Below are 40,908 nucleotides of genomic sequence, written 5' to 3'. Positions count from 1 at the left end.
TCAATCTGAGCCATGATCAAACTCTTCAATTTAAAGTTTTGATTACCTAAACTAATAGGTGTGACTCAACGAATACTGACTTCAAAACTAATATTCATTCGAAAATGAACATGTAATTCTAAAGCTATTACCATTCCAACAGAATGGTAATGAATTGACTGTGCCAAATAACCCCTCTCTATAAAGAAAGTAATTATTTGTATTGGTCACTCAGTTCATTGAAATCAATTTTGATTCCGAAGAATCTGTTTTATCTAACGATAAAACGTTTTGATATTCATCAACGAGTGCCCACACAGATTGATAGGTTTAAATTGTTAAAGAGCTTAACTTCTTGAGCGTTCCTTTTAAGTAAGGAGCCTCTCGAAGTGGACGGTCATTCTAGCGAATTAACATTCAGTGTCAAACACTTTTTGAAAATTAATTTTTTGTCGCTTTCCGTCTTACTGATTCTTGCTGAAGCCTTGTGGCGTCTGCCGTCTCAGTGGTGTCGCATTATAGGGAACCCTCTCAGCTTAGCAACTACTTTTTCATAAAAAATGAATAAATAGGGGTTAACTGCCTAATAGTTCACCTAAACGTAAAAAAGAGAGCATTTCTGCTCTCTTTTTGCTCAAAACCTAAGGGTATTGTTAGATAAATGCGTAAGCATCTGCGTACATATGGTCACGCTTTGCTTCTTTATTCTGAGTAAATAGGTCTCTTGCAGCGCCCGCCATTTCAAAACGACCTGCAATATAGATATCGAAATCAGCTAATGATTCGAAACTTTCCGTAATAGCCTCAAGCACATTACCAGTTTGACCGTGCCAAACTTCCGGTGCTTCTTCTACTACCGGTACAAAGTGCACATTGCTATGCTTTTCTGCAATGCCAACCAGCTCTTCTTTCGCATATAACTGGCACTCATCTTTTGCGCCCCAGTATAGGTAGATCTCTTTCGAGCTATTTTGCGCGATGCAGTGATCAAGAATAGAGCGCACGTAGCTGAAACCCGTGCCACCAGCAATAAGTAATAAAGGGCGATCGCTTTCTTCTTTGATCCAAGCATCTCCGTGTGGAGCATCAATAGCAATATCGCCATCTTCAGCTTGTGCCTTCTTCATCGCTTCAACCACTTCTAGTGCGTAAGCATTATGCTCGGCAGCACCAATATGTAGCTCAAGCTCACCTTCGTGGCGGCAAGGGCTACTTGCGATAGAGAATGGGCGCTTATCTTTCTCGCCCATTTCAACCATCAGGTACTGGCCCGCTTTAAAAGCGACCGGTGTTTCTGGGTGAAGTAGGATTTGGTAAGTATTACAAGCCAAAGGCTCGATAGACTTCACTTTACATTTAATAGTCATGTTCTTCCTCTTACTAACCCTTAATCGGCAAAGGTTAGAACTAAATTACTTTCTGCAAATGCTTGGCAAGCAAAAATCCAGCCTTGTTGCTGCTCTTTCTCTGTGAGCATGGGTTCAAGGTGGTAACTCACTTGCCCTTCTAATTTTTTGCACATACACATTGCGCATGCGCCAACTTGGCAACGGTTTGGGAAATAGATATCGCTGTTGAGCGCAGCATCCAAGACCGTTTGCCCTTTTTCTACTGTGAAACTGATGTTTTCTGGGTATAAGACTACTTGGTAGCTCATGAAATTCCTAGCTGTTCCCAGATGCTATCAATCTTTTTCACGACATCAGGATCTTTTGTGATTGGTACACCCCACTCACGCAAGCATTCACCTTCCCACTTATTGGTCGCATCGAGGCCCATTTTTGAGTGTCCAGTTTCATTCTGTAGGAATAACGTATCTCTGGCCGGATCCATTCTTGTCGTTACCGCCCAAATGATGTCATTCCAATCACTCACATTGACATCGCCGTCACACACGATAACAAACTTGTTCTCATCAAATTGAGACCAAACCGCTTCCATGATTTTCTTGCCATTACCGGCTGCTTGCTTATCAATACACACCACAATCATGCTGGCATTGTCGTTTTGCAGGTGAATATCAATAATTTCAGGGTGAGCCTTGGTTAGCTCAGCCAAGCTACCCTCTATATATTCACTATTTACAGGTGCTGCTTGGACATCTGGCGATAGCGCTAACTCTGCGTCCCACTTCTTAGTGATATCTAGGCCCATCTTAGAACCTAACCCAACCACGGGTGAGGCAAAATCCAATGAATCGATCGGCGTGTTCTCTATCATCAGGCTATCGCGTGACGGATCCATATGTTCGCACATCGCTGCGGTTACTTGAGACCAATCACGTGCGTTCACATCCTCATCGCACACCAATACAAACTTGGTGTACATGAATTGACGCAAGAAAGACCATACACCCATCATCACGCGCTTAGCGTGACCTGGGTATTGCTTCTTCATGGTCACTACTGCCATTCGGTACGAACAACCTTCAGGCGGTAGATAGAAATCTTCAATCTCTGGGAACTGCTTTTGAAGAATAGGAACAAACACTTCATTTAGCGCAACCCCCAATACCGCAGGCTCATCCGGTGGACGGCCAGTATAGGTGCTGTGATAGATAGGGTTCTCGCGCATGGTTACATGAGTAATAGTAAACACATGGTGCTTTTCTTTCTCGTTGTAGTAACCAGTATGGTCTCCGTAAGGCCCTTCATCCGCAAATTCATTCGGGTCGATGTAACCTTCCATCACGATTTCCGCACTTGCAGGAACCTCTAAGTCGTTGCTGATTGATTTAACGACCTCAGTTTTACTACCACGTAGTAAGCCTGCAAACGCGTACTCAGATAAAGTATCCGGAACTGGCGTAACCGCACCAAGAATGGTAGCTGGGTCGGCACCAAACGCTACCGATACCGGAAATGGTTTACCAGGGTTGGTTTCCATCCAATCGCGCAAATCCAGCGCTCCACCACGGTGGGCTAACCAACGCATGATGATTTTATTCTTACCGATTTTTTGCTGGCGATAGATGCCTAAGTTTTGGCGTTTCTTGTTTGGACCACGAGTAACCGTTAAACCCCATGTTAGTAATGGTGCGACATCGTCAGCCCAACAGCTCATCACCGGAATTTTATCTAGGTCGACGTCATCGCCTTGCCATACCACTTGTTGGCAAGCCGCTTTGCGAAGGCGTTTAGCCGGCATGTTTAAGACTTGCTTAAACACGGGCAGTTTATCAAGAGCGTCTTTAAAGCCTTTTGGTGGCTCTGGTTCTTTTAGGTAAGCAAGCAACTTGCCCACTTCACGCAGCTCTTTGACTTCCTGACGCCCCATACCAATAGCAACCCGGTTAGGTGTACCAAATAGGTTGGTCAAAACAGGCATGTCATAGCCTACTGGATTTTCAAACAAAAGAGCCGGGCCACCAGCACGTAGAGTACGGTCGCTAATCTCGGTCATTTCGTAGTCTGGATCGACTGGGTGAGAAATGCGTTTCAACTGACCAATACTTTCAAGATGGTCGATAAAATCACGTAAATCTTTAAAACTCATAGGGCTTCTACATGCTGATTATTCTGCGCTCAGTATATCAAAAAGGGTGACGCTGAGATCCCCCTTTTTAGTGTGGTTATTGAAAGGCAAAATCCACTTTACGGTAATGCTTGCTCGATCAAAGAGCTCTTCACCTGAGGGTTATCATTGACGAGATCTTGCAACCATCGCGTATGACCTTGTTTGGCAAGTTCACGCGCGACTAAAGGCGCTTCATCGGCAATCGCCATCCTAGAGACAAGAAACTGCTTCACCTCTTCTGATAACGGGTTAACCTTGGTAAGCAAAGTAATCGCTTCATCTTTCAAACGCGGGTTTTTGGTCGCTGCCATCACCTGTTCAAGTGCGAACGTTTGTTTGGTTCCAGCAAGGCGCACTAGCTCAGCTTGGCTATGATAATCGGCCTTCATTCTCCATAGAATTTTGTAGACCTCTGGGTCTTCGCTCACTTGCGCTAATCGAACCACCACCTCAGTAGAAGGTAACCAACTAACAATAGAAGATGCAGTGAGCTGCTTAGTTAGGTAATCAACCGCTTCAGGAGACAAACTGTCTAACTCTCTGATGAGCAGCGCTTCTCGCGTTTGAACTTGATGTTCAGATCCAGATAACCACTCTTTTAGGTCGAGTTCCTGCTTCTCTGCATCTAGTACAAACACCAGTGTCTTCTGATCTTGACGCCACTGTTTGATGAGACGATTAGCTATTGAAGGATAATTAAAGGCAGGTACCGTAAACTCGTAGCCATCTCCACGCTCTAATACTTGATAAGTGGGCGTGATAGCGAGTTGCTGCTCGACGAAGATGGACATCTTAGGTGTGAGTACGGTTTTTTGCTGTTCGAGCTTCTTCAAGAGTTGGTAACGAGCCACCTCTTGTTGGGGAAATGTCAGGCGCTCAAGTGCAAAACGTAGCGAATTGACTTCGTCACGTACGACAAGCTCGAGTAGTTCAGCAGTTTTCAGTTTTACTTGATCATTCTCAAGCCAAGACTCTACTGTAAATGGAGACATCTCGGTGGCATAGCTCATACCAACCGGTGAAAATAACAGTGAAGTAGACAGGAGTAATGATGACAACAGTCCATGTTGCATTTTAACTTCCTTGTAACACTTTTGATCATTCTGCAAGCTGTCGCTACAAAATGCAAATAAAAAGCGCCACCCGAAGGCAGCGCTTATTAAATAACGATCAGCTAATCAATATTACTGACGACGCATTGCGTCAAAGAACTCATCGTTCGTTTTGGTCATTGCTAGCTTATCGATAAGGAATTCCATTGCGTCGATTTCGCCCATTGGGTGAACAATCTTACGCAGAATCCACATCTTCTGTAGTTCATCGTTCTTCGTAAGAAGCTCTTCACGACGAGTACCAGAGCGGTTGAAATCAATCGCTGGGAATACGCGCTTTTCCGCAATCTTACGGTTAAGGTGCAGTTCCATGTTACCTGTGCCTTTGAATTCTTCGTAGATAACTTCATCCATCTTAGAACCAGTATCAACCAGTGCTGTTGCGATGATCGTTAAGCTACCGCCTTCTTCTACGTTACGTGCCGCACCGAAGAAACGCTTTGGACGATGTAGAGCATTCGCATCAACACCACCAGTAAGAACTTTACCTGATGAAGGAATCACAGTGTTGTAAGCACGAGCTAGACGAGTAATAGAATCCAGCAGGATAACCACGTCTTTCTTGTGTTCAACAAGGCGTTTCGCTTTCTCGATAACCATTTCTGCAACTTGTACGTGGCGAGATGCTGGCTCATCGAATGTTGAAGCAACTACTTCGCCTTTAACTAGACGCTGCATTTCAGTTACTTCTTCTGGACGCTCATCGATAAGTAGAACCATTAGTTCACATTCAGGATGGTTACGAGCAATGCTTTGGGCAATGTTTTGCAGAAGCATTGTCTTACCCGCTTTAGGCGGAGCAACAATCAGACCACGCTGACCTTTACCAATAGGAGATGCAAGGTCAAGAATACGGGCCGTAATATCTTCAGTCGCACCATTACCCGCTTCCATCACCATACGTTCGTTGGCGTGAAGAGGAGTAAGGTTTTCGAAAAGAATCTTGTTACGAGCGTTGTCTGGCTTGTCGTAGTTAACCGTGTTTACTTTAAGCAGTGCAAAGTAACGTTCGCCATCTTTAGGTGGACGGATTTTACCGCCAATAGAGTCACCAGTGCGAAGGTTAAAACGACGAATTTGGCTTGGAGATACGTAGATATCATCTGGGCCAGCCAGGTATGAACTGTCGGCGCTACGTAGGAAACCAAAACCGTCTTGAAGAATTTCTAGAACACCATCACCAAAGATGTCTTCACCACTTTTTGCATGCGCTTTAAGGATGGAGAAGATAATGTCTTGTTTTCTTAGGCGAGCTTGATTTTCAAGACCTAAGCTTTCGCTAAGTTTAACAAGCTCAGACACAGGTCTGTTCTTCAGTTCAGTAAGATTCATAGTGGTGGAAGTTTGTTTAGTCAAAATAGGATCTGTTTTCTTAAGTTAAGAAGGATTTGGTCACAGGATCGACCAAGAAGAGAAATTCGTTCAATTAACGTGCGATAAATTAGCACTAAAACTAAGACTAGTCCATAGCTTAGAAAAAACAAAACCGCGCATTTGTTAACTGCACGGTTTCTTTTCAAATGCTGACCTTATTAAAGGTTAGCGTCTAAGAACTCTTTAAGTTGAGTTTTAGATAGTGCACCAACTTTAGTCGCTGCTACGCCACCATCTTTGAAAAGAAGTAGCGTTGGAATACCGCGAATACCAAATTTTGGTGGAGTACCAGCATTTTGGTCGATATTTAATTTACCGATTGTGAGCTTGCCTTCGTACTCGTCTGCGATTTCGTCAAGAATCGGCGCAATCATTTTACATGGACCACACCATTCTGCCCAAAAATCAACAAGAACAGGGCCTGCAGCGTTGATTACATCGTTATCAAAACCGTCATCAGTTAGCTGCAAAATCTTATCACTCATCTTCCACTCCAATGTATTTTTTAGAACTGGTTGGATGATAACCAGTAAATAGATGCCCTATTGGAATGTATTTACTTTCGTATTGCAAGCTTAAGCTGATATTCTATAGCAATGAAAAAGACGCATATCACAGAGCAAAAGTTCGCCGACTTGGATTTACTTCCGCAAGTCATTGAAGGATTGGAGAAAAAAGGGTTCGATTATTGTACCCCTATCCAAGCCTTGGCGCTCCCGGTACTGCTCACCGGCCAAGACATTGCAGGCCAGGCCCAAACGGGTACTGGTAAAACGCTTGCGTTTCTTACTGCTACTTTTAACCACCTGCTAAAAACACCTGAGCATGAAGGGCGTAAGCCTAACCAGCCACGTGCGATTATTATGGCACCAACGCGTGAACTCGCGATTCAGATCTACAACGATGCTGACTCTCTGGTTGAAAGCACAGGTATCAAGGCAGCACTTGCTTACGGTGGCGAAAGCTACGACAAGCAACTAGGTAAGATCGAAGAAGGCGCAGATATCTTAATTGGTACGACTGGCCGCATCATCGATTTCTACAAGCAAAAGGTATTTAACCTTAACCACATTCAAGCCGTTGTTCTTGACGAAGCTGATCGCATGTTCGATCTTGGTTTCATCAAAGACATCCGCTTCTTGTTTCGCCGTATGCCTGAGCCAAAAGATCGTCTGAACATGCTGTTCTCTGCGACATTGTCTTACCGCGTACAAGAGCTAGCATTCGAACACATGCACAACCCAGAGCATGTTGTTGTTGAGCCAGAGCGTAAAACAGGTCACCGTATTCAGGAAGAGCTGTTCTACCCATCAAATGAACACAAAATGGCACTTCTGCAGACGCTAGTTGAAGAAGAGTGGCCTGAACGCGCCATCATCTTCGCTAACACTAAGCACAAGTGTGAGTCTGTTTGGGGTCATCTAGCTGCAGATGGTCACCGTGTTGGCCTACTAACTGGCGATGTTCCTCAAAAGAAACGTGAAAAGATTCTTGAGCAATTCACTAAAGGTGATGTTGATCTACTTGTCGCAACCGACGTTGCAGCACGTGGCCTACACATTCCTCAAGTAACACACGTATTCAACTTCGATCTACCTGATGACTGTGAAGATTACGTTCACCGTATCGGCCGTACCGGTCGTGCTGGTGCAAGTGGTCACTCAATCAGCTTTGCTTGTGAAGATTACGCAATCAACTTGCCACCAATCGAAGAATACATTGAGCACGCTATCCCTGTGTCTGACTACGATGCTTCTGCACTGCTAGAAGATCTACCAGCACCATTGCGTTTACGCACACGTAACCCGCAACAACGCCGCTCAAATAACAATGGCCCACGCAACGGCAACCGTAAACCAAACCAGAACCGTCGCCCACGCCAACCGCGTCATAACAAGGAAGCTTAGTCGCTTATGAGTCAAACAGTGTCACCACCGCTTTACGCTGCAATCGACCTCGGGTCGAACAGTTTTCATATGCTCGTTGTGCGTCATATCGATGGCAGCGTACAAACCATGGCTAAAATTAAGCGCAAAGTGCGTTTAGCTGCAGGCTTAGATGAAAATAATGCGCTTAGTACAGAAGCCATGCAGCGCGGTTGGGACTGTTTGAGTCTCTTTGCAGAGCGACTGCAAGATATTCCAAAAGAAAATATCCGCATTGTCGGTACAGCGACCCTACGTACCGCTATCAATGTGGATATCTTTCTTGAGAAAGCGAACCAGATCCTTGGTTACGACATCAATGTTATCTCCGGTGAAGAAGAGGCTGCGACTATCTATAAAGGCGTAGCACACACTTCTGGTGGCAGTGGCCGCCGGCTGGTTGTTGATATTGGTGGCGCAAGCACCGAAATGATCATTGGTGAAGGCTTCTCAGCGAAAGCACTAACCAGCCTAAAGATGGGCTGTGTTACTTGGCTTGAACGCCACTTTAAAGATCGCCAATTAACCGCAACCAACTTTAACAACGCTATTGAAGCGGCGAAGTCGACGTTGGCTCCTATCCTCGATAGCTACACTGATATCGGATGGGATGTGTGTGTGGGCGCCAGTGGTACCGTTCAGGCACTACAAGAAATCATGTTGGCTCAAGGCATGGATGAAGTAATTACTCATGCCAAACTTAAGCGCCTACAGAAACAAGCGATGATTACTGAGCGCTTGGAAGAGCTAGAAATTGAAGGACTGACTCTTGAACGCGCATTGGTGTTCCCGAGTGGACTTTCAATTCTTATTGCTATTTTTGAGCTGCTTGAAATTGATTCAATGACACTCGCAGGCGGTGCACTCCGTGAAGGCCTAGCCTACGAGATGGTTGATGAGTTGCGCCAAGAAGACATTCGTGCACGTACCATTAAGAGTGTTCAATCACGCTACCAAATGGACGTAAGCTACGGTGAACAAGTTGCTGTAGTCGCACAAACGCTGCTAGAGCAAGCAGGCGCCGAAGCGTGGGTTTCAGAACCTCAAGCTGGTGTGCTACTGCAAACGGCAGCTAAGCTTCATGAGATTGGTTTAACCATCGATTTCAAAAAAGGCGGTGAGCACAGCGCATACCTACTGCAGAACTTAGACCTACCAGGCTTTACTCGAGCGCAAAAGCACTACTTGGGTGAGTTAACTCGTCGCTACCGTGAACAGTTAACCTCATTACCAGAGCAGCACGCTATCTCAGGCACCAGCAGCAAGCGTATTTTACGTATTTTGCGTTTAGCTATTTTGTTGACTCACCGTCGCAATCCAGCACTAGAGCCTGAGTTTAAGCTTGCAACCGATGGTAACAATCTGACCTTGACGCTTTCTAAGCAATGGCTAGCAGACAACCCGCTGACCGCTGCTGAGCTAGAGATCGAGTCGAATAGACAAACCGATATTGGCTGGCCATTGAATATTGAATGCCTCTGATATTAGTACCTGACGCTAGGAATTAAAAAAGCCCAAGTTAGTAGACTAACTTGGGCTTTTTCTTATCTTTGCATTAATGCGTTTCTAATCTGATCCTTAAACGTTCACGCCTGTCGCTTTAAAGTCAGGGTTCACAGCCGTTAGCTTTCTAACAATGTAGTTCAGAAGCACGCCGTACATAGGCACGAATAAACCTAAGCTGATGATAAGTTTGAATCCGTAATCGACTAAGGCAATCTCAGTCCAATGCTCGGCCATGAATGGATCTGGGCTTTGGTAGAAAGCAATCGCAAAGAACGCGATGGTATCAATAGCATTACCGAATAACGTTGAGCATGTTGGGGCAACCCACCATTGTTTAAGCTGACGTAGGCGGTTAAAAACATGCACATCCAAGATCTGACCAAGCAAGTAAGCCATGAAGCTCGCCGCGGCGATACGTGCAACAAACAGGTTGAACTCGCCTAGTTGGCTAAACCCTTGGAATGAACCTTCAAAGAATACCACTGACAAGAAATAAGAAACGGCCAGTGCAGGTAGCATCACTAAGAAAATGATTTTACGAGCAAGCTGCGCGCCAAAAATGCGTACGGTCAGATCGGTCGCTAGGAAGATAAACGGGAAAGTGAAAGCACCCCAAGTGGTGTGCATACCGAAAACGGTAAAAGGTAGCTGAACCAGATAGTTGCTTGATGCAATAATGACTAAATGGAACAAAACTAATAATGCTAGGGCTTTGCGCTGTTGCGCAGGGGTAAAGTTACTCATGCTGTACCTTTTTAGTTTGGTTTGGGGGTGAGGGAACCCAAATCGAGTCATTTCTTCGAATAATCTAAGAAAGCTCTTACCAATAATGTGAATTAAAAAATGTATCAAAAAATTGCTCTACTGAGCGGCGGGCGATTATACATTAATCAATATTGGCTGCAACGGTGAGAACAGACGCAAACGTTTATTCTCACTTTTATTGGTGAGCGAAGTTAAAAACCGCGTTTGAAAAGCGTCGCGAGATAATCAAACTCTTCTCGGCTTTCTTCAGCGTTTAGCGACTCAAACCAGATTGATTCACTGTAATGTTCAGACTTTAAAAACATCCGACAATCTTCAAAATCAATCAACCAAGAGTGCATGTCAGCGTCCCATTGTTTTTCAACCACAGAAGCGGACAGTAACGCCACCAACTTTTCACCTAACACTTCATAAGAATCAAAATCAAAACTTGGAGACGTAATCAATAAACGCCCTTCCTCAGCTAAATACTCTCTTAAGCCAAATTCTGTTTGTGTTGTCATGTCCCTATCAACCTTATTCTTTTTCTATGACCTAGTCGTTTTTAGAAGTTAAATGATTCTGCAAACTAACCGTGTGTCGTGATGTGTTCTTGAATCAAATCTAAGAATGGATCTGCGTACTTATCGAGTTTACGCTGACCAACACCGTTAACCGCCAACATCTCACCGTATGAGGTTGGCAGTACTTCGGCCATATCAATCAGAGTCGCGTCACTGAATACCACATAAGGTGGCAAACCATCTTCATCAGCAATCGACTTACGCAGCTTACGCAGTTTGGCAAACAGCTTCTTATCGTAATTCTTGCTACTCAGTTTATCGGACTTAGCATTGCGCACTGCCGTGTCTAAACGAGGCACTGCCAGCTCCAAAGACATCTCACCACGCAGTAGCGGACGGGCTTCTTCTGTTAACTGTAACGTCGAGTTACGGGTGATATTCTGGAACAACAAGCCCTTGTGAATTAACTGACGGAAGATACTGATCCAGTAGTCGTGGCTGTGATCGCGGCCAATGCCGTAAGTAGACAGCTTGTCATGACCATTATCGCGGACACGGATGTTCTGCATACCGCGCATCACTTCAACCACATAGCCCATACCAAACGACTGATTCACACGGTACACACAAGACAATGCCTTCTGCGCCTCTTGGGTCGCATCAAAATGCTTAGGTGGGTCGAGACAGATATCGCAGTTGCCACATTGCTTCTCACGATATTCACCAAAGTAGTTAAGCAGAACCTGACGACGACAGGTTTGTGCTTCAGCAAAGGCACTCATCGCGTTCAGCTTGTGCATCTCAACTTGTTTTTGCGGGCCTTCTTCTTTCTCATCCAACATACGACGCAGCCAACCCATATCAGCAGGGTCAAACAGCATCATGGCTTCAGCAGGCAAGCCATCACGACCAGCACGGCCAGTCTCTTGATAGTAAGACTCAATGTTGCGTGGAATATCAAAGTGCACCACAAAGCGAACGTTGGGTTTGTTGATACCCATACCAAACGCCACGGTTGCAACAACGATCTGGATATCATCACGTTGGAAGGCTTCTTGAACGTAAGCGCGCTCATCGGTGTCCATGCCTGCGTGATAACCCGCAGCACGAATACCGTTGTTACACAGCTTCTCGGTCACCATTTCTACTTTCTTACGACTACCACAGTAGATGATGCCGCAATTGCCCTTTTGTGTTTCTAAGTAGCGAACCACCTGTGACACGGGCTTATGCTTCTCAACTAGGTTATAGCGAATGTTAGGACGGTCAAAACTACCCAAGTAGGTATGTGGATCCACCAGCTGCAGGCGCGAGATAATATCTTTACGTGTTGCATCGTCAGCGGTTGCCGTCAGCGCCATATAAGGCACATGCGGGAAATACTGTTTAAGTTGACCTAATGATGCGTACTCAGGGCGAAAGTCGTGACCCCATTGAGAGATACAGTGCGCCTCATCCACCGCAATCATCGAAAGCGGTAAACCTTGAAGACGTTCGATAAAGTCGCGCATCAACACACGCTCTGGCGACACATAAACCATCTTCAATTGGCCCGAATTCATGCGATTGAACACACTCATCAGTTGGTCTCGTGGCATTGAAGAGTTAATGCACTCAGCCGCAACACCGTTCGCCTTCAATTGATCGACCTGGTCTTTCATAAGAGAGATCAACGGTGAGATAACCAGAGTGAGCCCTTCACGAACCAAAGCAGGAATCTGGTAACACAGTGATTTACCACCACCGGTTGGCATAATCACCAAGCTGTCTCGGCCTTCAACGGCCAGGTCAATGACCTCTTGCTGACCATCGCGAAAGCTTTGATAACCAAACACATCTTGTAAGATGGTTTGCGCATCATTCGCGGGAGTTGGTATTTGCTCAGCAATCAGAGTGGCGGTCATTGTGGTTCCTAATCGAGGTATGAAATCAGCAAGCATCTTCGGCAAGCAAGTCGCACATTGTAGAGGGGAACGCTGGCGAATTAAACCGCAAATTGTTAGGTGAAAAGGGTTATCGCTCCTATACTGACCAACTCTCTTATAAATCTTATTAATAAGCACTCTGTGCTAGAGAAAGATGCATGACTCCAGAAGAACAACAACGTACGCGCCAAGGTATTTTGCTTGCTATCGGTGCTTACACCATGTGGGGTATCGCCCCTATATATTTCAAATCTTTAAGTGACGTTTCCCCGTTAGAGATCCTTAGCCACCGTGTAGTATGGTCTTTTTTCCTACTCGCTTTTTTACTACACATTGGCCGCAGCTGGCGTAAAGTGCGCGACACCTTGACATCAAAACCAAAAATGCTCTATTTGGTAGCGACCTCTACTTTAGTGGGTGCCAACTGGCTGATCTTTATCTGGGCGGTCAACTCCAATCACATGCTTGATGCCAGTTTGGGGTATTACATCAACCCGCTAATTAACGTGTTGCTCGGTATGCTCTTCCTAGGCGAACGCTTGCGTAAACTACAATGGTTTGCGGTTGGTCTGGCTGCCATTGGTGTATTAGTCCAACTGATTGCATTTGGCTCAGTGCCGATCGTCGCCATTGCCCTAGCCTTCAGCTTTGGTTTTTATGGTTTGCTACGTAAGAAAGTCAGCTTAGAAGCGCAAACGGGGTTGTTCATTGAAACTCTGGTGATGCTACCTCTCGCAGCTACCTACTTACTGTTTATTGCTGATAGCCCAACTTCAGACTTATCGATGAACCCGATGCAACTCAACCTATTACTGGTTGCAGCAGGTGTTATTACAACCATTCCACTACTGTGTTTTACTGGCGCTGCAACTCGCTTGAAGCTATCGACACTCGGTTTCTTCCAGTACATCGGCCCAAGTTTGATGCTACTGCTGGCCGTGCTGATTTATGGAGAAGCATTCACCCAAGATAAAGTAGTCACCTTCGCCTTTATCTGGGGCGCGCTGCTTGTCTTTACCTTTGATGCGTATCGAGCGAATAAAAAGAGTAAAAGGCAGCTCTAACCTCAAGTGTATAATCAACCAAAACATCAACTCAGAGCTTGGGGATCACGCCAAGCTCTCCCCCCTTTAGCTATAAACCCTGCTACAACCCATTCACCACAGATGACTCAAAGTAACTCCAAGTGACATTCATAGAACTGATCTATCCAATAAATTCATACATTTAGATGGCATTCCACTTCAACATTTCAATATGCAACACCGAGCATTTCATCGGAGTTTTCACACAGGTTCACACTCTCGGGAAGCCCTCAACTTCTAACTAGATTCATCTCCTTTTAGCAACTAATTCTTAATACACCCGAAATATAAATGGAAACCAGCTATTCATTTTCTGGGGACCACTATTTGGCTAGAGGAAATCATATGGATAACTTAACTCACCAACAGGCTTCTCGATTCTTAGACTTGGCAACCATGGGTGTTCGTCAATCCGAGCTAAATGCGTTTAAAGAACAAGACAATCGCTCTTATTGGATAGATCAACAAATCGGCACACCACATATGCGCCACCTTGATCGTACTTATCACCAAGCAAATCGTAGAAATCTCAGTAACCCAAATCAAGATTGCCGTGTCGGCGCATGGTTTGATATTGCATTATGGGACGAGGCGCAGCTTCGTCAACGCGTGGCCTTTGCACTAAGCCAAATATTTGTAGTCAGTGAAAAAGACGCCAATCTCGCCACCGATCCAGAAGCGTTAGCAAACTACTATGACTTGCTTGCCGACAATGCCTTTGAATCATTTGCTACGCTACTTAAGCGCATCACTCTCTCTCCGGCTATGGGACAGTATCTCACCATGAATGGTAATAAACCGGAAAGCCTGACCGGACAAGCACCCGATCAGAACTACGCCAGAGAAGTCATGCAACTTTTTACCATTGGGCTTTATGAGTTAAACCAAGATGGAACTCAAGCCACTTACCCGGATGGTAGCGTTATCGAGACGTATGATGATGTCGATGTTGAAGGAGCTGCAAGAGTCTTTACCGGTTGGGATATCACCAATAACAACACGCTTGAGCCCATGACAGCAGACAACTCACTGCATGACATGGATGAAAAATGGGTACTTGGTCAGTATTACCCTCCCGGCCAAACTGCTGAAGAAGATCTTGACCAATTTATTGCCCAAATAACCACCCATGCCAATGTCGCGCCTTTTATTTCAATAATGCTGATTAAACAGTTAACGACCTCCAACCCAACTCAAGCGTACGTTTCTCGCGTATCCGCTGAATTTATTAATTCAGGTGGAAATTTAGGCTCAGTGATCAAAGCAATTTTAACCGATTCAGAGTTACTCAAAACCAGTGATATCAATGTCACCAAAGTCAGAGAGCCTATCCTAGCGATGACTTATCTCTATAGAGCAATGGAAGCGTACGTAGGTGGCAGCGGAGATATTGTTTATGACCCAATGAACTATAAAGAAAGCTTTAATCAGTACCCACTTGGGTCTAATTCGGTATTTAATTTTTATCAGCCGAGTCACAGCCCACAAGGCGCGCTTGCAGATGCAGGCCTAACCGCACCCGAGCTAGAGATTATTGACTGGAATCAACTGATCGACATGAACAACATCTTCTATCGAACCTTACTGGATTTCGGTCAAAATCGAGGCAACAGCAGTAACGGTAAAGAGCTGTATATTGCCCCAACTGACTTAGAGGGTATGGCGAGAGCAGAAAGCAAAGACGAGCTACTACAAGCAATCAACCTGAGAATTTTAAATGGTCAAGCATCCCAAGAAGTCACCGCTCTTCTAACCGCTGTCTATAACGGACACGGCAATAAATATTACGCAGTACCCAAGATGCTGTTCATGGCGTTCATTTCACCCGATTTCATGGTTCAGGAGTAGATTATGTCAATTACACGCAGAAGCTTTCTCAAAGGTGCATCAGGTACAGCCGTATCAGGGATGGTACCACTCTCTTTATCTATTCCAGTCAGCAGTGCCTTTGCGAATGAGCAAGGTGGATATAAAGCGTTGGTCTGCCTTTTCTTACATGGAGGAAATGACTCGTTCAATATGATCGTGCCTACCGACGCTAAAAACAAAAATAACTACCGAGCCGCAAGACCAAATATTCAACTTGCTGACTCTGAAATCTTAGCGATTCCAAGTACTGAATCGGGTCAAGCTCTTGGTATCAATTCTCGTATGTCTAATTTAGCTAATATGATGAATTTGGGACAAGCAGCCACCGTAGTAAACGTGGGACCATTGGTTGAGCCCACCAATAAGTCTAATCTCTACGATGTGCGAAAGCCGTCTAACCTTGGGGCTCACAACAAGCAACAAGCCGCTTGGCAGTCGAGTTGGGGCGAAAATGGTTACCATAGCTATGGTTGGGCCGGGATGATGATGGATGTGCTTCGCAGTGAAACAGCAATCATTTCCGACTCCATTTCATTTGCTGGAAATGAACTATTAACTGGCGCAAACTCCAAAGATATCTCAATGTCTTCTGGTGGTGTGAGAGCTATGGATGCTCTTGGGCATTCAAGTGCAATAAACAATAACTTCATCAAATTGGTTAATGCACCTTACGGTTCACCGTTCAAACAAGTGTACACAAAACGGCTGAAAGGCATATTAGATTTTCAGCAGGAGATCCAACTCGTGCTCGATTCATACCCAGGAGACAGCTCCATTCCAAGTAGCTCACTAGGATCACAGCTCAGAATGGTCAGACGCATGATACAAGCATCATCGGATCTCGGTCATAGCCGTCAGGTGTTTTTCGTCAATATTGGTGGGTTTGATAACCACAGCAGTCAGAGAGGACGTCACGATGGTTTGCTTTCAACCATTGACCAAGCCGTTAGCGCTTTCCATGCCTCTCTTGCTGAACTTGGCTTGGAAGACAGTGTTGTGACATCGACCATGTCAGATTTTGGACGAACCATAGAAAACAACAGTAAATCAGGCACTGACCATGGTTGGGGAAGTAATCAGCTAGTGGTCGGTAATGCCGTCAATGGAGGTAACAGCTATGGGCGATACCCCGAATTTATCAAAGACGGTCAAGATGCTTGGGGCAATAAATTTATCCCGGGCCAATCCTCAGAACAGCTTGCTGCGACCTTATGCCGTTGGATGGGGTTAAGTGAACAAGGTGTGGATGTCATTTTCCCATCGCTTTCGCCAGCCAACAGCAACCCATTTACTAGTCGATATCTTGGCGTTCTGGGAGACTATCATCAGGAAGCGCAGGAAACCGAACTATCCATTGCTAACGTCAGTGCTACGGAAACTCGCGCCGACCATACACCGCAAATGGCCGTAGACGGAGACAGTACAACCAAGTGGACGGCGAAAGGGCAAGGTATTCAATATCTAATTGAACTTAGCAGCGCTGCGAACGTCACTAAGCTCCTCTACTCCCAAGCTAAAGGAGATGTTCGACAATACCTATTTGATCTCGAAGTGAGTAGCGATGGCATTAACTTCGATCTGGTAACCAACGTCTTGACGCCTGGAACCACAACCAGTTTGGTGGAACAAGCCGTGAATAGAGCATCGGTTAAGTTTATTCGCCTCACTTGTAACGGTAATAATGGCGATGTTTCAAGCTTAGTTCTATGGAATAACTTCCAAGAACTCAAAGTGGTCGGTTATTAGTATCACGACACTTCAATAATCAGACAAAGCTTTTATTCTTTTTCCCTTTAAAGGATCGACCCTATAAAAACTCAGTCAGAAACCACTAGCACTGATCGTTTTTTACAAGACAATTTCGAAATACGAAGATAAGCTTGGTTGAATTGATGACTATTTAACCAAGCTTTTTTGTACCATGGATAAAGTCCACTATTACTCCACCCCAACAGATGATATCAGCCTGATCCAAGCTCAATACCAAGAGTTTGCCTTTCAGCGCCACTATCATTTGGACTTTCACATTGGTTTAATTACCCAAGGGCAGCAAAAATTCGCCTATAAAGGGACTAGCCATCATGTTCGCGCAGGCCAAGTTGTCATCATGCCACCCGATGAACTGCATGATGGGCATTCCAAACTCGATTCGGGTTATCAAGTCAGCGTGTTCGCAGTTTCTCCCCAGTGGTTTCAAGATCTTGCCGATCCCAAGCAAAATGGTCACACATTAGGCTTTTCTGAGTTGATCCTCTCCGATCAAGCTGCATTTTCACAATTACGCAACTTACACGGTCTGTTAATCAATCAAAACATCAGCCAACTCGCTCAAGATTGCTTACCATTCGAGGGATTCTCGACGATTGTCGATCGTTATGCGAAATTTGGATCCAAGAGCGACATCAAATTGGGTAATCAATCGATTGATACGCTAAAAGACTATTTGATGGCAAATTTGGATCAGCCAGTGCGATTAGAACAACTGTCTAAGCTGTGCGGCTTAACCACAACTCAATTCCAACGCCACTTTAAAAACAGAATGGGCATCACGCCATACGCATGGCTGAGCCGCTTACGTATGGAGCAGAGCATGCGCCTGATTAAATCTGGGATATGTGGTACCAAGGTCGCGTACCAAGTGGGCTTCTATGATCAAGCACACTTCTCCAAAGCATTCAAAACTACATTCGGCGTCCCGCCCTCACAAATCAACTAAGTGTTGATAATTTACAATTGCTCGATTTCAAATCACGGTAAGCTACGCTCAATACGATTACTTATTTAAAAATAGCGGCAGCGTTATTGAGAACTAACATGAATGAAGTCACCATACTGATCACCCTCGCCTCAATCCACTTCATCGCTTTGATGAGCCCCGGCCCTGACTTTGCGTTAGTCGTGCAAAATGCGACGCGTCACGGCAGACAAACAGGCTTGTACATCGCGCTTGGCCTATCTTGTGGGATTTTACTGCATTCATTGCTGAGCCTGACGGGAATCAGTTATCTAGTCCACCAGCAACCAACCATATTTGCCATCATCCAATTGGCTGGCGGTAGCTACTTGCTGTATTTAGGCTACGGTGCACTAAAAGCAACCTGGCAACTCATTCAGAACCACGACGATGACGCCGATACCGTCAATTCCAAAGATCTGATTCTCACGAATAAGCGTCAGGCATTTTCGAAAGGGTTTGCGACCAATATTCTCAACCCAAAGGCTTTGGTGTTTTTTATCAGCTTGATGTCGAGCTTAGTGCCTGCCGACATGTCACTTTCAGGCAAAGGGTTTGCACTGCTGATCCTGTTCGGCCTATCACTGTTCTGGTTCTCTCTATTAGCGTGGATGCTTTCTACGAAGGCACTACAAAAGAAGCTGAGTGAAGCGACGGTCTACATTGATGGCTTATGTGGCGTGGTGTTCAGCCTAATTGGCGTCAGTATTCTTTGGCAGTCGCTGTCTGGTCTAATCGCTTAAATTCGAATCAAGATTACAATTCGTTAACAACGCACTGGCTATCTTATCTTTCCACTGCCAATCTAGCTCTGCATATGAAAAGGAGAAGATCATGCAGTGGAAAACAAAACTAACAACCCTCGCCACTTCTACCCTACTTTTTGCCTCTCACGTCAGTTGGGCAAATCAAGCTGCCGATTCCGTCGCTCCCGAACAAAGTAGTGGTTTAGAAACCAAACAACTCGTAAAAGCTAACGACTGGATGGTCACCGCGGCTAACCCTCTGGCCACACAAGCAGGTGCCGATGTACTTGCTCGTGGTGGTAACGCGATTGATGCCATGGTTGCCGTGCAACTGATGCTTGGCTTAGTTGAGCCGCAATCGTCAGGTATTGGTGGTGGCGCGTTCCTTGTTTATTTTGATGGCAAGGACAAGCAACTCAAAACCTACGATGGCCGTGAAACTGCACCACTTGATGCCACACCACGTCTATTCCAAGACGAAAACGGACAACCGCTTAAGTTTTACGAAGCTGTGGTTGGTGGTCGCTCTGTTGCTACACCGGGAACAGTCCAATTGCTGTGGGACACTCACCAGAAGTACGGCAAGCTCGAATGGGCATCACTGATTAAGCCTATTGCTCAGCTGGCTGAAGAAGGTTTTACTATTAGTCCACGTTTAGCGACCTTGATTGAACATGACCAAGAGCGACTAAGCCGCTTTACGACAACTAAAGCCTACTTCTTCAATGCCGATGGCAGCCCGAAAACTGCAGGTACTCTACTTAAGAACCCAGAATACGCTGCAACGTTAAACGCTATCTCAAAGGATGGTGCTAAGGCTTTCTATCAAGGCGAGATTTCTACTGACATCATCAACACTGTGCAAACGGCTAAAGGTAACCCGGGCGTCTTGGCACAAAAAGACTTCGATGCGTATTCAATTAAGCAACGTGAACCGGTTTGTTCCGCTTATGAGAGTTACGATATCTGTGGAATGGGACCACCAAGTTCAGGCGCATTAACGGTTGGACAGATCTTAGCGATGACCGAGCAGTTTGACCTCAAATCCTGGGGGCCTAACGATGCGAGATCTTGGCAAGTGTTAGCGGACGCTTCTCGCCTAGCCTTTGCAGACCGCGGGATGTACATGGCAGACCAAGATTACGTACCAATGCCAACTCAAGGGTTAGTGAATACTGACTATTTGCAGGAACGTGCCCAGTTAATTACCGCAGGTAAGGCACTAGAGAGTGCGCCATCAGGCACCCCGCCGTGGGATCACGCAATGCTGCGCAGCCAAGATGTATCTATTGAACTGCCGTCCACCAGCCACTTCAATATTGTTGATAGCGATGGCAATGTCGTTTCGATGACTACCACGATTGAGAATGCCTTTGGCTCACGCTTGATGGTGAGAGGCTTCCTACTCAACAATGAGCTAACGGACTTCTCATTCAAGACGCACAACGATGGTAAGCCTATCGCCAACCGACTTGAACCGGGCAAGCGTCCACGCTCTTCAATGGCACCCACCATAATCATGCAAGACGATAAGCCTTACATGGCGATTGGTTCTCCGGGCGGCAGTCGAATCATAGGTTACGTGGCACAAGCAATCATTGCCCATACCCAGTGGGACATGGATATTCAGCAAGCGATCAACCAACCACACTTCCTAAACCGTTTCGGAACCTTAGATTTGGAAAAAGGAACATCAGCGGAAAACTTCAAACCTGAGCTAGAAAAGATGGGATTTGAGGTCAACGTTCGCGATCTTAACTCCGGTTTACACGCTATTCGTCTCACAAAAGATGGTCTAGAAGGCGCTGCAGACCCTCGTCGTGAAGGTGCAGCCATTGGTCAGTAGAGAATAATTCTCCCTTTTTACTCGCTGCCTTGTGCGAGATCTCTCACAAGGCAGTGAGTAAATATCGATATTTAACTGCGAAATTAAGCACCCATACACTGTAACCAATTGAAATTAAACAATACGTACATTTATCATTCAAATAATTATATAGAAATTCGCTTATGCACCATTGCTGATAAATAAGGAATCGGTAATATGAGTGGTGTCGGAAGGATGCTGACACGGAACAGGAAACGCCAAGGATTTGGTTATCTTCAGGATGAAGATTCGATTACTCAGGATGAATAATCGGCATGGATAGCGAAATGGACATTGAATGGACGCAATAGTAACTAGGATGGTTGCTACTAAGGAAAGACAATGGACACCTCTGGATGAGGAAAGGACTGAACATCAGGATGATGTAAAGGACACCGCTCAAGGAACAAGTGACGCGCGCTAACGAGGATTGTTGGCAGATCAGGATAAGATCAAGGACACCGCTAGGAAGGCGACGAAAGGAATACGCTGAAGGATAACAGCACACTATCATGGATTTGATGCATGGAGCACACTTAGTAGCCGGATTGCTGCGAGTAAGACTATAGACCCCGATGAGCGCAAGCTTTCGGGGTTTTTCTTTATCTGTCGTCCCACCATCTCTTCCCCTAAAACAAACAAATCAAAGACCTTTGATTACAATTCTGACATTTAAACCATTCACTTCTTAACCACTTCCGAGTAACGTAAGTCTTACTAGGCTCAACTAGTTTCATAACCATAATTAAAATAAGGACAAATTCATGTCACACGTTACCTTCAAAGGCGCTGCTGTACCGCTAACTGGCACATTCCCACAAACTGGCGAACAGGCACCAAGTTTTGCACTGACTGCAGGCGATCTTTCTGAACTGACTCTTGCTTCCCTTGAAGGCAAGAAAGTGGTTCTAAACATCTTCCCAAGCATCGACACAGCCACTTGTGCAACGAGCGTACGCACGTTCAACGCAAAAGCGGCAGAGCTTGAGAACACGGTTGTTGTTTGTATTTCTGCTGACCTACCGTTTGCTGCGGGTCGCTTCTGCGAACTAGAAGGCATTGAAGGCGTTCAACACGCCTCAACTTTCCGTTCTCCTGCATTCGCATCAGACTACGGCGTAGCGATCGCTGAAGGCCCACTATCAGGCCTAACAACACGCGCAGTTGTCGTTGTTGATGAAAAAGGTGTGGTAACACACAGCGAGTTGGTTGCAGAGATCACTGAAGAACCAAACTACGAAGCGGCACTTGCTGCACTGTAAGTCTCCTTCCTAGGCAGAAATGCCTTAAGCTCGATTCAGCCTATTCAGCACAGTACCGAGCAATAAAAAAGAGCAGCCATTGGCTGCTCTTTCTGTTTTTTATACGGATTACTTTTCAATGCTGAATAGTTTCAGATATCGAACTATTTTCTACATGCTGAAGTAGCAAATTACAACTGTTCTAAACGAGCATAAGCCGTTACTAACCACTTGATGCCTTCACCGTTAAACGCGACTTGAACTCGGCTCTGCGGGCCACTTCCCTCGAAGTTGATGATGGTACCTTCACCAAATTTAGGGTGCTTAACGCGAGATCCCAAGCTAAAGCCTGTTTCGTTGAAATTCTCTTTCACGGCAGTTTGGCTAAAACGCCCACTGCTTGCTGGACGGCTCACTTGCGCTTTCATACGAACTTCATCCAGACATGTCTCTGGTAGTTCACGTATAAAGCGTGATGGTTTGTGGTACTTGTCCTGACCGTACAAGCGACGCATCTCAGCGTAAGTGATATAAAGCTTCTCCATCGCACGGGTCATGCCTACATAGCACAAGCGACGTTCTTCTTCTAAACGTCCCGCTTCTTCTGCAGACATCTGGCTTGGGAACATGCCTTCTTCCACACCCACCATGAATACTATTGGGAACTCTAGGCCTTTGGCACTGTGCAGGGTCATTAACTGAACCGCATCATCAAACTCATCAGCCTGACCTTCACCCGCTTCCAAAGCTGCATGAGTCAAGAATGCCGTTAGCATGCTCATTTCATCTGCTTCTTCTGGCTTCTCGAACTGACGAGTTGCCGTTACCAATTCTTCCAAGTTCTCAATACGCGCTTTCGATTTCTCGCCTTTCTCTTGCTCGTACATCGCAAATAGACCCGACGACTTAATCACATGGTCGGTTTGTTCATGCAGGCTAAGTTCTAGCGTATCATCTTCAAGCGCATTAATAAGCTCGATAAAGCGACTCAATGCACCCGCAGCACGACCGGGGAGCACTTGTTCTTCTATCAAAGCAACACTTGCTTCCCACATGGTTGCACCACGATCACGAGCTGCAAGACGAATCGTTTCTAACGTTTTATCACCCAAGCCACGCGTTGGCGTATTGACGACACGCTCAAATGCAGCATCATTACTGCGATTACTCATTAGGCGCATGTAGCTCAAAGCATCTCTGATTTCTTGACGCTCGAAGAATCGCATGCCGCCGTAGATTCGGTAAGGCAGACCACCTTGAATCAAAGCTTCTTCAAGAACACGCGATTGGGCGTTATTACGATAAAGCATTGCCGTATCTTCTAGCGCGCCGCCTTTCTCCTGCCACTCTTTGATTTTGCTGACCGTAAAACGCGCTTCATCGAGCTCGTTGTATGCTGAGTACACAGAGATTGGCTCGCCATCGTTACCATCGGTCCACAGCTCTTTACCCATACGTTCAGTGTTGTTCGAGATAAGCTCATTCGACGCCTGTAGAATGGTTTTGGTTGAACGGTAGTTTTGTTCGAGTCGAACCGTCGAAGCTCCTGGGAATTCATCCAAGAACTTCTGAATATTTTCGATCTTCGCACCACGCCAGCCATAAATAGATTGGTCATCATCACCCACGATCATCACACGACAATCCGGGCCAGCCATCATACGTAACCAAGCGTATTGGATGTTGTTGGTATCTTGGAATTCGTCGACAAGAATGTGCTTAAAGCGAGCTTGGTAGTGTTCGCGGATGTGTTTCTTATCGCGCAATAATTCATGCGATCTCAACAAGATTTCAGCAAAGTCGACCAAGCCAGCACGATCACACGCTTCTTGGTAAGCAGAATAGATCTTTAACCACGTTTGAGTTATTGGATCATGGTAGGCGTCAATGTGACTTGGGCGCAGACCTTCGTCTTTCTTGCCATTGATCCACCAAGAAGCTTGCTTGGCAGGCCACTGCTTTTCATCAAGGTTTTGCGCCTTGATTAAGCGGCGTAGCAAACGAATCTGATCATCAGAATCTATGATCTGGAAATCTTCTGGCAGTTTTGCATCGAGGTAGTGAGCACGAAGGATGCGGTGACAAATACCGTGGAAGGTGCCGTTCCACATGCCTGACGAGCTGCCCATCATCAGCTCTTCAATACGACCACGCATCTCTGCTGCCGCTTTGTTGGTGAAGGTAACCGACATGATAGAGAACGGCGATGCTTGCTCTACGCTTTGCAGCCAAGCGATGCGATGCACCAACACTCGCGTTTTACCACTGCCAGCACCTGCCAGAATAAGTAGGTTTTCTAAAGGTGCTGCGACCGCCTCACGTTGTTTATCGTTTAGGCCATCGAGTAAAAGCGAAGGATCTATCATTGGATATGCTCACTACTGGGTATTTATACATAAAAGCTGATTATAACCTAAACACTAGGCTGCGTTTAGGATAATAAGAAGAAAAAACAATCAAAAAATAACATCATATAATCAGCAACTTAATAGCTAACACATCATTAATATTGATATTTTTTATAATGCAGTGAAATTATTTCCGAGTTCTTCCTATCCTTTTTAGTAAGCAAGTTAACAACTTATTAACCTGCGATATAAAAATACTATTAAGTCCTAGAGGGAATGACTATGAAAAATTCTAATCTTGCTGTTACAGCTGCAATCACAAGTGTACTAGCGTTCGGCGGTGCAGTTCTTACATCAGCACCTGCGGAAGCAGCAGCGAAAGAAAAATGCTACGGCGTGGCAAAAGCTGGCCAAAATGATTGTGCAACCAAAACAAGCTCATGTGCAGGTACGGCAAAAGAAGACAACCAATCAGATGCATTCGTAGTCGTTCCTAAAGGACTATGTGGCAAGTTATCAGGTGGTAGCACCCAATCATCATAATTGAGCTGCTTAGTATGGTGGGCTGACATTCAGCTCACCTCCACTTCCAATTAGGAGAACCGTTGTGACTCAAACTCTTCACCCCAATGCAGGGGTTGGCCTTAGAACACCGCACTTAGATTTCTTTAGCCAAAATCCATCTCTAGTGAGTTGGTTAGAGGTTCACAGCGAGAACTACTTTTTAGCTCAATCACCGCAACGCCAACAACTCAGAGAAATTCGTAACGCACACAGCATAAGTTGCCACGGTGTTGGGTTGTCTCTCGGTTCTGTTGAGCGCATCAACCCAAATCACTTACTGCAGTTAAAAGATCTGATTGATGATATCGACCCCTTCTTGGTTTCTGATCATCTCAGCTGGAGTCAGACTGGCGGTCATTACTTCAATGACTTGCTGCCGCTGCCTTATACCGAAGAGGCGTTAGAAGTCTTTTGCCGTAATGTCATCGAGGTTCAAGACAGCCTGCAACGCCCGATGCTGATTGAAAATCCATCGAGTTATCTAGCCTTCAAGCATTCAACCATCCCTGAGTGGGAGTTTTTGGCTGAGGTACAAAAGCGTACTGAGTGTCGCCTACTGCTCGATTTCAATAATATTTTCGTCTCATCTTTTAATCATGGCTTTAGTTGTGAAGAGTACTTAAGCGGAATACCTGCAGACAAAGTGGAAGAGATTCACTTGGCAGGTTTTACCAAAAAGAAGCTTGAACAAGGTGAGATCTGGATAGACACACACAGTAAACCTGTCTGTGACGAAGTGTGGAAACTCTACACTGACTGGGTAGCACAACATGGTTTGCGCCATACCTTGATTGAGTGGGATCTCGATATCCCAGAGCCACAAGTTTTATTGGCTGAAGCAACCAAAGCCAGTGACATCTTGTATCAACACGACAAGTTCAACCAAAGGAGTCGCGCATCATGAGCCACTCCCTAGCAGATGTTCAATTGGAATTTGCTAACGCCCTGCGCTACCAAAACAATGGTGAGCACTGCAACATAGTGAGCGACCATTTTACCGATGAACAGCGAATCCAGATTTACCGTAATAACTTTGTGATCAGCTTGAGCGAAGTTCTGGCAGCAACCTACCCACTCACTGAAATGTTGGTTGGTGAAGAGTGCTTCCAACAGATGGCTCGTCAACATGTCTTAAGTTATCCATCTACTTCTGGTGATGTGAGTGGTTACGGTGAACATTTTGAACAGACTATCAAAGCCTTTCCTGCCGTTATTGAGGCTGCACCTTATCTCGGTGAAGTGGCTTTGTATGAATGGCAGAAAGACAGTTTGATAAGGTGTACGTCACAAGCACATGTCGACCAGAGACCTCTTTCTTGTCTAGCAGATGTACCACAAGAACGACAAGGCGCTTTGGTCTTTCATCTCAAAGATTCAATAACACTGATTCATTCTAGTTACACGATTATCGCGCTTGAGCAGGCGATTTATCAGCAACAGCTCGACGGGTTAGACATCAACCAACCTGAATTTGGGGTGTTAATCCGAGCTGAGAATTCACAGGTTGAGAGTCATTGTTTGACAGAAGAATGCCACCAACTATTAACTGAATTGCAATCGGATCAAGCGCTCGCTGAGATTGACCCTTCACTACTACAACATCTGAATACTGTCATGGCGCTTAACGTCATCTCAGGTTTTTCAATCGATGCCGAATTGGAGACATAATATGGATAACAACACAGTCACGAACATGATGGCTCAATACGACAATTTGATTGAGAAATCACAGGCACTTTTTGTTCCTGTCCTACTTCTGTTTTGCCGCCTATGGGTGGCGTGGGTCTTCTTTAACTCTGGGCTCACCAAGATAGCAACCTGGGATAGCACGCTTTACTTGTTTGAGTTGGAATACCAAGTGCCACTGCTACCTTGGGAATTAGCGGCTTACATGGGTACCGCCGCTGAGTTAATTCTGCCGGTGTTCTTAGCGCTCGGTTTATTAACACGACCTATGGCTGCGGTGTTGTTCGTTTTCAATATCATTGCCGTTGTGTCATACCCTGTATTGTGGGCGCAAGGCTTCTACGATCATCAGCTTTGGGGATTAATGATTCTTATCGTTGTCGTGTGGGGACCAGGACCATTTTCATTGGATAGAATCTTAAAAAAGCAATTTAGCAACTAGTCCTCATCACTGGCCCAAAACGCAAAAAACCACTCAATTGAGTGGTTTCTTTTTAACTGGGATAAGCTTACTTATTCAGAAAAGCTTGTAGCTCTTCAGCAGAGATACCTTGCTCGGCTAGCTCTTTTGCTAGTAGCTGAACCTGCTCACCCTTACGAGACTCTACCACACGCTGAAATTGGTAAATGATGTCTCGTAAAGTATCGATTGGAACTTGTTTTGCCGCACTGCGAATACGCTCTTCACTTTGGTTGCCTAGCTCTTTAAGCAGTTTACCAAACATGACCTTTTCAGGTGCATCTTCCATTTGTTCTAAGACGCGCGCCATTTCGTAGGTTGTTAATGACATTACAGTATTTTCCGTTGGGGACTAACGTTTCAATGAGTGACAAATATACCATGTTTTAACGTTTCGCAAACCGCCATTTGTATATTTTGTCACCCTTGAGACTTACGCCTTGGCAAACGTCGTGTGCCACGACTTACCTGCTTTGCTCGCAAGCACTAATAATGCCGGAACAATAAGGAACATTTGCAGCGCAATCATCACTTGCGACGTTAAATCAAGACGCTGCATGGTACCAACAAGTAATCCTGAACCGCTCATCTGGAACAAGCCAAGCAACGCAGCTGCGGTACCCGCACGATCACCAAAAGGTTCAAGCGCCTTACCAGCTGCGGCACCGAGAATCCAAGCAAAGCCCACTGAAGATAAGAAGATTGGCAGCATGAATGCGATTGGGCTAGCGTGTTCTGCAAGCACTAACATAATCACGCCCGCTAAACCTAGCGTTGAGATACCAACGACCAGTGCTTTATAGGTACCAAAACGGTCCATAAATTTAGGTGCAGTAAACGCAGCTACGATGTTGATGGCTGCATTAACACCAAACCAGAAAGTAAACTCTTTCATGGTCAAGCCTAGATTCTCCATCAACACAACCGGTGCCGAGGTTACATAAGCTAGGATGACCGCCATCGCCATCAGACACAAGGTTGCGTGGAAAAGGAATGATGGTGTTTTCAATACTGACCAGTATCGCTCAAGCTTGAACACCGCAACCTTTTCTGTCGCAGGGTTGGACTCTTTCATTTGGAAGAATAAGATAGTGCCAACAACGACTGCGAAGCCTGCCATAAAACTAAAGTTCGAACGCCAACCAAATTGATGAGTTAACCAAGCACCCAGAATCGGTGCCAGCGCAGGAATAAAGCAAATTGCACCGTTAAGGTAACTGATCATACGGCCACTTTTCTCCGGGCCAAATAGATCGCGAACCGTCGCAAAGGCTGCTACAGAAGTCGCACAAGCTCCTAAGCCTTGTAGCAGCCGAGCTATTAGCATCATATCAATCGATTGAGCTGCCCACGCCAAGCAAGCACTCAATGCATAGATACTAACACCTCCCAATGCAACGGTTCGACGTCCTAACTTATCAGCCAAAGGACCTGCAAATAATTGCCCGACACCCATGGCGAATAAAAACCAAGTAATCGTATCTTGTGCTAATGCGTGTTCCACGTGAAACGCTGTTGAAATTTGTGGCAGAGCTGGAAGATAAATATCTATAGCCAAAGGGCTAAATAGAACCAGCATTGCCAATAAAGCAACCTGCAGTTTACTAGGGGTTGGAAGCGCGTTAGAAGGCACAAGATTCTCCGAATGAGTTAATTTAGGTGCATAATAACCAACTAAAGATATGAACAAAAATGGCATATACTCATTAGCATTATTCCAAATAGGAAACTCACATGAATATCGAGAAACTATCACGCCTCGACCTCAATCTATTGGTTTGCTTGCAGGTACTGATGGAAGAGCTGAGTGTCACTCGCACCGCACATCGATTATGCTTGAGCCAGTCAGCGGTGAGTAAGTCGCTAGCCAAGCTTCGTGAACAATTTAATGATCCCCTTTTTACACGAAGTGCTCATGGCCTACGACCAACACCGAAAGCTGTTTTCCTTAAGCCTCGGTTAGAAACGTTGATCAACCAACTTGATCTGATCACTCAGCCTGAGACCTTCATTCCCAACAACAGTGACCACAGTTTTCACATTGCGGCTGTTGAAAGTGTGTACCCGCTGATTCTTCCCCACTTCTTACCGGCTATATTTCGACAAGCCCCTAAAGTGAATATCAACACCCACGCTTGGACCGAGCAAACCTTTAAGAAATTACAGCTAGGTGAGCTCGATATCGGACTCACAGGTAGAGACATCGACATCAACGACGCGCGTTTAACCATGCTGCCGCCAGATGATATTTGCGAACAGGAGATCTACCGTGATGCACAGATGTGTGTATTAAGACGCAACCACCCTGCTCTGAGCGGTAAATGGGATCTGCAAACCTATCTTGCACAACGTCATGTACAAGTAAGATGTGATGGTAATGATCGTTGGTTACTAGACTACAAACTGGCTGATCTTGGCCATCAACGTGATATCGCTATTTCTGTTCCAGATTTCAATAGCGCTGCAAGCCAGTGCACCTACACCGACTTTGTGTTTACGGCACCAAGCCACTTTACTTACCTCGTTGCCAAGCAACTCGACTTGGTGGTTGTTCCTTTACCAATGGAATTCCCGCCAATGGCATACACTCTGTTTTGGCACCGTGACAGAGAAAATGACCCAGCCTTAACTTGGCTGCGAGATATCATCAAAGAAAAAACTCTGCACCTTAGATAAAAATGGCGTACAGCGTTTGCAGCAAACGAACAAAAGCGCTAGCTTATTGACCTAATAAGTCCCCTCATAGGTATATCGACTGTGAGTGTTAACAAGGACCCTAACAATAAGGATAAAGACAGATGCACAATATCACTGCTGAACGCGTTGCTGCGGTTAGAGCTTGGCTTAAAACAAACAACCTAGATGCCGTTATCATTCCACACGAAGACGAATATCTAGGTGAATACGTTCCCACTCATAACGAGCGACTTCACTGGTTAACAGGTTTCACTGGCTCTGCAGGTGCCGCTGTTATTACTCGTGAAACTGCTGCTATTTTTGTTGATGGTCGCTACACCGTTCAGGTTCGTAAGCAAGTACCAGCGGAGTTATTTGAGTATCGCCACCTTATTGAAGAGCCGGCTTTAGATTGGATCATAAATTCATTGCCACAAGGCAGTAAGGTTGCATTCGACCCACGCATGCACACCGCAGCTTGGTTGAAAGGCGCACAAGCAAAACTAGCAGAGAAAGTTGAGCTAACGACACTCTCTTCGAATCCAATTGATGAGCTTTGGTCTGATCGCCCTGAGCCTGTCGTGTCTGATGTGCGCTTAATGGCAACAAATGCCGTTGGTCAATCAAGTGAGAGTAAGCGCTCTGAGATCGCTGGCTTACTAAAAGCAAAAGGTGCGGACGCCGCTATCCTGACCGAGCTTGACTCAATATGTTGGTTGCTTAACATTCGTGGCTTGGACGTATCTCGCCTACCTGTTGTGTTATCCAACGCGATCATCCACGCTGATGAAAGCGTCGACTTCTTCCTAGACCCAGCACGCATCCCGGCAGGCTTTGAAGCTCACGTTGGTAATGGTATTCGCGTTTCTCACCCATCAGAACTTGAAGCACGTCTTCAGTCTCTAGAAGGAAATAATGTGTCTGTCGATTCAGGCACGAGCAATGCTTGGTACACACTGATTCTACAAAACGCTGGCGCTCATATCATTGAAGCAGCAGACCCATGTCTAATGCCAAAAGCCGCTAAGAACGCAACTGAAATCGCGGGCATGAAAGCGTGTCATATTCGTGATGGCGTTGCTATGGCGAAATTCCTATCTTGGATTGATGCCGAAGTCGCGCAAGGTAACCTGCACAACGAAGCGGTATTGGCTGACAAAGTACAATCATTCCGTGAGCAAGACCCGACGCTGATGGACCTAAGTTTTGATACGATTTCTGCAGCAGGCGGAAATGCAGCTATGTGTCACTACAACCACGAGAACCAACCTGAACCAGGTCAGTTAGAACTGAATACTTTGTACCTAGTCGATTCAGGCGGCCAGTATCTAGATGGTACGACCGACATCACTCGTACTATCGCGATTGGCCAACCAAGCGACGAAATGATTCAGCAGTTCACTCTCGCACTGAAAGGTCATATCGGTATCGCACGAGCTCGTTTCCCACAAGGCACTCGTGGTTTCCAACTGGATATCCTAGCGCGCCAGCACCTTTGGGCAGAAGGCTTCGATTACGACCACGGTACTGGCCATGGTGTTGGTCACTTCCTAAGTGTTCATGAAGGTCCGCAAAGCATCTCTAAGAAGCTTATCGACGTACCTCTTGTTGAAGGCATGGTGTTATCAAACGAGCCGGGCTACTACCGTGCTGATGAGTTTGGTATTCGTATCGAGAACCTAGAATTGGTTGTTGAGCTACCAACTCAAGGTGACTTCTCCGTATTAACGTTTGAATCGCTAACACGTTGCCCTATCGATAAGCGCAACATCAACGTCGATTTACTGACACGACCTGAACTTGCGTGGCTGAACGATTACCACCAGAAAGTATGGAACGATGTCAGTCCATTAGTTGAAGGTGATACGTTGGAATGGTTACGCCAATCAACAACACCACTTGCTCACGCTTAATGCCTTGCTAGGCAGGTAACTGAGCCAAAACTAGTTGGCTCAGTTAGATATTAAAACGGCTACCCTTAGGTAGCCGTTTCTGTTTGTCGATTTCACATCATTGATGTTTCACGTGGAACATCAGCCAAGATGTTAATTAGCCTGAGTAAGCGCTATGCCAATCGCGCCACACTGGATCAAACCCGCGTTGACGAATCATAGCCTCAACATCAGCCGCACTTCGCTCATCACTTATCTCAAACTGTTCAAGCTCTTCCTCACCCGAAGCATAACCGCCCGGTTGAGTTTTTGACGCAGCAGACATGCTAGTGATACCTAGCGGCAACACGTTATCGCGGAAGGTTGCCGACTCACGAGTAGATAGAGATAACTCGACCTCAGGATTCAAGAGTCGATATGCGCAGATAAGCTGAACCAACTGTTTATCGTTCATGACCGACTTAGGCTGTAAGCCTCCACTAGACTCCCCACCTTCACACGGGCGAAGACGTGGGAATGAAATCGAGTAACGTGTCTGCCAATAAGTACGCTCCAGGTAATCTAAATGAGCAGCAACAAAGAAGCAGTCGGTTCGCCAATCTTCCAAACCAATCAAAGCACCAATACCTATCTTATCAATACCCGCCTTTGCCAAGCGATCAGGGGTTTCAAGACGATATTCAAAATCCATTTTATTGCCACGTAGATGATGCTCAGCGTAGGTCCTTGGTTGATAGGTCTCTTGATAAACCATCACCGCATCTAAACCGAGAGTTTTAAGTTCAGCGTAATCTTGTTGACCAAGTGGCTGCACTTCCATCGCAAGGTAGTTAAATTGCTTTTTGATATTCGGCAACACCTGTCGAAAGTAATTCATCCCAACCTTGGTTTCATGTTCACCGGTGACCAACAAAACACTATCGAACTTCATCTTTTTGATAGCCGCACTTTCAGCATCAATTTCATCCAAAGTAAGCGTGCGGCGCTTGATACGGTTTTCCATTGAAAAACCACAATACGTGCACGCGTTAGCGCACAGGTTAGAAAGGTATAAAGGAATATAAAGCGACATCGTATTACCGAACCGCTTACGTGTTAGCGCCAACGATTGTTGTGCCATCTGCTCTAAGTAAGGTTCTGCTGCCGGAGAAATTAAAGCCTTAAAATCTTCTAAGTCACGTTTGGGTTTACTCAGAGCACGTTCAACATCCGCCGCCGTTTTACTAAAGATGGACATACCAATGTCATCCCAGTTGAGCTGTTTAAATCGATCAACAAACGTCATAGCAATACTACTCGTCTAGGAATGAAGTTAACGGGCTTGAAGCAACCGCATGAGACACTTTTCCTGCAAGTCCAGCGAGGTAAGCCATACGCCCCGCGGCAACTGCCAACTTAAAAGCAATCGCCATTTCAACAGGCTGTTGAGAAGCAGCAATCGCGGTATTCACTAACACTGCGTCTGCGCCCATTTCCATTGCACGTGCTGCATGTGACGGAGCACCAATGCCCGCATCAACAATCACAGGGACATTCGCTTGGTCGATAATGATCTCTAAGAAGTCTGCAGACGCAATACCCTTATTGGAACCAATCGGTGCACCGAGTGGCATCACAGCAGCACAACCAACCTCTTCTAAGCGCTTACACAATACAGGGTCGGCGTGGCAATAAGGCAACACAACAAAGCCATCTTTGACCAGTTGCTCAGCGGCTTTAAGCGTTTCAATAGGGTCTGGCATCAAGTACTTTGGATCTGGGTGAATTTCCAGTTTGAGCCAGTTTGTGCCCAACGCTTCACGAGCCAAATGCCCAGCAAAGATGGCGTCTTTTGCATTCTTCGCACCAGAGGTATTCGGAAGTAGATTAACGCCAGCATCAATAATTGGCTGTAAAATATCATCTTGCTCAGAACGAATATCGACTCTCTTTAGTGCCATGGTTGCCAGTTGAGAACCGGAAGCTTCGATAGCACTCGCCATCAAATGCTTGTTTGCGAACTTGCCGGTTCCAGTGAACAGACGTGATTGAAACGTTTTATCTGCGATGGTTAACATGGTTAGCCCCCTGCAATAGCTTGGAAAAGAGATATAGCGTCGCCTTCATTGACGACCGTTTGTTGCCACTGGCTGCGTGGGACAACCGCATTATTGATTGCAAATACACAACCCAAGTCAGGTAGTGATAAAGCGTGGATAATGTCCGTTAGAGACGACGAGTGCGCTACCTGTTCTGGTTGCTCGTTTATCGAAATCGTTATATGGCTCATTGGGTTTCTTCTTCTAAATGCTTAACTGCAGACGCACTGCACACGGGACATTCACTATCTTGAGTAACCATAAGGTTTTGCCAATTCATCGTCTGGCCATCGAACAGTTTGAGTTGATGTGTTGCGACCTGAAACTCACCACGAGTTAAACGTTGAATAGCAGCTAAAGCTTGAAGGTTACCTATGGTGCCAACAACCGGGCCTATGATGCCGCTATCGCTGCAACGAGTCGTTTGTGGATGATGACTGAACGGGAACAAACAGTGGTAGCACCCTTTCTGATTCTGATAGTCAAATACAATAAACTGGCCTTTCCAACCGATTGCAGAACCAGAAATCAAAGGGGTCTTCGCGCTGAAACATGCCTGGTTAACCTGCTGGCGTGACTCGAAGTTGTCAGTACAATCCAACACGAGATCAGCCAACATTACTTCTAATTCAAGTTGGCTTTCACTCATTCGTTGATTGATGGTTCTTATTTGGCTTCGCCCATTGAGCTCATTCAGTTGTTGTTTAAGTGCTTCGACCTTAGGTGAACCTAATTGGCTCTCCTTAAACGCTACCTGTCTCTGCAGGTTGGACGAATCAACACAATCATCATCGACCAACACAATTCTTCCCACACCAGAAGCTGCGAGATAAAGAGCAGCGGCATTACCCAAACCGCCGCAACCAATCACCAACACATGGCTGTTTAACAGGTTTCGTTGCCCTTGCTCACCAACCTCAGGTAATGCAATTTGTCGTTGGTAACGAATGAACTCAAAGTCACTCAGCATAGCTAGGCTCCTGCATAACCTCTTCTTTGGTAGTCGGAGGTTTAGGCGTCATCAGTTTTTCGAAAAATTCGATCACTTTTTGTGGGTCTTCCGCCAATGTAATCGCACGAACAACCGCTAAGCTCGATACACCACAATTCCAAACTTGCGCAGCTGTCGATTGGTCAATACCGCCAATAGCAACCGTCGGATAACCAACAAGCTTTTCTGTGTATGGGATGGTATCAATTAGCTGTTGGTACAGAGATAAACGAACTAAACCCTGAGGCTTCGATGGCATCTGTTTAGTTGTTGTTGGGAAGATGTGCCCCAGCGCAATATAGCTTGGGTTGATTTGCACAATACGTAGCAACTCGTAATAACCATGAGTCGATAGACCGATCTTAATACCCGCTTGGCTCAGTTGGGAAAGGTTTGATTCTTCAATATCCTCTTGCCCAAGGTGTACACCAAAAGCACCATGCTTGAGCGCAAGCTGCCAGTAATCGTTAATAAAAACCTGAGCGTTATGTTCTCGACCAAGTTCGATAGATCGCGCCACTTGTTGCTCCAAGTCGGCTTGTTGAGGGTTCTTAATACGCAGTTGGACAGTGTTGATTCCAAGCTTGAGCAGCCTTTCGATCCACTCAATATCATCAACAACCGGATATAAGCCGAGGCTATTTTTGCTCAACTCAGGGAAGGAAAGTGATGTCCCTTGGTTGGCCCAACCGACACTTATATCCAGTCGTTCATCTTCTAGAACTGGGATAGGAAAATTTTGATAGTGTGCTGGCCATGTTCCACGTGAAACATTTGATGCAGCGCGAGCTAAAACCAGCGCGTCTTCCAATGGAAATTCCAACGCCAATAAAGTAAGTAACCAAGCGAAGTGACCACGATTATCTAATTCTTGATGAGCTGTAGTGTCACTCTTGATAACGCGATTAGCATTTAAGTGTGACCAGATATCTAACACAGCTGAATCATCGGAGACTCCGATATAGACGGTGTTCGAAGCTTGGGTCAAAGCAGAACACACATCGGTCAACGCAACTGAATTACTGTAATCAACAACATGGCTCAGTTGCGCTAACTGACACTCCGCCAATGAATCAACATCACGAGCAAAGCCAATAGATAATGCTTGTTGAGCATAAACGATAGAGAAGTATTGAGTTGGGCTTACACCCAACTCAACTGCATCAGTTGCTAAACCTTGTCGCTTAGCAACCAATAGACAGTTTTGAACCTCCCCCGTTAACTCGATGTATTGAGATGGGATGAGAATCTTCACTGTCATTATTCCTCTAATTGAGCTTCTTTTGCGCCTACAGCAAGGTGATAAAGTTCAGAGCCAGTATCACGGAACTCTTGCGATTTTTGACGCATTCCCTCCAACGGGTTATCTAGCATCTTAATCTCTATAGCCTGATCTGCAGCTACTTGTTCTGTGTCTTTCGCATACTCTCGAACTTCTTGAGAAATCTTCATCGAGCAGAACTTAGGTCCACACATAGAGCAGAAGTGAGCAACCTTGCCCGACTCTTGTGGCAGAGTTTCATCGTGGAAAGAACGTGCTGTTTCTGGATCTAAAGCTAGATTAAATTGGTCTTCCCAACGGAATTCAAAACGAGCTTTTGATAATGCATTATCTCGGATTTGTGCACCTGGGTGTCCTTTGGCCAAGTCTGCTGCATGTGCTGCCAGCTTGTAAGTAATCAAGCCAGTCTTCACATCTTCTTTATTTGGTAAGCCCAAATGCTCTTTAGGTGTTACATAACAAAGCATCGCACAGCCGTACCAACCAATCATGGCCGCGCCAATACCAGAGGTAATGTGGTCATAACCCGGTGCGATATCTGTAGTCAGTGGACCTAATGTATAAAAAGGCGCTTCATGGCAGTGCTCTAACTGCTCGTCCATGTTCTCTTTAATAAGGTGCATAGGTACATGTCCAGGACCTTCAATGATCACCTGAACGTCGTATTCCCAAGCCACTTTAGTTAACTCACCTAGAGTACGTAACTCCGAGAATTGAGCCTCATCGTTGGCATCTGCAATAGAGCCAGGACGCAAGCCATCACCTAGTGAAAGAGCAACATCGTACTTCGCACAGATCTCGCAGATCTCGCGGAAGTGTGTGTATAAGAAGCTTTCTTGGTGATGTGCAAGACACCATTTCGCGATGATAGATCCACCACGAGAGACAATGCCAGTCACACGTTTAGCCGTCATAGGAACGTAACGAAGAAGCAAACCGGCATGAATAGTGAAGTAATCAACGCCCTGCTCCGCTTGTTCAATCAAGGTATCGCGCATCACTTCCCAGTTAAGGTCTTCGGCTACGCCATTCACTTTCTCAAGCGCCTGATACATAGGAACCGTACCAATCGGCACCGGGCTATTACGTAGGATCCATTCACGAGTCTCGTGGATATTACGGCCAGTGGAAAGGTCCATTACGGTATCGCCGCCCCAGCGAGTCGACCATACTAGCTTCTCAACTTCTTCTTCAATCGAAGAGCTAACTGAAGAGTTACCGATATTGGCGTTCACTTTCACTAAGAAGTTGCGGCCAATAATCATAGGTTCTGATTCTGGGTGGTTGATGTTCGAAGGGATGATAGCTCTGCCTTCAGCGACCTCTTTACGCACGAACTCAGGGGTAATTTCTTTAGGTAGGTTGGCGCCAAAGTTATGGCCAGGGTGTTGGTGATTAAGTTGTTCGTCAGCAAACTTCTGACGTCCCATGTTCTCGCGTATCGCAATATACTCCATCTCAGGAGTGATAATACCCTGACGAGCATAATGCAGTTGAGTTACACATTGGTCGCCAGTAGCACGACGAATTCTAGGCAGGTTTCCGTAACGAAGGTCGTCTAGGGTTTCATCTTCTAAACGTTCTTTGGTGTAAACAGAGCTTACATCATCGAGCAATTCCGTATCGCCACGCTCTTCAATCCATTGCTCTCGCAACTTAGGAAGGCCGCTATAAAGGTCTATTTCATGCGTAGGATCGGTATAAACACCGGAGGTATCGTAGACATGAATAGGCTCATTAGATTCGAATACAGGCTCTTTTTTGGTGCCACCGACAAGGCTATCTGCGAGTGATATTTCTCGCACAGGGACTTGGATATCTTCTCGAGATCCTTGGATGTAAGCTTTTTTTGAATTTGGATAGGGTTGTACGGATAAAGAATCAATGAAATTCTTCGCTTCCAGTCTTGCTTGTTTACGACTCGACATAGCATTTTTCCTTGGCTTTTAGCCATTATTTATTGGGATAAAAATGCTTGACGGATTAGATGCTACAAGAGGGATCACGGTAAGAAATACAGTTGTGATCTGGAGATAGATCTCTAGAAGGATTCTAGTTAGATATCTACTCTTGTTCCCTTCGCAGGTATTAGCCTGATCAGGTTCAACGGATCCCGAGTTAACGGTCTCAGCCATATGGCACTCCGACAAGTTCGATCGAGTATATAAAAACGGCTTGGATAAACCAAGCCGAGTTGTTAACAAATCGTAAGAAAGTTTTAAGACTTTATCAAAAGTTGGAAGCCGATCCATGCTGCTGAAATACTGAGAACCACGTTGAGCAACACATTAAGCCCCATCTTAAAGAAAGCGCCCTGCTGCATAAGAAGCACGTTATCCATCGAAAATGTAGAGAACGTAGTCAGTGCTCCAAGGAAACCGAGGCCAATGATCTGTCTCCATGGTTCAGTCGCAATCATCTCATTTTCGAATGCGGCGATGAGCAAGCCCATAATCAAAGAGCCGATCACGTTAACGGTCAACGTACCGTAAGGAAAGCCACGCCCTAACATCACTACACATAACTCTGAAATCAAATAGCGCGAACAAGCACCAAATGCGCCACCAATGGCAATAAAACCTAAAATAGATAGCTGACCCATGAATCCTCCCAAATAACAATCCCTATATTCTAGCTTTACCGCCGATAAAAGCGAGGGTAGAAACTAAGAATGCATGCGCAAAAATTAAACGTTACAGGTGTCACTTAACTTCAATATATCCCATTAGTCCCGTTTTCATGTGCTCAATGACATGACAGTGGTACATCCAACGTCCAGAGTTGTCTGCAACAAACGCAGCTTTCGCTCGACCATTTTTCCCAAGTAACACAGTGTCGGTATGGAAGGGTTCTTCAATTTTTTTACCATCAAGTTCCAATACAGTAAATGTATGACCATGAATATGAATCGGGTGATGATATTGAGTGACGTTCTTAAGATCGAATATGTAAGTCTTACCTAACTCTAAAGTCGCCAACGGCTCTGGAATATTGTCTTTGCTCATTCCCTCCCATGCTCGCTTATTAGTAAGCCAAAACTTAGGCATGGACTTACCATCTTTAGATACTGGTGATACCGCCCCTTCCCACTCAAACACAAAATCGATTTCTTCTGCGTTGGCGAGATCTAAGTTAGGCACGGGATTCAGAGGCAATGAAGGAAGTGTTTGGCCTTCTATTAACGTTGAATCTACAACCTCAAACGCACACAAGGAGAACGGAAAACGCCCCTTCATTTGAAGGACACTCACTTGCTCGCCCACCTTAGGAGCAATCAGCCCAAGGTCGACACGCATACCTGGGCCAATTTTATGTTGAGTCAGCTTATAAGGTGTCTTTACAGGGTTACCATCAATGGCAATGACCCATGCTTCTGCCCCTTCAATAGCAATCGGATAGGTAATCGTGTTATCAACATTAGCGATACGGAGCCTAGTCGTTGCATGCTGCTTCAATTGATAGATAGGTTCATGTACTCCATTAACGCTACTCCACTCTCCTGGCGTGCCCATACGAGCGCTGAGGCGGGGAATCATTAAGTCTTTCCACTGACCTTGTTTGTCGATATGCCAATGTTTAAGCATCAGAGCATGCTCTTCATCGAACTGAACTGGCGCGCTCTCTTCAACAATAATAAGGCCGACTAAGCCCATACCCAGTTGTTTAACGCTGTTCATGTGTGGGTGATACCAAAAAGTACCCGCATCTGGTGGGGTAAACTCATAGACAAACGTTTCACCGGGCATAATAGGAGGCTGACTTAAGAAAGGAACCCCGTCCATTTCGATTGGAATTCTCAGTCCATGCCAATGAATTGTCGTCGGTTCTGAAAGCTTGTTGGTAAATCGGATCGTTACCTTTTCGCCTTGTCGACAGCGAATAATCGGCGCTGGAATCTGTCCATTAAAGGCTAAAACATTAGTATTAAACCCCTTTACCAACTCAGCAGTTGAGGGCTCAGCAGTTAAGTCATAAACGAACTTTCCTTGCTCATCAACAGACTGCTTCATTGAACAAGCCGGCAGGACGGTTAGTGCAGATATAGCGAGAGATGATTGAATAAACTTACGACGGGAAATATCCATATTTGTTGCCTTTTAGTAATAACGACCAAAATGTAACAAAATATTGAGAATAATTCTCATAAAGAAGTTTGGTTTGTGCTATCGATTGTTTATAAAAGAAGCTGAGATAAGTAAGCACTTACACTTTTAAGGCTAAGTTCTGTTAAAGATACGAATTATCGAATAAATAGAAAGCAAGAAGATTCCAAGTTTTCTGCGGGGACGCGTAGTCTGGAGCCTTAAATATGCCAGGGGCGCCTAGCTATCCCAACATTACTTTTCAGAAGCAACAGACGTAAAAAAGCCCCAGCATTTCTGCTGAGGCTTTAGTATATGGCAGGGGTGGAGAGATTCGAACTCCCAACACGCGGATTTGGAATCCGCTGCTCTGCCAATTGGAGCTACACCCCTAAAACTTTCATTACTTCAGATTCGAAAAAACCTCGCACTAGGCGAGGTTATCGAATAAGTGGCGGAGTGGACGGGACTCGAACCCGCGACCCCCGGCGTGACAGGCCGGTATTCTAACCAACTGAACTACCACTCCGCAGTGGAAGACTTGTCGTCGCTGACAAGTGTTCAAATTTAAAGCCTGGCGATGTCCTACTCTCACATGGGGAAACCCCACACTACCATCGGCGCTATTGTGTTTCACTTCTGAGTTCGGCATGGAATCAGGTGGGTCCACAATGCTATGGTCGCCAAGCAAATTTTAAAATT

Annotated in this window: 35 protein-coding genes, 2 tRNA genes, 1 rRNA gene and 1 riboswitch; of the genes, 15 read left to right on the top strand and 23 right to left on the bottom strand. The window is 45.6% G+C overall.

The annotated features are described in order from the left end of the window. Positions 1 to 632 precede the first annotated feature (632 nt). The 6 genes from fre to trxA all read right to left on the bottom strand — a co-directional run bounded on the left by fre (position 633) and on the right by trxA (position 6,466). Positions 633 to 1,346, bottom strand: coding sequence for an NAD(P)H-flavin reductase (gene fre / locus QQ041_RS23935; RefSeq protein WP_146491413.1), 714 nt, complete (start codon positions 1,344 to 1,346; stop codon positions 633 to 635). A 20-nt stretch (positions 1,347 to 1,366) separates the two neighbouring features. After that, a complete protein-coding gene (locus QQ041_RS23930) occupies positions 1,367 to 1,636 on the bottom strand; it encodes a 2Fe-2S iron-sulfur cluster-binding protein (protein WP_008224727.1) in 270 nt (89 codons plus the stop codon). Next, on the bottom strand, positions 1,633 to 3,474 hold the full coding sequence (gene ubiD, locus QQ041_RS23925; protein WP_146491414.1) for a 4-hydroxy-3-polyprenylbenzoate decarboxylase: 1,842 nt from the start codon (positions 3,472 to 3,474) through the stop codon (positions 1,633 to 1,635). The genes QQ041_RS23930 and ubiD overlap by 4 nt, the downstream gene beginning before the upstream one ends. A 98-nt stretch (positions 3,475 to 3,572) precedes the next feature. Then, the gene (locus QQ041_RS23920) at positions 3,573 to 4,568 is read right to left on the bottom strand and encodes a hypothetical protein (protein WP_146491415.1); all 996 of its coding nucleotides are present in this window, start codon (positions 4,566 to 4,568) and stop codon (positions 3,573 to 3,575) included. A 111-nt stretch (positions 4,569 to 4,679) separates the two neighbouring features. Beyond that, positions 4,680 to 5,939 (bottom strand): transcription termination factor Rho, encoded by a 1,260-nt coding sequence (gene rho / locus QQ041_RS23915; protein ID WP_017062978.1) that lies wholly within the window; start codon positions 5,937 to 5,939, stop codon positions 4,680 to 4,682. A gap of 200 nt (positions 5,940 to 6,139) precedes the next feature. Then, entirely contained in the window at positions 6,140 to 6,466 is a 327-nt protein-coding gene (gene trxA / locus QQ041_RS23910) for a thioredoxin TrxA (protein WP_010440700.1), read from the bottom strand. Positions 6,467 to 6,577: 111 nt separating this feature from the next. Between trxA and rhlB the strand changes: the two genes are divergently transcribed. Next, positions 6,578 to 7,888, top strand: a complete 1,311-nt coding sequence (gene rhlB, locus QQ041_RS23905) for an ATP-dependent RNA helicase RhlB (protein WP_048610414.1) — start codon at positions 6,578 to 6,580, stop codon at positions 7,886 to 7,888. A gap of 6 nt (positions 7,889 to 7,894) precedes the next feature. Then, the gene (gene gppA / locus QQ041_RS23900; protein ID WP_123285668.1) at positions 7,895 to 9,388 is read left to right on the top strand and encodes a guanosine-5'-triphosphate,3'-diphosphate diphosphatase; all 1,494 of its coding nucleotides are present in this window, start codon (positions 7,895 to 7,897) and stop codon (positions 9,386 to 9,388) included. A 96-nt stretch (positions 9,389 to 9,484) separates the two neighbouring features. On the opposite strand, the gene QQ041_RS23895 is transcribed toward gppA, so the two are convergent. The 3 genes from QQ041_RS23895 to recQ all read right to left on the bottom strand — a co-directional run bounded on the left by QQ041_RS23895 (position 9,485) and on the right by recQ (position 12,584). Continuing rightward, on the bottom strand, positions 9,485 to 10,156 hold the full coding sequence (locus QQ041_RS23895) for a 7-cyano-7-deazaguanine/7-aminomethyl-7-deazaguanine transporter (protein WP_048613244.1): 672 nt from the start codon (positions 10,154 to 10,156) through the stop codon (positions 9,485 to 9,487). A gap of 212 nt (positions 10,157 to 10,368) precedes the next feature. Then, positions 10,369 to 10,680 carry a DUF3630 family protein gene (locus tag QQ041_RS23890; protein WP_017061332.1) on the bottom strand — a complete coding sequence of 104 codons (312 nt, stop codon included), beginning with the start codon at positions 10,678 to 10,680 and terminating at the stop codon, positions 10,369 to 10,371. Positions 10,681 to 10,745: 65 nt separating this feature from the next. Beyond that, a complete protein-coding gene (recQ, locus tag QQ041_RS23885) occupies positions 10,746 to 12,584 on the bottom strand; it encodes an ATP-dependent DNA helicase RecQ (RefSeq protein ID WP_146491416.1) in 1,839 nt (612 codons plus the stop codon). Between the two features lie 179 nt (positions 12,585 to 12,763). On the opposite strand from recQ, the gene rarD reads away from it, so the two are divergent. The 7 genes from rarD to tpx all read left to right on the top strand — a co-directional run bounded on the left by rarD (position 12,764) and on the right by tpx (position 22,168). Next, the gene (rarD, locus tag QQ041_RS23880; RefSeq protein WP_146491417.1) at positions 12,764 to 13,669 is read left to right on the top strand and encodes an EamA family transporter RarD; all 906 of its coding nucleotides are present in this window, start codon (positions 12,764 to 12,766) and stop codon (positions 13,667 to 13,669) included. A 366-nt stretch (positions 13,670 to 14,035) separates the two neighbouring features. Further along, positions 14,036 to 15,538, top strand: coding sequence for a DUF1800 family protein (locus tag QQ041_RS23875; protein WP_285955204.1), 1,503 nt, complete (start codon positions 14,036 to 14,038; stop codon positions 15,536 to 15,538). A gap of 3 nt (positions 15,539 to 15,541) precedes the next feature. After that, positions 15,542 to 17,305, top strand: a complete 1,764-nt coding sequence (locus QQ041_RS23870; RefSeq protein WP_285955203.1) for a DUF1501 domain-containing protein — start codon at positions 15,542 to 15,544, stop codon at positions 17,303 to 17,305. Between the two features lie 175 nt (positions 17,306 to 17,480). Further along, positions 17,481 to 18,275 (top strand): AraC family transcriptional regulator, encoded by a 795-nt coding sequence (locus QQ041_RS23865; RefSeq protein WP_285955202.1) that lies wholly within the window; start codon positions 17,481 to 17,483, stop codon positions 18,273 to 18,275. 98 nt (positions 18,276 to 18,373) lie between these two features. Continuing rightward, on the top strand, positions 18,374 to 19,036 hold the full coding sequence (locus tag QQ041_RS23860; protein ID WP_146491421.1) for a LysE family translocator: 663 nt from the start codon (positions 18,374 to 18,376) through the stop codon (positions 19,034 to 19,036). Between the two features lie 91 nt (positions 19,037 to 19,127). Then, positions 19,128 to 20,885: a gamma-glutamyltransferase gene (gene ggt / locus QQ041_RS23855; protein ID WP_285955201.1), complete on the top strand. Its 1,758-nt coding sequence runs from the start codon at positions 19,128 to 19,130 to the stop codon at positions 20,883 to 20,885. 785 nt (positions 20,886 to 21,670) lie between these two features. Beyond that, entirely contained in the window at positions 21,671 to 22,168 is a 498-nt protein-coding gene (gene tpx, locus QQ041_RS23850; protein ID WP_050635162.1) for a thiol peroxidase, read from the top strand. A 170-nt stretch (positions 22,169 to 22,338) separates the two neighbouring features. Here tpx and uvrD read toward each other — a convergent pair whose 3' ends face one another. Next, on the bottom strand, positions 22,339 to 24,513 hold the full coding sequence (gene uvrD, locus QQ041_RS23845) for a DNA helicase II (RefSeq protein WP_146491423.1): 2,175 nt from the start codon (positions 24,511 to 24,513) through the stop codon (positions 22,339 to 22,341). 264 nt (positions 24,514 to 24,777) lie between these two features. Between uvrD and QQ041_RS23840 the strand changes: the two genes are divergently transcribed. The 4 genes from QQ041_RS23840 to QQ041_RS23825 all read left to right on the top strand — a co-directional run bounded on the left by QQ041_RS23840 (position 24,778) and on the right by QQ041_RS23825 (position 27,187). After that, positions 24,778 to 25,038, top strand: coding sequence for a DUF2282 domain-containing protein (locus tag QQ041_RS23840; RefSeq protein WP_060983713.1), 261 nt, complete (start codon positions 24,778 to 24,780; stop codon positions 25,036 to 25,038). Between the two features lie 64 nt (positions 25,039 to 25,102). Beyond that, positions 25,103 to 25,963 carry a DUF692 domain-containing protein gene (locus QQ041_RS23835; RefSeq protein WP_285955200.1) on the top strand — a complete coding sequence of 287 codons (861 nt, stop codon included), beginning with the start codon at positions 25,103 to 25,105 and terminating at the stop codon, positions 25,961 to 25,963. Next, positions 25,960 to 26,727: a DNA-binding domain-containing protein gene (locus QQ041_RS23830; protein WP_210447892.1), complete on the top strand. Its 768-nt coding sequence runs from the start codon at positions 25,960 to 25,962 to the stop codon at positions 26,725 to 26,727. Before QQ041_RS23835 ends, QQ041_RS23830 begins: the two co-directional genes overlap by 4 nt. Position 26,728: 1 nt before the next feature. Beyond that, on the top strand, positions 26,729 to 27,187 hold the full coding sequence (locus QQ041_RS23825) for a DoxX family protein (RefSeq protein WP_146491426.1): 459 nt from the start codon (positions 26,729 to 26,731) through the stop codon (positions 27,185 to 27,187). Between the two features lie 67 nt (positions 27,188 to 27,254). Here QQ041_RS23825 and QQ041_RS23820 read toward each other — a convergent pair whose 3' ends face one another. Both QQ041_RS23820 and QQ041_RS23815 read right to left on the bottom strand, forming a co-directional pair. Continuing rightward, complete coding sequence (locus QQ041_RS23820) at positions 27,255 to 27,536, bottom strand: hypothetical protein (RefSeq protein WP_009848181.1); 282 nt, start codon at positions 27,534 to 27,536, stop codon at positions 27,255 to 27,257. 102 nt (positions 27,537 to 27,638) lie between these two features. Further along, entirely contained in the window at positions 27,639 to 28,838 is a 1,200-nt protein-coding gene (locus QQ041_RS23815; RefSeq protein ID WP_210447893.1) for a multidrug effflux MFS transporter, read from the bottom strand. A gap of 101 nt (positions 28,839 to 28,939) precedes the next feature. On the opposite strand from QQ041_RS23815, the gene QQ041_RS23810 reads away from it, so the two are divergent. Both QQ041_RS23810 and QQ041_RS23805 read left to right on the top strand, forming a co-directional pair. Continuing rightward, positions 28,940 to 29,881, top strand: a complete 942-nt coding sequence (locus QQ041_RS23810; RefSeq protein WP_285955199.1) for a LysR substrate-binding domain-containing protein — start codon at positions 28,940 to 28,942, stop codon at positions 29,879 to 29,881. Positions 29,882 to 30,003: 122 nt separating this feature from the next. Beyond that, positions 30,004 to 31,794, top strand: a complete 1,791-nt coding sequence (locus tag QQ041_RS23805) for an aminopeptidase P family protein (protein WP_285955198.1) — start codon at positions 30,004 to 30,006, stop codon at positions 31,792 to 31,794. Between the two features lie 136 nt (positions 31,795 to 31,930). On the opposite strand, the gene thiH is transcribed toward QQ041_RS23805, so the two are convergent. The 11 genes from thiH to rrf all read right to left on the bottom strand — a co-directional run bounded on the left by thiH (position 31,931) and on the right by rrf (position 40,894). Next, on the bottom strand, positions 31,931 to 33,058 hold the full coding sequence (gene thiH, locus QQ041_RS23800) for a 2-iminoacetate synthase ThiH (RefSeq protein WP_146491430.1): 1,128 nt from the start codon (positions 33,056 to 33,058) through the stop codon (positions 31,931 to 31,933). A gap of 7 nt (positions 33,059 to 33,065) precedes the next feature. Further along, the gene (locus QQ041_RS23795; protein WP_285955197.1) at positions 33,066 to 33,830 is read right to left on the bottom strand and encodes a thiazole synthase; all 765 of its coding nucleotides are present in this window, start codon (positions 33,828 to 33,830) and stop codon (positions 33,066 to 33,068) included. A 2-nt stretch (positions 33,831 to 33,832) separates the two neighbouring features. Further along, positions 33,833 to 34,042 carry a sulfur carrier protein ThiS gene (gene thiS, locus QQ041_RS23790; RefSeq protein WP_146491432.1) on the bottom strand — a complete coding sequence of 70 codons (210 nt, stop codon included), beginning with the start codon at positions 34,040 to 34,042 and terminating at the stop codon, positions 33,833 to 33,835. Next, a complete protein-coding gene (locus QQ041_RS23785; RefSeq protein WP_210447896.1) occupies positions 34,039 to 34,821 on the bottom strand; it encodes a HesA/MoeB/ThiF family protein in 783 nt (260 codons plus the stop codon). The genes thiS and QQ041_RS23785 overlap by 4 nt, the downstream gene beginning before the upstream one ends. Next, positions 34,811 to 36,103 (bottom strand): thiamine phosphate synthase, encoded by a 1,293-nt coding sequence (locus QQ041_RS23780; protein WP_285955196.1) that lies wholly within the window; start codon positions 36,101 to 36,103, stop codon positions 34,811 to 34,813. The genes QQ041_RS23785 and QQ041_RS23780 overlap by 11 nt, the downstream gene beginning before the upstream one ends. Beyond that, positions 36,103 to 38,052, bottom strand: a complete 1,950-nt coding sequence (thiC, locus tag QQ041_RS23775) for a phosphomethylpyrimidine synthase ThiC (protein ID WP_285955195.1) — start codon at positions 38,050 to 38,052, stop codon at positions 36,103 to 36,105. Before thiC ends, QQ041_RS23780 begins: the two co-directional genes overlap by 1 nt. A 129-nt stretch (positions 38,053 to 38,181) precedes the next feature. Continuing rightward, a riboswitch (TPP riboswitch) is annotated at positions 38,182 to 38,280 on the bottom strand. A 62-nt stretch (positions 38,281 to 38,342) separates the two neighbouring features. Next, positions 38,343 to 38,726: a fluoride efflux transporter CrcB gene (crcB, locus tag QQ041_RS23770; RefSeq protein ID WP_017069597.1), complete on the bottom strand. Its 384-nt coding sequence runs from the start codon at positions 38,724 to 38,726 to the stop codon at positions 38,343 to 38,345. Between the two features lie 100 nt (positions 38,727 to 38,826). Continuing rightward, complete coding sequence (locus QQ041_RS23765) at positions 38,827 to 40,209, bottom strand: multicopper oxidase family protein (RefSeq protein WP_285955194.1); 1,383 nt, start codon at positions 40,207 to 40,209, stop codon at positions 38,827 to 38,829. A gap of 313 nt (positions 40,210 to 40,522) precedes the next feature. Further along, positions 40,523 to 40,599, bottom strand: a tRNA-Trp gene (locus QQ041_RS23760). A gap of 59 nt (positions 40,600 to 40,658) precedes the next feature. Next, positions 40,659 to 40,735: transfer RNA gene (locus QQ041_RS23755), tRNA-Asp, on the bottom strand. Positions 40,736 to 40,778: 43 nt separating this feature from the next. Beyond that, positions 40,779 to 40,894: ribosomal RNA gene (gene rrf / locus QQ041_RS23750) — 5S ribosomal RNA — on the bottom strand. Between the last annotated feature and the right edge of the window lie 14 nt (positions 40,895 to 40,908).

Origin of the sequence: Vibrio sp. TMPB1044 (assembly GCF_030442075.1) — a bacterium.
Classification (GTDB): Bacteria; Pseudomonadota; Gammaproteobacteria; order Enterobacterales; family Vibrionaceae; genus Vibrio; species Vibrio satsumensis.
This window is presented reverse-complemented; position numbering and strand designations above follow the sequence as displayed.

What these genes read in the sequence shown, in the direction of transcription:
- fre (WP_146491413.1), bottom strand. Translation starts at nt 1,346, where the DNA reads ATGACTATTAAATGTAAAGTGAAGTCTATCGAGCCTTTGGCTTGTAAT.
- QQ041_RS23930 (WP_008224727.1), bottom strand. Translation starts at nt 1,636, where the DNA reads ATGAGCTACCAAGTAGTCTTATACCCAGAAAACATCAGTTTCACAGTA.
- ubiD (WP_146491414.1), bottom strand. Translation starts at nt 3,474, where the DNA reads ATGAGTTTTAAAGATTTACGTGATTTTATCGACCATCTTGAAAGTATT.
- QQ041_RS23920 (WP_146491415.1), bottom strand. Translation starts at nt 4,568, where the DNA reads ATGCAACATGGACTGTTGTCATCATTACTCCTGTCTACTTCACTGTTA.
- rho (WP_017062978.1), bottom strand. Translation starts at nt 5,939, where the DNA reads ATGAATCTTACTGAACTGAAGAACAGACCTGTGTCTGAGCTTGTTAAA.
- trxA (WP_010440700.1), bottom strand. Translation starts at nt 6,466, where the DNA reads ATGAGTGATAAGATTTTGCAGCTAACTGATGACGGTTTTGATAACGAT.
- rhlB (WP_048610414.1), top strand. Translation starts at nt 6,578, where the DNA reads ATGAAAAAGACGCATATCACAGAGCAAAAGTTCGCCGACTTGGATTTA.
- gppA (WP_123285668.1), top strand. Translation starts at nt 7,895, where the DNA reads ATGAGTCAAACAGTGTCACCACCGCTTTACGCTGCAATCGACCTCGGG.
- QQ041_RS23895 (WP_048613244.1), bottom strand. Translation starts at nt 10,156, where the DNA reads ATGAGTAACTTTACCCCTGCGCAACAGCGCAAAGCCCTAGCATTATTA.
- QQ041_RS23890 (WP_017061332.1), bottom strand. Translation starts at nt 10,680, where the DNA reads ATGACAACACAAACAGAATTTGGCTTAAGAGAGTATTTAGCTGAGGAA.
- recQ (WP_146491416.1), bottom strand. Translation starts at nt 12,584, where the DNA reads ATGACCGCCACTCTGATTGCTGAGCAAATACCAACTCCCGCGAATGAT.
- rarD (WP_146491417.1), top strand. Translation starts at nt 12,764, where the DNA reads ATGACTCCAGAAGAACAACAACGTACGCGCCAAGGTATTTTGCTTGCT.
- QQ041_RS23875 (WP_285955204.1), top strand. Translation starts at nt 14,036, where the DNA reads ATGGATAACTTAACTCACCAACAGGCTTCTCGATTCTTAGACTTGGCA.
- QQ041_RS23870 (WP_285955203.1), top strand. Translation starts at nt 15,542, where the DNA reads ATGTCAATTACACGCAGAAGCTTTCTCAAAGGTGCATCAGGTACAGCC.
- QQ041_RS23865 (WP_285955202.1), top strand. Translation starts at nt 17,481, where the DNA reads ATGGATAAAGTCCACTATTACTCCACCCCAACAGATGATATCAGCCTG.
- QQ041_RS23860 (WP_146491421.1), top strand. Translation starts at nt 18,374, where the DNA reads ATGAATGAAGTCACCATACTGATCACCCTCGCCTCAATCCACTTCATC.
- ggt (WP_285955201.1), top strand. Translation starts at nt 19,128, where the DNA reads ATGCAGTGGAAAACAAAACTAACAACCCTCGCCACTTCTACCCTACTT.
- tpx (WP_050635162.1), top strand. Translation starts at nt 21,671, where the DNA reads ATGTCACACGTTACCTTCAAAGGCGCTGCTGTACCGCTAACTGGCACA.
- uvrD (WP_146491423.1), bottom strand. Translation starts at nt 24,513, where the DNA reads ATGATAGATCCTTCGCTTTTACTCGATGGCCTAAACGATAAACAACGT.
- QQ041_RS23840 (WP_060983713.1), top strand. Translation starts at nt 24,778, where the DNA reads ATGAAAAATTCTAATCTTGCTGTTACAGCTGCAATCACAAGTGTACTA.
- QQ041_RS23830 (WP_210447892.1), top strand. Translation starts at nt 25,960, where the DNA reads ATGAGCCACTCCCTAGCAGATGTTCAATTGGAATTTGCTAACGCCCTG.
- QQ041_RS23825 (WP_146491426.1), top strand. Translation starts at nt 26,729, where the DNA reads ATGGATAACAACACAGTCACGAACATGATGGCTCAATACGACAATTTG.
- QQ041_RS23820 (WP_009848181.1), bottom strand. Translation starts at nt 27,536, where the DNA reads ATGTCATTAACAACCTACGAAATGGCGCGCGTCTTAGAACAAATGGAA.
- QQ041_RS23810 (WP_285955199.1), top strand. Translation starts at nt 28,940, where the DNA reads ATGAATATCGAGAAACTATCACGCCTCGACCTCAATCTATTGGTTTGC.
- QQ041_RS23805 (WP_285955198.1), top strand. Translation starts at nt 30,004, where the DNA reads ATGCACAATATCACTGCTGAACGCGTTGCTGCGGTTAGAGCTTGGCTT.
- thiH (WP_146491430.1), bottom strand. Translation starts at nt 33,058, where the DNA reads ATGACGTTTGTTGATCGATTTAAACAGCTCAACTGGGATGACATTGGT.
- QQ041_RS23795 (WP_285955197.1), bottom strand. Translation starts at nt 33,830, where the DNA reads ATGTTAACCATCGCAGATAAAACGTTTCAATCACGTCTGTTCACTGGA.
- thiS (WP_146491432.1), bottom strand. Translation starts at nt 34,042, where the DNA reads ATGAGCCATATAACGATTTCGATAAACGAGCAACCAGAACAGGTAGCG.
- QQ041_RS23785 (WP_210447896.1), bottom strand. Translation starts at nt 34,821, where the DNA reads ATGCTGAGTGACTTTGAGTTCATTCGTTACCAACGACAAATTGCATTA.
- QQ041_RS23780 (WP_285955196.1), bottom strand. Translation starts at nt 36,103, where the DNA reads ATGACAGTGAAGATTCTCATCCCATCTCAATACATCGAGTTAACGGGG.
- thiC (WP_285955195.1), bottom strand. Translation starts at nt 38,052, where the DNA reads ATGTCGAGTCGTAAACAAGCAAGACTGGAAGCGAAGAATTTCATTGAT.
- crcB (WP_017069597.1), bottom strand. Translation starts at nt 38,726, where the DNA reads ATGGGTCAGCTATCTATTTTAGGTTTTATTGCCATTGGTGGCGCATTT.
- QQ041_RS23765 (WP_285955194.1), bottom strand. Translation starts at nt 40,209, where the DNA reads ATGGATATTTCCCGTCGTAAGTTTATTCAATCATCTCTCGCTATATCT.